This is a genomic window from Arsenicibacter rosenii (genome assembly GCF_001870735.1).
GTDB lineage: Bacteria > Bacteroidota > Bacteroidia > Cytophagales > Spirosomataceae > Arsenicibacter > Arsenicibacter rosenii.
This window is the reverse complement of the sequence record NZ_MORL01000006.1, coordinates 173,014-230,684: the sequence shown is the minus strand read 5'-3', so window position 1 is coordinate 230,684 and position 57,671 is coordinate 173,014. Positions and strand designations below refer to the sequence as shown.

Here is a 57,671-nt window from a genome sequence, read left to right as displayed (position 1 = left end):
CGTAGCCGGTATGGATCGTTTGAGGGAGCACGAAAAAGCGGGTTACCCAGGCACCCGCGAGCAGCAAAGCTGTTACCGAGGCCGCGACCAGATACATACGCCGGTTACGCCAGCCAATAACAGTATCGGTGCCGGTTGCCGACTGCCGGATACGGCCAAAAAGTGTTTCGACATATTCATCAGAAAATGACGTCCATGAAGCCTCCATACCCAGCCCGGCTATTCGTGCCTGATTGAAAGGTGCAGCCAGATGCGGATGTGTCTGAAGCAAGCCTTGCCAGTAGGCTTTCATTTCGGGTGTGGGTTCGGCCAGCCATTCCTTAAACAGGGAATCGCCCAGAAAATCTTCCGTCCGGAAGTGAATGTAATCTTGATAGGACTTCATTTCGGTTAAGTTCTATCAGGATAGTGTGACCGAACGGCTTTTTTGTAGTATAAATCAGAGAAAAATTTTCACATACACCAGTACAATCTAACACAAATTCCTGTATACCAATAACTTAAGCGCGCATAAAAAAGCGACACCTGCTGGCAGGTGTCGCTTTTTTATGCGCGGTAGCGATGCAGAAGACTACTCCGCAGCTTCTACTACTTTCCTTTTACGACCACGCGGTTTACCGGTATACTCCGGCTTCGGTGCCTGGTCTTCGATCTGTAACTCATAACCGGTTATATTGCCATATTCAAACGGCTTAACCGTAAAGTTGAATTTAGACTTAGAAAAGTCAACGCCGTTATTCTGAAGAATAAGGGCAAGCGGAATACAGTACCCGCGACCGGTTTGTTCCATCTTAAACGTATCGGCACCACCGTCTGTATCCGGAATTAAATACAGTGATTTAATTTTCCGTTTGCCGGCCTGAGTAGCGATTTTAAACGCTGCCGTTTCCGGATTAATGCCTAACTGTTCAACTGTCTTCGAAGGAAACACCAGTTTACCAAATGCAGAAATTGTACCAGTCAGCTCAACTTCTTTTGTTTCTTTTTTAGGACCAGGTTTGCTGTTTTCTTCAACAGAAAAAAAGCGAAGTTCTTTCTCTTTCATTACTAGTAACGGCTTTATGTTTAATAAGCATTCGTCTTTCAGCTACAAAAATGCTAACATTTTTTGTAGTTCAATACATTTATTTAACAATCTAGTTTGTGGTACAATTATTTTTTAAGTTTTTACATAATTTTCCTGCTATCAGTTTGAGAAATCAGCTATAATTCCATTCGCAGATCAGCTATTAAAACCATAATCCAGGTCAGTGTTGACGTATACATATCCGTAAATTAAGTAGCATGCTATATACAGAAATTTACATGAAGGCATATGCATATTTACACAAAAAAACGGCGCTTACAGTAAGATATACTTAAATAACTGCTTTGTCGGGTATACATAAACTTCGGTGATATGATAAAAACCATTCTCTTCTTTCTAAGTATCCCACTGTTCATTCAGACAGTTAATGCCCAATCAGTCAACACATTAACAACAACAGAAAAGAAAGATGGCTGGGTATTACTTTTCAATGGTAAAAATAAAAATGGCTGGCATTCCTATGGCAAAAAGGGAACAGGGCTCGCCTGGATAATTGACGATAATGCACTCAAACTTCATGTGCCGAATCGGGCAGGGAATAAGGCAGCTAATGGGGGTGACATTGTTACAGATGCTGTTTTCGCCGAAAATTTTGAATTTAAAGCCGACTGGAAAGTAAGCCGTTTAGCCAACAGTGGTATCTTTTTTTTCGTTACAGAAAATGCGGCTTACCCAAATATGCATGATACTGGTTTGGAGTTACAAGTACTGGATGATGCCATCTATGAAGGTGCGAGGGAGAATACCCATCGGGCCGGTGATTTTTTCGGGGTGGCAAATGCAAGGCTCCGTGAAGTGAACCCGGCAGGTGAGTGGAATCAAGTGCATGTAATCGTTTATCAGAACAAGTTGACCGTAAAAATGAACGGATTTACTATTCAGGAGCATGATCTGAATAGTGATGACTGGAAAAACCGGATTGCCGCTAGTGGTCTGAAAAATGCCCCCCTTAATAAGCACCAGTTTAAGGGCAGAATCGGTTTGCAGGATTGGGGAAGTACGGTTTGGTACCGCAATATAAAGTACCGCCCCCTTTAGTGTAAACTATTTAATAAATGCTGAATATTTATAACGTTAAGAGAAAACGGAATGTTTTGTTTTCCAGCACATGTTCCCGTTGTTCGCTTTTCAGTTTCCGTGTGTTTTATGGCAGAATAAATGCCCGCCACAGCTCTGATTAGCAGACATTTTCCACGGCTGTGGTTAAAGATGTACAAAAAGTAGCGATATAGATGTGTATCTTTGTCATACCAGATACTGGTATGACAACTTTAATCATGATTCTGTGAGCCTTCCCACCGATCATATTCGACTATTATTTGGCTTAAAGCTTCGTCAGCTGCGCATCGACAAAGGCATTTCCGTCAGTGAGCTGGCGCAGAAAGCCGGCTTGTCGATTTCATATATTACGGAAATTGAGAAAGGGCGCAAATATCCGAAAGCGGATAAAATTGCCGCCCTTGCGAATGCTATGCAGGTCGATTACGATAGCATGGTATCGCTGAAACTCAGTAAAAAGCTCGAACCGATTTCAGATTTACTGAAATCAAAGTTCCTGACCGAAATTCCGCTGGAGTTATTTGGCATTGACCCTGCCGATTTACTGGAACTACTGGCTGAAGCACCGGCTAAGGTCAGCGCCATGATCCGTACATTCATGGATATTGCGCTCAGCTACAACATGAGTGTTGAACGCCTTTACTTAGCCATGCTGCGTTCCTATCAGGAGCTGCACGATAATCATTTTGAAGATATTGAAGCCGATGCGGATCGGTTTCTGACCGAATTTGACGCAGCCGGTACGGGCGTATCCGAAGCGTTGCTGATCAATCTGTTTAAAACGCGGTATGAGGTTAAAATCCAGACTTTTGATCCGGCTAGTCTGCCAGAGCTATCGTCGCTGCGTTCGGTATATCGCCCTGAAACCAAAACGCTTCACCTGAACGAAAACCTTTCTGTCGAGCAGCGTCTGTTTGTGCTGGCCCGTGAAATCGGCTTTTTGTATCTCGGGCTTAAAAACCGGCCTCAGACCTACTCGTATGTTGAAGCAGACTCCTTCGAGCAAATCCTGAATAATTATAAGGCATCCTATTTTGCGGGAGCGATTCTGATCCGGCGCGACAAGCTCGTCGAGCGCCTGAATGCCTTATTCTCAAGCCCGGTCTGGCATGAGGACCTGTTTCTGAAACTCATTCAGGATTTCAGATCCACTCCGGAACGTTTCTTTTACCGGCTCAGCAATGTACTGCCTAAATATTTTGGTATTGATCAGTTGTTTTTCTACCGTTTCAATCATACCGCCGGGCAAACCAATTTTCATCTGACCAAGGAAATGCATTTGTCCCGTTCACAGGGTCCGCGTGGTATTGTCGACGGGCATTTCTGCCGTCGCTGGGTTGCGCTTACGATTCTGGAAGAGCTTTCGGCAACGCAACAGCAGAAACAGTTTGACGGAGCCTTGTGCCGGGCGCAGGTATCTACCTATGCCGATTCCGGACAGGCGTATCTTATTATATCAGTAGCCCATCCCTATCAGCTACGGCTTCAGCCCGGGGCCGCCCGCCAGAATATGAGCGTGTCTATGTGTTTTGCCGTTAATGATACCTTGCGGTCAAAAGTTAAGTTCCTGAATGACCCCACCCTTTCGCATCGTGTTGTCAATGAAGCCTGCGAGCGCTGTGGCATTTTTGATTGTCGGGAGCGTGTGGCCGCGCCGGTCATTTTACAGAAAAAACGCCAGATGGAAGCGATGAAACAAGTGGTGGCAAAGTTAGGCTAGTATTGGCCGGATATAAGGCCAAAGGACTTCGGCGAGTTCGGCAATACCGGACACATCATGGGCGAACTCCTCCGGGACCAGCATCTCCCGCCATTTTCTAACAGTATTGATGAGCAGTTTTCTGTCTTCAAGTAGTCCGATCAGTTCTTTTTCAAGCTCTTCCAGTTGTTTTGCCGGTATATGTAACCGTACTAATTCACTACGGAATTCTTTTTTCTGTTCAGGTGAATGAACCGCATATCCGGCAAATCGTTCAGCAGCGAAGCCATGCCGGCAGGCTTCTTTCAGATACTCTTTGATCCGGGATATCTGTTCCCGGATCTGATACAATTGTTGCGGGCTGTCGAATTGCTTCTTTTTCTGAATTTCTTTTCTGAATTGCCCTTTCAGCTGATTCATCAAAAAACAGGCCGCATAAAAATTTACCCGCCGGCATTCGTCTTTCCGCGGCCGGAATACCCGGTTAGGCGTGCGGGGTAACCTGATCAGCCGGTACATCTGCCCCATCAGAAAACTTAAGCCACCCAGCAGTTTCTGATCGTAGTAATCAAATCCGAACTCATCACTATCATCACGGTAATTTTCATCCAGATGCCGGACAAATTCCTCCTGCACGGTACTAATATCCAGATGCCGGTATGTTTCATCGTCGGCACGATGTAAAATAACCGCCATTGCCTCCGTCCGGCGGTTATTCAGCTTGGCCATTACTCCGAACAAGTGCTGAATATCGGTTCGCCGTCTTATTTTAGATGATCCGAAGTTCAGCGAAAAAAGCAGGGTTCCCAATGATCCGCTACGTTCACTTGGTTCCAGATGAATCTGAAGATAACTTGTCTGCTGGTGTAACGCTGCCCTGCCATTAAACTGTTCATTGGCCCGCGCAAGGGTCAGCTGCCCGTCCGGCTGAATATGCAGCACATACCGGTAAATTTTATAGATATCTTCTTCTCCATGCCGGTCACACACATAACAATCATAATAGCCTTTAAATCTGGCAATGCCCTGGTCGACGACGGGTTCCTCTGCCTCAACCGGAATTTCTCTCAGGAACGCATCAGTCAGTGCCCTGTTTAGTTCGACTTCATGATTACCCATCAGAAACCGATAATGATCAGCGAAATAATGATTCCGGTAAAACTCACTGACTGACATGGCTCCGACCACTGGTTTTGGATTTTCTTCCAGAATCAGCCGGCCGGTATTGGGTATGGTCAGTCCTTTATTTAAGCCGGTATGAATCCCCAGTAAGCATTTCCGGTGATTAAATTTTTCTGATTTGGTATAAAGCAGATACCGGACACGGTATGCCTGAATGGCAGGCAGAAAATCCAGTTCAAGCCACACCACCTCATCGGTATATCGTACGATACCGGTCATGACACTTTCATTGTCCGGATCGCCATACAGACAAACCACCTCACCGGACAACTTGATCTCCAGATTATAGCGCATGATCTGGTGCTTTGCCCGATCAGGATGAACAAAGTAGGTCTGGTATTTGCCGGCCAGATGCTGTAACCGGCGAACTTCACGAGCTCTTGGTAACTCCGCCAGTGACTGAAAGTCGCCCGAAGCAATTTCAAGGCGCTGATGAGCCAGAAAGTACTGAATTTCGACAGGCGGCTGTTTCAAAGAGCGGCTATAAGCATCCAGCTCAAGCATGGCTTCGGCATAGGTCTCAAAACGGATCAACGCTACCACCCCGGCCATTGCGTCACCAGTCCGGCGCTGACTGCCGCTAAGAATTCCCAGAATGATCAGTTGCTGATCATGAAAGACATTCAACGATAATTGCAGATAGCTGGTCGCACGGGCGGTTTCGGCAACGTCTGCACCATCATTCCCGTTCCGCATCTGAATGTATACCTGATTGGTTGATAACTGGCTTTCGGTTGCGGTAAAAACGGCGTTTAAATAGAGCGGGTCGCTGAAAGTCAGTTTTGTTTCTTCCCAATCCGCACCCTCACGAGTCAGCAGCGCATACCCAACCGGCTCCTGATCATTCTCATTCTGCTGACGCCAGAAATAGAGCAGGTAATACCGTTTTCCATCTTTCGGCAGCTCACACCGGTGAATAACATCTTCCCCGTTGTAGAAAAGCAACATGCCCCGGTCGGATCGAATATCGAACCGGCACAGAGCCGCGTAATGACTGATAAAGTAGAGGGCCAGGGTAATCTGTTTGGAACGGATATATTTCCGGTCAGGCTGAGGATCGCCTTTGATCCGGATCACCTCATTTAAATAGGTAGTCGAAAAACCATCATGCACATAGTCCGGCGTAGCCAGATTATCGCGGATCGTTGTCCAGCTATCCCGCTTGTGCGTATGCGGATTGCGGGACATTTCCTGAAAAATACGCAGCCCCTCTGCAAACTGAAAACGCAGTGTATGGAGATTATATACTTCACTGGTCTCCTCTGGAAGCAAGCAATTTTCCAGCAGTTTTCGCACACGTGTCAAGCGTTCCTCCAAAGTTTCTTCATTCAAACTTTGCTCTGTTTTTCCTGATTGCTTTGGCTGCTTTTGAGTACCAGAAATTGGCATACAATAATGCTGAAAGAAACCACTGTCTGTAGCTAAAATGCAAGATAGGGATTATTGGAAGTTTTTGGAAAAAATTAAGCTAATCAGACCCTGTAAACTTGCATAAGAATTCTGACGGGCAGTATAAAAATAAATAAAAATATATGCCCTGTATGATCTGATATAAAACCAGAAAACCAATAAAAAGCCATGAAAAAATTCCTTGTGCTCCTGTTCTTAGTTGCTGCAGCTTCGGCTTGCGAACAAACGCAAACTGCTGTCGATCCAGTTACAAACGAAGCGTATGGCGATACGAACCACTTAGGCGGCGGACGCCCCCGCTAATCATGTATTTTCTTTTCTCTATCATATTCAAAAGCAGTCAAATCATGAAAAAATTAGCCATCATCCTACTCATCGTCACTGCCATTTCGGCTTGCGAACAAACGTCAACATCTGTCGATCCGGTTACAAACGAAGCGTATGGCGACACCAACCACCTGGGTGGCGGACGCCCCCGCTAATCATGTATTTTCTTTTCTCTATCATATTCAAAAGCAGTCAAATCATGAAAAAATTAGCCATCATCCTACTCATCGTCACTGCCATTTCGGCTTGCGAACAAACGTCAACATCTGTCGATCCGGTTACAAACGAAGCGTATGGCGACACCAACCACCTGGGTGGCGGACGCCCCCGCTAATCATGTATTTTCTTTTCTCTATCATATTCAAAAGCAGTCAAATCATGAAAAAATTAGCCATCATCCTACTCATCGTCACTGCCATTTCGGCTTGCGAACAAACGTCAACATCTGTCGATCCGGTTACAAACGAAGCGTATGGCGACACCAACCACCTGGGTGGCGGACGCCCCCGCTAATCATGTATTTTCTTTTCTCTATCATATTCAAAAGCAGTCAAATCATGAAAAAATTAGCCATCATCCTCCTCATCGTCACTGCCGTTTCGGCCTGCGAACAATCACAAACATCTGTTGATCCGGTTACGGTCGAATCCGTAGGTGATACCAACCATCTGGGTGGCGGACGCCCCCGCTAATCTCCTTTCTCTTCTCTTTTCTATCGCGTTTAAACACAGTCAAATCATGAAAAAATTAGCCATCCTCCTCCTCATCGTCGCTGCCGTTTCGGCTTGCGAGCAATCACAAACATCTGTCGATCCGGTTACGGTCGAATCCGTAGGCGACACCAATCATCTGGGTGGCGGACGCCCCCGCTAATCTCCTTTCTCTTCTCTTTTCTATCGCGTTTAAACACAGTCAAATCATGAAAAAATTAGCCATCCTCCTCCTCATCGTCGCTGCCGTTTCGGCTTGCGAGCAATCACAAACATCTGTCGATCCGGTTACGGTCGAATCCGTAGGCGACACCAATCATCTGGGTGGCGGACGCCCCCGCTAATCTCCTTTCTCTTCTCTTTTCTATCGCGTTTAAACACAGTCAAATCATGAAAAAATTAGCCATCCTCCTCCTCATCGTCGCTGCCGTTTCGGCTTGCGAGCAATCACAAACATCTGTCGATCCGGTTACGGTCGAATCCGTAGGCGACACCAATCATCTGGGTGGCGGACGCCCCCGCTAATCTCCCTTCTCTTCTCTTTTCTATCGCGTTTAAACACAGTCAAATCATGAAAAAATTAGCCATCATCCTCCTCATCGTCACTGCCGTTTCGGCTTGCGAACAATCACAAACTTCTGTCGATCCGGTTACGGTCGAATCCGTAGGCGACACCAATCATCTGGGCGGCGGACGCCCCCGCTAATACATTGGTATCATACCACTTAACACCTTTACAAATACCCTGAGGCCATTCCTCACTGGCTGCAAGCGCTTTGCCTACCAGTCGTCAAAACCTCTTCAGCCGCCACTGATTGCCGGAAACGGCAATGTTTCTGGTCTCTGAGCCATAGCGGATTTTAATATACCCAAAATTATGTACACCAAAGATGATCTGTTTACTACAAATAAGCCATAACTTTGTTTTAACGGTTATGGCTTATTTGTAAAGGAAGAGATGGTGAGGGTGTATGACTGCGCTATTTAGATGTTTTTTTTTACTAGTACTGATATTCTTTTTTTCGGGCGTTAGTTACGCACAGCAGGATATTACCCTTGCCCGTCTCCGGATCAGGCAAGGTATAAGCACTGCAGACAAATTGTATGCAAAGCTACAGCATGCCGAATACAGACGCCTCAACAACCAGTTACTGGAAGAATGTGAACGGATAAAAGCCTATGATCTGGCTGCTTTGGTCTGCACCAATGTGGCCGCCAGCTATACTGACATGGCACAGTATGACAATAGTCTGGAAATGACCCGTCGTTCGTGGCACTACTACCAGCTAATGCCTAACAAAACCGTAGCTGCCAAGTTCGGGATTCTTTCTGGTCTTGGTATCTGCCACCAGTTCGGATGGCAACTCGACTCGGCCCAGTATTATTTTAAACAAGTTGCTGAATTACTGGAAAAGCACAATAATCTTTACAAACAAATCCCTATTTATGTCCAGGATTATTATATAAATTATGCTTACTTAAATTACCAGTTAATGGCCTATGCCGAAGCCATCAATTTAAGCAGACAAGCTCTTCAAATCATACCGAAATCAAAAAAGTTTGATACTAGTTTACAGATTGCGGGTCTGCATAATACACTTGGCAAATGCTACCGGGAAATTAAAAATTTTGCCGTGGCAGACTCATTTTTCCTGAAAGCAGTTGACGTCTATAAAGGTTATCCTCTCTATCAGGCAATTGTCTATTGTAATCTTGCAGAAAGTCAGTTGCGGCAGCAACGAATCGGCCTGGCCGAAGAAAGCACCCGGAAGGCCGGACAATTATACGATTTATCCCGTAAGGAGTCCGGAGGAAAGCCGGATATAGACCTGGAAGTCCGGCTGCTTGAAAACTTTTCTGAATTGCACTGGCAAAAAAAACAGCTGCCGGCAGCTATGGCGGCAAGCAAGCAACTGATTGCCTATTCAAAAAAGCTGAACCCGGTTTTGTCTCATCAACGCGTTGAAGCATACTGCCGGCTAAGTGAAATTTATAAACAACAGAAACTCTGGGCCGATGCAGAACGGATGGCGGCTTTAGCGATCCGAGAGGCGTACGGACTGAAAAACACAGACCCGTCGGGCTTAACGCCTCATCTGCCTCAGGCCTACCTTAAGGCTTTACTCAATGAAGCTCACTTGCTATTGGCGATGCCAATGCAGGACAAATTCCTGCGGTTCGAAAATAGTAAAATGGCTTTATCTAATTACGAAAAAGCGATCCGGATTACCGCTTCATTACGACGGTCAACGTCCTTGTCGGAATCAAAAAACTTTTTGAGTACGTTTACGGCCGAACTACTTGAACCGGCCTTTATGCTCTGCTACGAACTGTCGCAGCAGGCAGCACAGAGCGAAGAATATTGTCAGCGGGCACTTGACCTCCTTGAGTTATCCCGAAATGCACTGCTGACCGATGCCCAGACAGAACAGCAACTTGCCCGTTATTATCTGCCTAAAGCAACATTTAACCAACTGCTGTCTATCAAAAAGCAGTTAAGTTTACTGATACTCCTGCGCGAGAAGGACCGTGATCCTTATGCTCAACAGCAGATTTCCGGTAAAATTCAGGCACTGGAATCACGGCTCGTCCATTTCCAGGCACAAACCGAACGGCAGTTTCCACAATATGCCAGTGCACGGCGCGAGCTGAATGAACGGTCAATTACTTCACTACAGCAAAAGATAGCCCCCACGGAAAGCGTACTTAGTCAGGTATTATTGCCCAAAGGGCTTTTATTGCTTGGGTGTTCCCGAAAAAAAGCGATGCTCCGGTTCGTCCCCGTCGAACGGAATAAGCTGATCAACCTTGTCGGGCAGTTCAAGACAGAGATCAGCCGGGACCCCGGGGTTGTCGGTACGTATAATTCGACTTTTGCCCGTCAATTGTATACTTACCTGCTTAAGCCCCTGGAAGACGACATGTTGGCCGGGTCAACTATTCTGACTATTCTGCCGCCTCCCGAACTGATGATTCCTTTTGAGGCATTGGAAGCGAAAGCCGGCGAATTCCTGATTGAGCGCTATAACATTGGCTATCTATTCAACCTGTTTGCGCTGTATACCAATGAGTTGCCAGAGAAGCATATTTCTGTCCGGCCGCTTGTTATTGCTCCTTTCACCGACTCGGGCCATATCATGGCCGGGCGACGCGGCGGCCCCGTATTACGCACGCTCCCGGCCTCACGCCGCGAAATTGATATTTTCGGCGGCGACGCGCTGCAAAACGAAGACGCGACCAAAAAGGAATTTCTGGAACGAGCTCCCGGCTCCAACCTGATTGTCTGCGTAACACATACCGTACCGGAAGCCGGCGAAACGGCCCTGGCCTTCTGGCCCGGTGAACCTGATTATCTGCTGTATCCATCCGAAATTCAGCACACTGATATGCGCCAAAGCCGGTTAGTGGTTTTGTCTGCCTGTGAAACCGAACGGGGTGAAGCTTTGGCAGGTGATGGTATTCAAACGCTTGGCCGCGCATTTACCTGGGCAGGGGCCAAAGCGGTTACCTGTTCCTTGTTTCCATTAAACGATTCGGTACAGGCGCGGTTGGGAAATGCTTTTTACCGTAAGTTGTCGGACAAACAACCCATTCGGGAAACCCTGCGGGAAGCAAAATTAGACTTTCTTCGGTCAGATGAAGCGCATCAGTCGGGACGGCATCCGTTTTTCTGGGCAGGTGTCATTGTCTTTGGGGGTAGTCAGCCGTTTAAGAGTGCTACATCCCAAAACTATTGGCCGCTGCTGGGTGCGCTGGTTTCGGCAGTGTTGATGGTCGGCTGGTTTACAGTTAAGAAAAAAGATCAGCCCACACGAGTTGTGCCTTAAATCGTAACTGACTCATAAAACTGCTTTGAAAGTGTGGTTTGGCCAGATTGTTATACATATTGAAATAGTGCTTTGCCTCTTCAACTTTTCCCAGTTTCAGATAAGCGTGCGATAGATTCCACCACGTACATTCCTTTAAATAATCACTGACGTTGGCATTTGCAGTCTGTTTATAATAAGGGATAGCTGCTTCATAATCACCGTTGACAAACAGTTCATTGGCAAGAATAAAATTATTGAGCGCCGTACGCTCCTCGGGCCGCAGCCCGTCCGGAGTGGTTTCCAGAGCCAGCCGATGCACTTTCGGGCTAATGTCTGCGTTGGCCAGATCAACCGTATTCAATGTCAGGAAAGCCCCGTTTACTAACAAAACAACGGCCGCAATGGAGGCTGTCTTCATCCAGAATCGGTTGCCAAGACCGATCCGGCGCATAGGAACCGTTGTTTTGTCAGTTTCAACCTGTTCGAAATCCAGGCGTTTTACGACCTGCCGGGCCAATTGCGCCAGCTCAGCCTCTTCGATGTGGACTTTTGTTTGTTTCATGGCGTGAACAAGATCCCGAAACCCATTGTCTTCGATCATTCGGAGCTCAATGGTACGACATTCGTCCTCGGACAGATGACCGTCCAGATAACGATCTATTTTTTCAAGTAACTCAACCGGGTAATTCATATGCTTTCAGCAATTCTGCCAATTGTAAACGATAACGATAATAACGCTGTTTGGCTGCTACCTCCGAGATGCCAAGAATCTCCCCAATCTCCCGATGGGTCCGCTTTTCATAATGGTACATTCGTATAAACTCCTGACCATCTCTGTCGAGTCGGCTCATAGCCCATTTAAAAACTCGTTCCTGCTCACGGTCGATTATAGCGGCATCGGCCTCTGGCGGATTATCGTCGGTCAGAACAAAGTAATGGCTGTCACGCTGTATGCGGCGTAATTCACTCTCCCGAAACCTGAAATACCTTAGTCTGCTTATCTTCCACAGGTATGTCTTCACATCTACATTGTCCTGTAGGGTAAACATACCACGCCATACATTCTCTAAAAACGCAACGATTACCTCCTGGAATAAGTCATCACAAAACGCCTGGTCAAATAAAAGTAAATCCCGTTGAGTATCGGAACGTACGAAACTTGTAACGTATCCTTTGTAACGGTACAAAAAGGTCACGGCTCGCTCCACTTCAGCGGGCTGTTTGGAGCGAATGGCCTTGACTAATTCCTGATCCGTCATCGGATGGTGCATGAATACAGCGGAAAACTAATTCTTTTTATCCCTTAATAAGGCTCGTCACGAAAAGGTAACACGGATTTCAAAAAAAAATTTAAAATAATGGATAATGCCCCTTTTTGAGTAGAATTGTATTCCGAAAACGACAACCTCATGAACCGCATTGACCGCCTGACTGCCATTCTGATTCATTTACAAACGAAGCGTATTGTGAAAGCCCAGGAACTGGCTAACCGGTTCAATATCAGCCTCAGAACGGTTTATCGGGATGTGCGGGCGCTGGAAGAAGCCGGCGTTCCGATCGGCGCAGAGGCCGGTATCGGGTATTTTCTGGAAGGATACCAATTACCGCCCGTAATGTTTACAAAATCGGAGGCCAGTGCGTTGCTCTTCGGCGCAAAATTCATCGAACGATGGGCCGATGCTTCCGTTAAGCAGGATTTCGAATCGGCGTTGTACAAAATTAAAGCGGTCCTTAAACGACCTGATCAGGAACACCTCGACGACCTTGACGCATCCGTCAATGTTCACAAACCCAAAACAGCCCCTGCCTATACCGATGGTTTCCTGACCGAAATCCAGCAGGCTATTTCCCAACGCCAGGTACTCCGGTTTGTTTACTTTTCGTTTTACTCCGATCAGACAATCACCCGCGAGGTAGAACCGGTCGGCCTCTTCCATTACGGACAGGCCTGGCACCTGATTGCCTTTTGCCGCCTCCGGAATGACTACCGTGACTTCCGCGTCGACCGGATAACGGACATGACTCCGACCGGCGAGCAGTTTTCACGGAAAGAACGGCTCTCGCTCGAAGAATACCTGAACCGGCCAAATGAACAACCGGCTACGTATGAAGTGAGTCTGCTGTTCCACAAGCGGATCAAGCGCTTCGTCCATGAAACCAAACATTTCTGGGGCCTGCATTCAGAAGAAGAAGAGGGTGAGTATATCCGCATGTGTTTCCGGACCTGCCAGCCCAAAGGCCTTGCTCGGTGGCTCCTCTCCTATGGCGATGCCGTTCAGATCGAATACCCTGATTCGTTTAAATACCTTGTTCAGGAAATTGTCGAAGACCTGCACAGCCATTATCTCAAATCCGAGGTGGTATTGCCGGTGTGATGTAGCGCCAAGGCATGCTTTGTCTCTACATCACACCGGCAATACAATGCCCGTCCTCTATCCCTTAAACGCCGGAATTCCCGTAATGTCGGCTCCCATGATCAGCAGGTGAATATCATGGGTCCCTTCGTAGGTAACCACCGATTCCAGGTTCATCAGGTGACGCATAATCGGGAAGTCGCCGGTAATGCCCATGCCGCCCAGTATTTGCCGTGACTCACGGGCAACCCGCAACGCCAGCGCCACATTATCCCGCTTGGCCATTGAAATCTGAGCCGTGGTAGCGCGGCCTTCGTTTTTAAGTACGCCGAGCCGCCAGCAAACCAGTTGTGCCTTGGTAATATCGGTCAGCATTTCGGCCAGTTTTTTCTGTAATAACTGAAACGCCGCAATCGGCTTGTTGAACTGAATCCGCTCTAACGCATAGCGGCGCGCCGTTTCGTAACAATCCATGGCCGCCCCTACTGCGCCCCAGGCAATACCGTAACGGGCCTGATCGAGGCACTGCAGCGGACTTTTCAGACCCGATGTTTCGGGCAGCAGATTTTCTTTCGGCACCCGCACATCCTGAAACACCAGTTCGCCGGTTATACTGGCCCGAAGTGACCATTTTTTATGGATTTCCGATGTGGTAAAGCCTTCCATGCCCCGCTCCACAATCAGGCCACGGATTTTGCCCTGATCGTTTTTGGCCCAGACAATGGCAATATCGGCAATAGGCGCGTTGGTGATCCACATTTTAGCCCCGTTCAGGATATAGGCCGAACTGGTTTCGGTAAAGCTGGTTTCCATGCCGCCCGGATCAGACCCATGCCCGGGCTCGGTCAGCCCGAAACAACCGACCAGTTCACCGCTGGCCAATCCGGGCAGGTATTTCTTTTTCTGCTCGTCGGTACCGAAACGCCAGATCGGGTACATGACCAGCGAGCTCTGTACCGACACACAGGAGCGCATCCCCGAATCGCCCCGCTCAATTTCCTGCATCATCAGACCATACGAAATCGAATCGAGGCCGCCGCCGCCGTACTCCACCGGAATGGTTGGCCCGAAGGCACCAATCTGGCCGAATTTTTTAATGATCTGCGTCGGGAATTCTGCCCGTTCGGCACATTCTTCAATAATCGGACTAATCTCACGGCGCACGAAATCACGTATCGACGAACGAACCAATAAGTGTTCTGCCGAAAAAAGATCATCGAGCTGGTAGAAATCCGGCGCTTCAACCGGATTTGCTTTTGCCGCACTGGATGGTTGCCGGTTAGTTGGTGTTGATGCTGGTTGCATAGGTTATAGGGAACCGTGTCAAGGTTCGGTTATGTATGTAATGAACTCCTCACAGCAGGTGCTTGTTAGCGGAATATGGCCTAAATTTGCCAAAAAAGTTGAGGATAACTACCTCACATTTGTCTATGATACATGCTTTCTCGCTCACCCTCGAGCCTCAACAGGCTTTCGATGAGGCGGTTTTCCGCGCCTGTGCGCTTACGCACCTCCGGCTGCCGGATTCGCCCGAGGTCATTGTCCGTAAAAAACGCCAGTCAATCGATGCGCGCGGCCGTCAGGTACGCGTTCATGTAGATGCCGAAGCCTACACAGGCGAAGTTGCGCCCCCGCTGATTAATTACCAAAAAAGTTACCCTGATGTTCGTCAGGCCCCGCAGGCGATTGTGGTCGGTGCGGGTCCGGCCGGATTATTTGCGGCCCTGCGCCTGCTCGATTTCGGCATCAGGCCTGTCGTTATCGAACGCGGCAGCGATGTGCGTAAGCGCCGCCGCGATCTGGCCGCCATCAACAAAGACCATACCGTCAACCCCGAGTCGAACTATTGTTTTGGGGAAGGCGGGGCCGGTACCTATTCCGACGGTAAGCTCTATACCCGGGCAACAAAGCGCGGCGATGTCCGGCGGATTCTGGAGATTCTGGTCGCCCATGGCGCCACCGATCAGATTCTGGTCGATGCTCACCCGCATATTGGCACCAACAAACTGCCAAACGTTGTGGCGGATTTGCGGCAGACGATCCTGGAGGCGGGCGGCGAGATTTTTTTTGACACCAAAGTTACGGACCTGCTCCTCGACGGAGACGAGATGCGCGGTGTGGTGGCAACGGACCTTGAAAAAGGGACAACCCGCGAAATTACCGGTTTGGGCGTTATTCTGGCAACCGGCCATTCGGCCCGCGATATTTTTTACCTGCTGCACCACAAAGGCATCACGATCGAAGCTAAACCGTTTGCGATGGGAGTCCGGATCGAACACCAGCAAACGCTTATCGATTCCCTGCAATACCACTGTGCCGACCGGGGCGATTACCTGCCGGCGGCTTCCTACAGCCTGGTCACCCAAACCCGTTTCGGCGGCGTTGAGCGCGGCGTGTTTTCGTTCTGCATGTGTCCCGGCGGTTTTATTGTTCCGGCAGCTACGGCTCCCGGGGAGCTGGTTGTCAACGGCATGTCTCCTTCCCGCCGTGATTCAAAATTTGCCAATTCGGGGCTGGTCGTTTCCATCACCGATGCCGACCTGAAACCTTACGCCCACCACGGGCCGCTGGCAGGTCTGATGCTGCAACAGGCCGTTGAGCAGCGGGCGTGGCAGATGGGCGGCGGCTCTGATACCCGTCCATCTCAGGTGGCCCCGGCCCAGCGCATTGCCGATTTTGTAAACGGCCGCGTATCCGATAGTCTGTTACAGACCTCCTACCAGCCCGGTTTACTGAGTTCGGATATGAGCGACGTCTTACCCGACCACATTGCCCGGCCACTCCGTGAAGGCCTGCGCGATTTCGGCAAGAAAATGCGCGGCTATTTATCCAACGAGGGCCAGATCATCGGGGTCGAAAGCCGGACATCGTCGCCGGTACGGATTCCGCGCCACCGCGATACGTGTGAGCATGTGCAGATACACCGTCTTTTCCCGTGCGGCGAAGGGGCCGGCTATGCCGGCGGAATCGTGTCGGCGGCGATGGACGGCGAGCGGTGTGCCGAACAACTTGCCTCGCTTTATCACAAAGTGTCCTGACAGATACATGTTAAGTATAAATCGTATATGCCTGCCTTTTTACCCATATGGCAGCACGTATGCTCATCGACGAACAACAACTTTGGCGGCAATTTCAACGGGGCGATGAAAACGCGTTCCGCGAGCTTTATCAGGCTCACGTCAGGCATCTGCTGAACTACGGACTCCGGCTAAACGGCTCTTTATCGGTGGTGGAAGACTGTATTCAGGATTTGTTTGCTGAGCTGTGGCAATACCGTAAGACCCTGATGCAGCCGGCTTCCATACGCTTTTACCTCCTCAAAGGACTCCGGAACCGGCTCAATGCCCGGTATCGCAAAGATATTCCGTATGCTTCGGGTTGGGATACTGACCCGGAGCTGCCTTTCCCCGTCGAACCCTCAACCGAACAGCGGCTCATCGAACTCGACATGGACAATGAGCTCCGGGAACGCGTCCGGCGGGCCATGGCCTCGTTGTCGCCCCGGCAACGCGAGATCCTGTATCTGCGCTATTTTAACGACCTTACCTACGAACAAATCTGCGAGGTCACCGGTGTCAATTACCAAACTGCCCGTTCTCAGATTTATCAGGCGCTGAAAACCCTGCGCGGCGAGATGAAAACCAGCTGGCTGGCCGTGATCAGTGCGCTGTACTGGCAGTTTATCTGAGTACAGTGCTCTTCTTCGTCAATAAAGTCAATTACATATCCGGATAGTACCAGTAGCTCAGTTTATTTAGCAACCGGATTCAAAAAATCGTTAAGCAAAAAACTTTCCTTGTTAACGATCCCCCCCCAACATGAACACATTAAAACATAAATCCGCGCTGACCACTGCTGACTTTGGACGCTGGCCCAAAGTCAGGGTACGCACCAGCCACCCTGCTAATCCCGATCTGGATCAGAAATACGGTACCCTTAGCTGCGTGCTTTTCCATCAGGAAGGTCTGAATATTTACATCGACGGGCTGGTGGTACCCTGGTATTTCCGGCCCGATCAGATTACCCCTCTGCTGCGTCCGGCCTACACGCTTTCCGACGAGGAAGCAAAGCAGGTGTTTACGCTGGCCTTCGGGCACGCACCGACAGATCCCGTTTCCATTATCGCTCAGGGCAGCGACGGGGTGGCGGTTTGCAGCGGCTACGACAGTGTTATCATCACGCCCGATGATTTCCGGATTACCAGTATTGCCAATCCGGCAGACGGCATGATTGTGCCGAAGCGGGTCAGTGCCGCACGCGTCTATCAGTTTCTGGACAGCTGTGGTATCGATACCATGGGCTACCTCTCACAGGGGCTGGCCCTTCCGCTTGAGGATGACATGGCAAAAAGCCCCAAAGAACCGTTCGTTATTATCGAACGCATCGCGGCCTGAAAACCGGGAAGGCGCTAAGAACCGAAGCAGCACAACGTTTTTTTGCGGGCCTTAGCTTCTTAGCGCCTTCCTGGTTTGATACGTACTACTGCACCGGCGTAAAAACCAGCTTAGGGTGTTTCATCGCATTGTCGATCAGCCGGATGGCCAGCTCCAGAATAGCCGTTTCGGCCTTAGCATCGATTTTGTCGGCGTCGTCGGTCGGGGTATGGTAGTCCGGATGGCCGCCGGTATGGAAAAACAGGACCGGAATTTTCTTCGCATAAAACGCGGCATTGTCGGAGCCACCGTTGCCGGCCCGATCGGTAAAGAACTTAACAGACGCCGTTACGTCTTTAAAGATCGCCGGCCAGGCATCTGCCGTACCATACCCGCCAATACCGATACCACGCTCCGGATTGTAGCGGCCAATCATGTCCATACACAGCATAAAATTCATCTTCGCCAGCGGCAGTGTGGGGTTTTGGAGGAAAAAACGCGATCCCTGCAACCCTAACTCCTCGGCTCCGTAGGCCATAAACAGCACGTTATACGGTTCTTTCTCCTTATTCTGAGTGTAGTGACGGGCCAGTTCGAGCAACCCTGCCACGCCGGAAGCATTGTCGTCGGCCCCGTTATGTATCTGCCCTTCCGAACCCTTTGCCAGCGAACTACCCTGCCGCCCCTCGCCGAGGTGATCATAATGCGCCCCGATTACAATCGTATATTCGGCCTGATTGTCCAGAAAGCCAATCACATTACGCGCCTCCCGCAGGCTGTCCGGTACCACCACCCGCCGTACTTTCGCCGTAAACGACTGAAAATAACCATCGGTACCCAGCGGGGCCAGGCCGTATTTTTTAAACTGTTTCGCAACGTAGGCGGCGGCCTTTGCATTTTCGGGGCTACCGGTACCACGCCCCTTCATCTTGTCAGACGCCAGAAACGTGATATGCTTCATGATCCGCTTTGGTTCAGGAGTTTGCGCGTAAACAGTGGCCGAACAAAACAATAAAGCGGCGAAAAGCGTATTTTTCATTAGAGAGAAATGATGATTTGTGTAGTAAGTCAAGGCCGCAAAGGTAACCACACCGGCCAGAACTGCCAATGATAAAACCAGCTAACAATTTAGCCCCTGCTTTCCAACGCTTTATCCAATAAAGTACTCTATTGTCACGAACAGTATACATTCCCCTGTTTAGTGACGCATGAAAATTCCGAAAACCTTACTACAAACCATCGCCGTAGCGGTGGCCGTAACAACCGTCAGTGCATCCTGCAACCTCGACATTGTAAAGCCGAAAAAGGACAAAGCCGAAAAAGAGAAAAAGATGCCGTATGACTGCCCTGGCTGTGGCTTAGGCTAATGCTGACGCGCTATGGCGATTTATCCGGCACTGGCCTGCAATCTGGACATGCACATATTGCAGGCCGGTTTACCCCTCTTTGCATCAGAACAGGTCGCGGCCCTCGAATGGTCGTTCGACAGTCTGTATGCGCAAACCGAACTCCCTGATTGGTTCGATGAGTTGCTGCTGACCTACGGACAGGCAAACCGGCTGGTCGGCCACGGCGTGTTCTTTTCGATTTTTGCCGGGCGCTGGCGGCCGGAGCAACAGACGTGGCTCAATCAGCTGGCCGACCGTGCCAACCGTTACCGCTTCGACCATGTAACGGAGCATTTCGGGTTCATGACCGGTGCCAGCTTCCACGCCGGTGCGCCCATGAGCGTGCCGCTCAACACAACCACGCTACGCATCGGACAAGACCGGCTGCATCGCATTCAGCAGGCGGCCGGTTGCGCCGTTGGCCTTGAGAATCTGGCCCTTGCCTATTCACTGGATGATGTAAAGCGGCAGGGCGATTTCCTGCATCAGTTGCTCGCCCCCGTCGATGGCCTGTTGATTATGGACCTGCACAACCTCTATTGCCAGAGCCATAATTTCGGCGTTGACTGGCGTGAGCTGCTGGCCTTGTATCCGCTCGACCGCATACGCGAAATCCACCTGTCGGGTGGTAGCTGGGAGGATTCCATAAGCGAGCCGGGGCGGATTATCCGCCGCGACACCCACGACGAAGCGGTACCGGGCCTGTTGTTCGACTGGTTACCGGTGGCCATCGACCAATGCCCGAACCTGAAATACGTAGTCCTCGAACAGCTTGGCCGCGGCCTGGTTACCGATGCTGCCCGACTACAGTACCAGGCCGATTTCACGCGCATAGCCAACAGCGTAGCGGCGCATCCAAAGGCATCGGTCCAGGGTCCGGCACCTGCGTTCAGGCCGGAAACGCCGGTGGAGCTGCCCGCTCAGCCCCTCGAAGACGAGACCCTCGCCTGGCAGCAGCAGCACCTCACTACCATTCTGGAAACCGCCGGTAGCGCCCATGAAGCCCGTCAGCAACTCGCCGCCTCGCCCCTTGCCCACAGCGACTGGGGTACTGAGCGCTGGCAACCCGCCATGCTCGAAACCGCCCTGCGGATCGCGCAGAAGTGGACGAATGGGTTTTCAGGACTACAGTAACTAACTACATGCTTTAGCCTGGAGACACTGGTGAACAGCCCCCTGAAACCGGCCTTGCTTTCGTATCAGAGCAGGAACCTACTGCTTCAGGGCAATATGAATAGTCAGGCCTGGCCGGTTACGGGACCTTACGCTGTGTCCCCAAACTGAAGTTTGGGGTTAACTAAAAATGGGCTGCTACCCACAGGGCAAGAGTAGCTTCCCCTACAAAGCAGAACCTTTTTTTCGCATATAGATCAACTCCTGATTGATATTGAGGCGGGTAAACGTATCCGCAAGCGCGGAAGGCTTCGCGCTCAGCAGGAGTATGACGCCAAAATCATACCCATATATACCCTGCATGACGAAGACGGCTACAAATGCCACTACGAATGGCTGAAAGACCGGAAGCGCATGAAAAAGGCAATAAACGACACGCTCGACGGAAAAGGCGACTGGCCCCCTAAAAGAGCGCCGGTTGTTTACGACCCGTTCTCGGTTGACCTAAAAGGGTTGCACGAACTTACACGCGATAAAACAAAAGACGACCGGTAGCTTTCGGCTATTTCTACACCTTATGCCAAGTCTTAAAAGGCTCTCTTTTTAAGGCTTGGCAATCATCATTATATAATTAAAATTCCCCAAAAATATTTAAGCATATATAACACTATAGCTATCTGTTATTCCTATTTTTTTTGTTATTAAAACGTTTCTGACGATCAATATTATATTCCGGTGCGTACATCTTTAATATCCTTTTAGCAATCTTCTTAAGTAACTCATCTTTTGACTGTTTATATATTATCATCAATGTATCTACAGGGATGTAAACTTCAGATGGCATATTATTATATTTTAATGAAGTAACAAAATGTATATCTTGAAAACCCATACGCCTTAATAATTTATAATTCTGCCCGATATCACCATTACTATTAAAGAAAAGAGTGTATATCAACCAATGAAAATTAAAATCATGTTTAAATAATGAACGGCTATAAAATGGAGAATATAATCTGCAAGCTTTAAAATGTCCGAATATATCTATAAAATCCTGTAACTCTTCCAAGAATTTCCCACCAAATATTGAACTATACCTTTCTAATATAAACATGTATGGATCATTCTTCTCGTTAATAATATCCCTATCAATTTCATCATTAAAAATATTCATCCCTTTATTATAAATAATATTTGACTCTTTAACAAAGTATATAATCTTCTTATTACTAGCGTGAAGATAATCAGCTCTCAATCTAAAAATCAGCTCTTTACTTAAATAAGCAAAATAATTTTCACTAGATAAAATCTGATAAATACTTGCCGCAGAAACGTACAAATCCTCAGTATGTGCAATTGTATCATTATTAAAACAATAATCGATTTGAGTCTGCACTAATCCAGAAACACATGATTTGCTTACATTAGATAGATACCTTATATTTGACAACAAAAAATTAACTGTTTTAATATCTTTATCATCAGCTAAGTTCATTATTATCTCGTCCAATGTATCAGACTCTACTACTTGACTATTAATCTCACAAAGCAAAAGCTCAATTACGACCAACCATGATGATTCCTTTATAGCCCTCTTTAACATTGAAAGCAACTCACTATATTTCTTTATAAAGAAATGTGAATAAATATAATGCGCTGTAAAATATTCTAGAAAAGTCTTATGGGTAAAAGAGTTCTCATAATATATTGACCGAATTCTTGCAAAATCAATGAAATTATTTGCAGCCTCTACCGCTTCGTCATGCTCTTCATAATCATTAGTATTGAACAAATACTTTGCAATAACTTTAATTACTTCATTATGTGAAATCAATTTACTTTTTTCATCTTGAGTAAAGTGCCAAAACCCTAAGTAAGAAAAGACGCCAATAATATTCTTAACTTTAATATTTATATTTAATTCTTTCTCTTTTCGGTCTCTTTTATCAACTATAGTCCTAACGCAGCCTTGATAAATATCAAATTTAGACGTAGGAACTTCTCCTTCATTCCTGTAAAGAATTAATATTAAGGACAGAATAAGTGGATTACTAATTAGCTCATTATCAATCTTATATAATTGATCTTTAATTTTTACTTTTTCATCATTAATTTGCCATTCCTCAAAACCAGCAATCAAACACCACTTATCTATATATTCATTTATTTTCACTTTATCAAAACCTTGAATCTCAAAAACATTAAAATCATCTTTTTCAAATGTAACTTCAGCATTTGATTCGAACCGGCTTGTTACAACAACTGGACATTTTGTATATCTTTTAATCAAGATAGTAATTTCATCTCTAATTGATACTCTATCAGATACATCAAAAATTTCATCCATACCATCAAAAAATATGGACACACCTCCGTTTATTAACAAGTGGTCGACAATATTAATATCAATGTCATTTATTGAGCTAACTTCTTTTATAACATGCAAGATATATTCTTTAACAGTATACAGATATTTTTTTCGGTATAAATTATATTTATGAAGCTCGATTCGTATGGGCAAAGAATCTTTAAAGTCTTTACTCATCTTAATTTTATTATTTTTATTAATTATATCAATAATCAAAAATTTAATTAGAGATGATTTTCCCGCTCCTGCATTACCGAGAATCAACACTCTATTTTTACTAAAAATAGATGATTCATAGTAAGAAATACCTGATTCAAATTCTGGTATTTGTAAATTAGTAGTTTTAAATGGTAAATTTAACATTGCTCTATCATAACTCATATCAAGAAGGCCATAACTCTTAATAGTAGTCTGAGAATGCAATCTCTTGTATTTCCTCAAAGATAATGTCGATGATAGCCAAGAATTCCTTTGTATTTGCTGGTCCTTTCTTGCTTTAATATCTGGATAAACAAACAGAGTTACCAAGTCTATGTCTCTCGGTTTATTCATACTACTAGGTATATCTAAACCAAGAAAATTTAGTTTTTTATAGACTTGATTTACATATAAATTATACGAACTAAAAATATCAATTACCTTTTCACTATATTTTATAGAACGATCAAGTTCGTTAAATTCATTTTCAAGAAGTGAAGACAATTTTTCCAATAAATCTAATGAAGAGTTTTGTTGTTTTACTTTTTGATATAAATCAGAAAAATCAATAATATTTTTAGATACAGAAAAAGATAACTTATCATTAACAATTTCTGAAATTTTATCTTTTGTTATTTTGCTATAGCTTTTTTTTTGATCTCCAATTAAAAATATAAATAACTCTCCATGCCATATATATAATTGACTGGACACATAACTCTGTAGAGTTTCTATAATCTTTTCACTACTATTATCTGAAGAGACTTGAAATGCTATCCGATTTTTATTATCGAATAGGTCAATACCTTTAAAGCCAGGATTTAATTCATAATTTATATTTTTAAGTTCTAAACCTAAAATGAGATTGAGTATTCGTGAGACAATATTCTCTAAATGTATATTGATAGAGGTCTCACCGTTTTGATTTGCAATCTTAACTTTGGCTTGGATTCTAGCAAAGTAATCTCTGACTTTCGTTGATAACTGTTCCTCTCTCATGAGATGTATTGTTGGTGGTGTTGTATAGTTAAATTCTATTGCAGGTTACACAAAATAGTGCAACCATGAGAATTTTATGATAGAGATATAGCACATACAACCGTTTGCGTAACCTATTTTACTATAAATATAGGTTACGCAAACGGTTGATTTTTTTAAGAATGTTGCTTTTCAGCTAAAAAAACAACGTTTTTGCAGAGAGGAAGATACTAAGTATCCTATTGATTATCAGCACATTACACAAAACAAAACCATATATGTGACCGCTCCTTTCTATTATATGGCCAACTATCTCAATACAAATAACTGATATTCAGTGATTTACAGCCATGTAACCTCAAATTTTTGAGTAACCACTTTTCTAACCTGGTCCTTTACATTGCAGTCATTGTTGACACCTTATCAACAAAAAAAGTACTAGCTCCTAAGCACAGTAAACAAAAGCCTAGGGTCGATGGCCAGGATGAAAACCCTCCATTACTCTTGCCGTGATATTATCGAAATCTATCTTGGTTTTGGATAATGCTAGCTCATATACTTTAATAATCAATTCATATAGCTTAGGCTCTTTCATGACAATGCCTTCATAAATAGTAAACAATTCATCTTTTGTGAACTCTCTCCTATTGAGTCTTATAACGTCTGAACTCTTAACTACTGTCATGAAATCAAACAAATCAGCATTTTCCTTTCCTAGTCCTAGTTCTACCCCGAATTGATAGAGGATATAATCTGTTTCAGATCTAAGACGGTCTATAGCTGTTTCATAGCTCCTGATTATCTGCTGCTTATCCTGTAGTCTATCATCTAGCTCCTCTATTCTAGCCTTTAGTCTGTCAATTTCAAGCTGCATATCTTTTGTAGAGTCCAATTCAGCTACTGACTTACTCTCATTTTCTTCTCCCCAAGATAAAAATTCACTCATTGATATTCCTAGTGCCCCCACTATTCGAACTAAGTATTCATAAGACAAACGGTCTCCTCTGTTTTCTAGCCGTGGGTAATTAGTTGGCTCAATATCAAGGGCTTTTGCCATGATAGTGGGCGTTATGCCTTTGCTCTTCCTGATAGCCTTAATCTTTTCTGCAATATTCATAATCAAAAAATGAATACACGAAATACGCTTATCTGATAAAAATATTCACTATCTGATGTTGCATAATCAAAAATCAATTTACGATATTTGATAGTCAATTTAAGATTACAACATAATCCATTTTTGAATATGAACATTAATAATGAATTACCTCCTGTTGCAAGTGTCCTGTATGGATATGAGCAGAAGACCGGCCTAAAAGTAAAGAGAGATAGAAGCTTTTACGCTCGTATAGAGATTAATCCCAAAAGGTTTGGCTTGCTATTGAGAGGGAAAATTGAGCCAACTATAAGCGAAGCGGATAGGATAGCGAAAGTATTCGGAGTAACTATAAATGAGATACTTACACCAAAGCAATAAAACTATGGCACAGCGAAAAAACACATTTCAGAAACTATATGGCGGCTCATGTCAGAAACGCATTCTGCCTCGCTTCACTACCAATTGGGTGCTTAGAAAAATCAGAAACGGCCATATCCTTCAGGTTCGCGGCCGCTGTAAAGGTCATGCAGGCACCTATCTTTCTACTGGAATCTATGTGGAGCCGGGCCAGTTCGTTCGGGAAACTCTGACGATAGTAGGCGATCCCTCGAGCACCTTCCGGATTCGGCAATTGCAGGCGGACATTCAGCGGGTTTTCCTCGAGCAGGAGACTATGGGCCGCACCACCCACCCGGACGAAGTAATGAAAATCGTACTGGGAATCCGGAGCCGGAAATGTCCTACAATCCAAGATGCAATCCGCCTTTTCGTCGAAGCAAAAAAAGAACTGGTAGGGGCTGAAATACAAGAACGTACGTTCAAACGCTATGAACAGTACGAAAAAATTCTGACCGCGTTCTTCACCAAAAAATATGGGGCTAATACGGATATTCGTGACCTAAAGCCAATCCTGAAAGACCACTTTCTGAAATATTGCAAGGTCGAAAGGAACTACGTGCATAATTATTTTCTTAAGATTTTCGGCTTTCTCCGCTCCATACTTGATTACGCAGTAGCCTATGAGTGGGTAGACAGGAATGTCCTGAAACACATACGCCTACGGAAAGAGAAAACAGACCCACGCGTACTGTCGATGGAGGAAATCGAAAAATTAAAGGGGCTTTCTTTTGACGATCAAACTCTAACCCATGTGCGCGACTGCTTCCTTTTCTCCTGTTATACAGGTCTTGCCTATGTCGATATGGCCGCTCTCCGAAAAGAACATATTATCAACGTAAATGGCATCAAAGCCATTTTGAAGAAGCGACAAAAGAGTGGCGTTCAGTTCTTTACACCGCTCTTTCCGGATGCAATTGCTCTGCTGAAAAAATATGAAAACCATGAAATTTGCACAATAAAAGGTGTGCTTCTCCCGGCGATTTCAAATCAGAAAATGAATTCCTGGCTGAAAATAATAGGTCAGACAGCCGGTATCAAAGAAAAGCTTCATACCCACATGGCCCGGAAGACCTTCACTCTATATGCTGAAGAGCTGGGCTTCGATCTCACCCAGACGGCCACAATGATGGGACACACAAACGCCAGCATGACCGAAGCGCTCTACTTTAAGCGCCGCAAGGAGCCGGTGATTAAGCGATACAAAGAACTTTTCGCGGACCTGGAGACTAATCAAAACTAAATTCAAAATGCCCCCGCCTGCTGACACAGGACGGGGGCTTAATAGCTGAATGACGTTGTTTTTAGGGAAGTGAATCTACGAAAATTACCCTGACCGGCAACACTCGCGGCACAACCCGGCCCTTTAAGACCAGCAAAACCGGAATTACTTCAACCCAAAAAAGCCCCGGCAACCGTTCGAGCGGCACCGGGGCAAAAATCTCAAAATTTAGACATGGCAAATATACTCCGAAATATCATATCAGACTGGGCTAATCTCACGGCCGCACATATACGGGACCCCAAAAGCGCCCCCAGCAAATATTTTAGGGCAAATGGCCATACCCATATGCATGGTCATGTGAGTATTATTATCATTAAAAACAACACCGGCCATGACAGCAAATGAAGATCAGTCATTTTTCGACATGCTTCCGGACGATCCGCTGAAGCTAAAAGAACTACTGCACGAACAAGCTGCCCTGAACGGCATACTACAGGCCAGGTGCGATTACCTTCTCAATGTCATTCGAGACCTGCACAAAGAACGCAAGGTGCTCCGGCGTTTCGTTCTGCCCGAAAATTAAGCCACAGCCCGCCTTTTTGGCGGGCTTTCCCATTTGGACGCACCTGTACTAGTAATCAACTTATTAACAGTCGAAAAATGAACACGACTTTTCAGCCAACCCCCTGGGCAGAACCAAACACTTCAGCAGTACCGGCACCGGCCAGAATGCTGACTTCACCTGTTGTGCAGGAAAACCAAAAACGAATCGTTCAGTTGGAAGACAATATCTTAAGCCCCGAAAATACATCACAGGTCAATAAGCCTGCACAGGTTCAGGCTGGTCAGCGGGTAGGTCTGGCAGACCTTCAGAAATTCAAGGTAAACAGCAAAACCAATTATCCGGCACCTACGCCGGTCATTCGTATTGCAGGGGCAAATTTTGGTTTACAGGGCATGATTTCGGCGTTGACCGGCCCCCCTAAATCCGGCAAAACAACCGTCATTGGCTTTATGCTGGCCACCGCTTTCACCCGCCTGGAAAGTCCTTCGGAATCGCTTAGCATTCTTACGGCACCGGCAGGCAGGCGTGACGTGGTTTATCTGGATTTTGAGCAGCATGTAAGCAGTACCCAACAACTGCATGATAAGGTGTTAAAGTATATCGGCATTCCGGAATCCCCCCCTAACCTGCATACGTATAACCTGCTACAGTACTCGATGGACGAGCGACGGCAAGCTATAAGCGCCATCTTTAATGAGCTGGATTTACATCTGCTGATCATCGACGGCCTGGCAGATATTTTGCCGAGTGTCAACGACGAAGAGAAGGCCAATGCACTGATTGAAGAACTTGCCATACTTGCATCGAAGCATAATACCTGTGTGGTTGTCGTCATTCACGAGAACAAAGGGGGCGGCTCTGTACGTGGTCACTTAGGCAGCCAGATCGAACGCAAGTGCGCCGGGCTAATCTCAGTCAAAAAGGACCGCGAACGCAAAGAACATAGCATTGAAAGCCGGTTAATTCGGATTGGCGCTGAGTTTGATAACGTCTACTTCAGCTACAGCGAAGAAAAGGGAAGAATGGTACAGCTGGACGCATTGACTACCCAGCAGCGAATCGAACAGGCAGCGCAGGAAAAATTAGGCAAAGACCGCGATCCTGTCTTCCTGAACGGACTAATGTTCAGATGCTTTGAGAAAGCGTCTACGCTCACCAAAACCGAACTACGTGCAGAAGTTTCCAGGATAGACAATCAGGCAAAATCCGACAAGACCGCAGACCGCCGGATAGCCGGTGCAATTGCACTTGGAATCATTGACAATCAGGATGGACAATACCGGTTTGTCCCGAGTCAGAACCCTCTTTCTGCAATTTGATTTTTTTTAGACAAGCGGACACCCGGACAACGGCCAATATATATGGACAGACAGACAATTATATATATAGGGACAATTGTCTTGTCTGTCCAGGGTTCCGGACAACCTGGACAATTGTATTTGTCTATGATTTTGTCCAATTGTCCGCCAAAACGCTCCCTGATTTTATATAATATTCTGCAAACACGTTCCAATAACCCTTAAAACAGAATATTATTCGGACAGACAAGACAACGGACAGTATATAAAGAGATACGCGGCATTTTGTCTGTCCTGTCCATTGTCCGAATTTCCTTTGGTTGTCCGGTTGCCTGTCCGGGTGTCCCGAAAACAGAATATTCTTTGCTGAAGCACAGCCCCCCCACAGGGGTATAAATTTTTTCCCAATGACTCAATTAACCGCCGATACCGTAGCCAGTTTTATCGCAGCCTTACAAGCTCCGGCCTATAAGGTGCAATTGCACAACCGGTCAACAGATACAGGCTACTGGGTCGAATACTCCCCCCTGCAATTACAAAGCGCCGTTGGCTTTCTGCGCGGTAAGAATGCTGAAGGCTTTGACATCTATTGCCGCCCTGTCGGCCATCAGTACGTACTACTCGATGACCTGACCAAAGACCGGTTGGCGGAGCTGGCTACGCTCCTGCCCTGTCTGCTACTCGAGACCAGCCCGGCCAACTACCAGGCATGGCTAATTCTGTCCTTTCTGCCGGAAAACCGCGAACAGGCCAAAGCCATCTGTCAGGAACTGGCTACCCGTTTCGGTGCAGACATGGCCAGCGCTGAACCCGATCACGTGGGCCGTCTGCCGGGCTTTACCAACCGCAAGGAAAAACACCGGCAGGCGAACGGTCTGTTTCCCTTTGTCCGGCTACACCGCTGGCAACATCGGCTGTCCACTTTTCACCCCTGTGGGGGGGCTGTGTTTCAGCCCCAACAAAGACCACCGGTAAACACGCACTCCTTCAGCCATTCCGGTAAAAACAGCACAAGCGAATATGACTTTGCTAGGGTTTGCAGCTTAATCCGTCTGGGCTGGTCAGATCAGCAGATTATAACAGAGTTGACCGAAACAAGTCCGGACATTAGAAGCCGCAAGGGTAAACACACGGACACCTATATACGCCGTACAATTCAGGCCGCACACAAAATGCTTTCCATAGGTTAGATTGCAATTCTTGCAATCCAGAAATACCCTTTTTTATAGCGCAAAATAGCCATTAATCGACTGATTTACAGTTTGTTAATGGCTATTTTCATGGGAAATTTCCAATGGTTTTGAAAGCACTTTTGCAATCCTTAAAAGCATTACTTCGCTGATAATCTGACACTTACCCCTTTTTTGTACAAAAAAACAGGGGTGTGACACACCCCTACCCCCCAGTTCACGCACAGCACTCTTTTGCAATTGCATAGGGGGGCTTGCACGATATATGAATGGGAGTACATAAAACACCCCTTTTCCTGCCCTTTAGCCGCTTAACAAATGCCAGAACCCGGCCCGTCCTAATTAGCCAGTCCAGCCAAAATTCACGGAAAAAACCTCAAAAGATGAAAGCATTAGTCCTGGGTAATCTCAACTATCACATGCTACAGGCTCTCCAAAAAGCAGGAGTTGAATATGAAGACCATAATCCGCTGGAATTGTATCTGTATGTCAGCGAGTCAATCAATGGCTACGACCGTGTATATGACGGCAGGGCCGAACTTGATAAACCCGAACGCCTGAAGATCAAAGACTTTGACTTTATACTTCCGCGATTGTCCGGACAGCTCGAACACCGTACCGTTATTCTGGAGCATATCAACCAGAATCTTGGCGTTTACTCGCCTCAGACGGCCACGGCGCTGAAAACAGCATCTAACAAGATACTGACCACGTTAAAGCTTTCACAGGCCGGAATACGCACGCCTAAGACCGTCTGGGCGAAAGCTCCTGCACATCCGGAGTATATTATCAAAAATATGCTCGACGGTTTGCCGATTGTGGTTAAAACCGTTCACGGTTCGCAGGGCGCCGGCGTGTCGATCCTGGAAACGCAGCTGAGTGCAAATACAACACTCGAAAGTTTCCACAAATGCGAGATAGACGTAAAGATGCAACGTTATATTGACGGCGGATTTAAGGATATACGGGCGATCGTTGTCGGAGATAAAGTTGTATGCTCAATGGAGAGAACGGCGAACAAAGGAGACTTTAGGGCCAATCTAAGCAAGTCCGGCAGCGGGCGCAGTATTGAACTGTCGAAAGAAGACCAGGAAATTTGCGTTGAAGCAAATAAAGCCGTCGGGCTGGAACATTCCGGCGTTGACCTGATGAAAGACAAAGACGGTACAACATTCGCCATAGAAGTGAACGGCAACCCGGGGACGAAAATCATTGATGTTACCGGGGTAAACTTTTTTGAGCATCTCATCGAACATTGCATTAGGAAAGCAGGCGGTAAGCCAAAGCAAAGTGCGGAAAGCGACGGTAAAAGCTCGCAGGTAGCGACGCCGGTAGTAAAGCAAATGCCAACATCTCTCTCAGAGACAGATCAGGCACTTGCCGATTTAAAAGCTGGAAAGAAAATTAGCGAGTACTGGTATTAGGCTTAACCAATCAAATGGCAGAAGAAAACAATTTGTCTGAAGAGCAGGAAGATACGCCGGTCGATGTGGAGAAATTACGCTTTCTGGGCAGAATAAGCCGCTATGCTGAGCGTGGAAGGCTTCACGCTCAACAAGAACACGAAGCTAAGATAATGCCGATGTACACCCTGCATGACGAAGACGGTTACCGGAGCCATGACGAATGGTTAAAAGACCGGAAACGAATGAAAAAGGCGATGAACGACGCGCTCGATGGAAAAGGCGACTGGCCCCCAAAAAGAGCGCCAGTTATTTATGACCCGTTCTCTGTTGACCTGAGAGGGTTACACGAACTTACACGCGACAAAACAAAAGACGACCGGTAGCTTCCGGCTATATACCCCCATTTAATTTTTATCTACACCAAAAAGCTTGGAGGATAGACGATTGAGACAAGATATTTCAAGGTTGTGGAAGTAAAGCCCGGATTCATTGAGTCCGGGCTTTCTTGTTTTGTGTAACCGCTAGTGGCGATCATTTCAGGGTACATATGGGGTTACATAACAACTTTAAAAAAATATACTAATACCTGATTTTCAGCACTTTACACAAATAAATATATAATTCGTTTGAATAAAGTAGTTTTAGCTGCAACTTTCATCAGAAAAGGAAGAGCCGAATCAATAAACCTCTATATATCAAATACTTACAAAAAAAATATAACATTTGGAATAGATTTTATTACTTTTAAAGAAAATACGTTTTTTGGAAGATAAAGTAACCTATTTAATGTTATAAGAGGTCACTTTATGTATCATTAGATGAATTGTTCATTCTGAATAAAAAATATAAATTGATAAAGTTCAATAACTATCATTAGTTATAACCTTATTTGGCATTGATTTTGAACTATCTGATAACAAATAAATAGCCAGAATTAATGAGTAATTTAATATCTCAAAAATAAATTAATATTGAAAGTTAACTTCTCGTCAACTATTCATTTATTAAGAAAATGATCACAAAATACATTTCTATCGAATTCTCAAAATCAATAAGTGAAGATGACTTAAATAACTTTAAGGATACACTTCATTTATATGATTTAGATTTCAATGGAAATATAATTAAAAACAATCTTCGCGGCACATTGATATCAACTGGTATGTTTAATTTAATCAAAGGGCCTTTAATTAAATCACTTACTCAGAGCGGACTTAACTATATTGTAAAAAATATTACGATAGATAATACTTAAACCCAGCAAGCCGAATTTATCTCATTTGCTAAAGAATTCCACTGGCTTGAGACGAATGAATTTACGTTTATCTTCAAGTGTTGTAATCTAGACTGATAGAATCTAAAATCTTGGGGTCCATTATATTTATCTAACATATAGATATACGACCTTAGGAACCCAACAACTAATGTTGTAGAAATCACACCGCCTTTTTTAGTTTTCATTTGCCATTCATCTTTATATTTATCTTTTATAGCACAAAAATATTCTGATAGCTCTTTGCTACAATATTCAATATATTTCCCTAGTTCAGTATCATTATTATTAATTTCAGAATTACCTCTGCCAATATAATATTTATATAGAGTGGTTTGCGTTTTGTCTATTGCAACAAGCTTTCTTAAACCGAAGGTAGATATGCTTGGAGTCTTAAGTCCTCCTTTGATCAATTCAGAATTTGAAAATAAGCCATCAAACGGACGGTTATTATTTAGATTATTAATCACGTTAAAAGATATACCATCAGCAGAATAAGGGTTATTCATAGCTTGTATATGCTGAATCAGATCAGGCTTTACTTTCTTTTGTTCTTTGTTTATTTGCAAAAAAATTTCACTCTCAATTTTCCGCTTATTAATATCATTGAATTTATCTTTATCAAAGCATAACCCTGTAACGAATAAATGTCTCTTGTTCCTTAGTTTTCCAATTTCTTTTTCAAGTGTATCTTCGCCTTCATGATGCGAATAAATTCTATGTTGCCCATCAATAACTCCAATAGAATTTATTTTATATGGAATCATCATCGTAGCATTTTTAAACTGGTATGTCTGAAAAATATTAATTTCAGTTTCATCGTTAGAATCTTCGTTCTTAGCTACAAACTTTATATCAAATGGTAAACTTACAATAATACTATCAATAAAAGTACGCTTTTCTTTAGCTAAAAACTTACGAATATTCTCAGTTTTTCTTTTGTCTAAAAGTCTTTGGTAAGGGCCTGCTGATGCATCCCAACTATCTTTTCGTAAAACATAAGCACATTCCATTAGCTCTTTAGCTTTCATGACAAAAGTTACTACCTGCACGCCATCAGGAAAACCAGAAGCTGTTTCTGGAAGTATGACAGCTGTTTCAATCCTACTAACAGCTTGACTTGATCCAGGATTACCAATATCATTTAGTTCTAAATTAAGGCATTTAAAAAGATCGAACCGAGCAGTATGCTTTATTGTAGAAGCTAAATTTGAAAAATATGCTATTGTCGTATGATCAAAAAAAACCAGAGACTTAAAGTTATCTCTTAAAGCTGTATTAATAAAATTATCCGATGCATAAACATAAAATAGTCTATATTGGCTAACGTTATAATCATCATACTTAGCGAAATTAGCCTTAAATTTATCTTTAAGATATTCGATAAGTGTTCCAACATTTTCTTTAACTTTTCCATAATAGTAATCTTTCTTTCTAATATGGTCAGTACTAAAATTTGATATAGTTTCTTCAACAATTAAGAGTATGTTTTCATATATATATATTCCATCAAACTCACCTGTTTGTCCATCAAAAGTTAAGTGTTTACCTTCTGTTTTCAAATACTCGAAGCCCATATTTTTAAACATTGACATTAGGCTTCTATGTAGCCTACCTTGTCGCTTCCTCTTTTCTAAATCAGTAGCATTAAGCTTTACTTTTTTAGTATTAGACTTAGCATTTGCCTTTGTTTTTTTTGTAACTGGACGAGTCATCTTTATTATATATGTTTAGGAATTATTCGATTTCTTTTATCCAAGAGACAGGTATTTGAGCAACTTTTTCAGTAGCAGAAGGAATGTAAATTGGTCGATCAATCGGACGAGTTTTAAGTTCTCCTCTTTTTAATTTTTCTATTCTATCTTTTGCGATATCGCAATATTTCAATTCTTTATCAATACCAATTGAGTTTCTATCATTTTTAAGCGACGCAATTAAAGTTGATCCAACTCCCGAATAAGGATCAAGTACCCAACTATTTTTATTTGTCAACGCTAAAATACATCTTTCAACTAATTCAACGGGAAACTGACAAGGGTGTTCTGTCTTTTCTAAATGGTTTGCCTTTACATTTGGAATATCCCATATAGCGGTTTCCCAATCCTGAAGAACGACCTCCCAAACATCTGATGGATTTTTCCCTAATGGATTGCCAGATGGTTTTCCCTTCTTCTCGCCTTTATGATATAGTTTACCCGGATATTTAGATGGGACTCTTACCTCATCCAAGTTAAAAATATAATTCTTGGATTTTGTAAACCAAAGAATGGTCTCGTAGCGGCCGGAGAATTTATTTTTAGCCTGTAATCCATGTCTATAATGCCAAACTATACGATTTCTTAATTGTAAGCCGTACTTCTTGAAAATCTGGTAGTAAAAAATATCTAGCGGAAATACTTCTCCATCTTTCACGTAATTTCCTATTTGCCAGCAAATACTACCTTCGTTACTTAATACTCTTATTAACTCTTTAATAACCTCTTCTTGGCTTTGCAGATAAAGTTCGATTGATTGCTTCACTTCATATTCTTTACCTACATTATAAGGGGGCGAAGTTACAATTAAATCAAAAAATCCATCCTTAAAAACCTTCAACTCTTTTAATGTATCCCCACAAACTATTTTAGCATTCAAATTAGGATTAATGATATCAATCAGCATTTTTTCTCCTTTACCATTTTTCATTCTTTGAGGCAAAATACAATGTTAATTTATCTGTTTATTTTCCTTCGTATAGACCACACAAAAAAATGCATCATAACTCCTTGATAATCAACGAATTACAATGCATTTGCAGAGAGGAAGAGATTCGAACTCTCGATACGGTTTCCCGCATACACACTTTCCAGGCGTGCTCCTTCAACCACTCGGACACCTCTCTGTATATCCATACTGAACATCAATCACTTGTTTATCCAGTATGGATGATTTTCCTATGTAAAAGGCCCCCATTTTTGGCCCTGACACCCACTGATTGCGCAGCGAATGGGGCGCAAAATAACAGACTATTCCCTGAAAATCAAAAGAAAATCAATTTCATGCGTTCATCTCTATCCCATAAACCGCTCAAAACCGGCTTGTTAAGTAAACACTTTGATCGATCCGGAGAATAATTTATTCCCCATACATACAAAACGTACCCTTTTTTAGTTATAGCTTTAACACTATTCCGTCAATTTATTGCAGTATAGTAACACGATCTACAACTACCCATGGTAACGCTTGACAACTCTTTTTCGGACACTGATCACGAGCACTGGGACGGTATCCGTTCGGGCGAGAAATCAGCGCTCGAAGCGTTGGCATCCCGCTATTACCGGCCTCTTTTTCACTATAGTACCAAATTTACGGCCAACCACGCCCATATCGAAGACTGCCTCCAGGACCTCTTTCTGTCTATCTGGGAAAAACAGCAGACGCTGCCGCTGGTACACTCGGTTAAGGCTTATTTGTTTACGGCCATCCGCCATAATATCCTGCACCGTACACAGCGCGACAGCCTGTTCCGGCCGCTCAACGATACCGACGAGGCAGAAGCGCTTGATATTAGCCCCGAACGGCTGTTGCTGAGCCGTGAAGATGACCTGATTCAACAGCAACAGCTCAAAAAATCAATTGAACAACTCCCTCAGCGTCAGCGGGAAGCCATCTACCTGCGCTACTTCGAGGAACTGTCGTACGAAGAAATCGCTCAGGTCATGGGGCTGAACCGGCAGGTGGTGGCCAACTACCTGCAACATGCGCTACAGACGCTCCGCAAACATTATCAGAAATTTGTCTTCACCGGCCTCCTTGCCTTGCTGGCCTGGTTCTGGCTTGGCTAACTCCGTTGCGTCACCACGTATTTTTATGCGTTTTTCGGGCTTATCAACATTTTTTTAAAAAATTTCACCTCAGCAAGATTACTTTTTGCTTTCCCGATACTCATCGCTCTGACAACGGTATGAAACGATAACAAAAAAGCGGTGACGCCACAGGAATTAATCGACAACAAATCATTCAGACGATGGGTCTTTAACCCCGTCGGCGATGCAGCGGAGGCCGACCGGATCTACTGGGAAAACCTGCTGGCGGAGCATCCTGAATACCAGGCAAACGCCGAACTCGCCCGCCAGTTCCTGCTGTCGGCGCGCGGCGACTTACCGGCCTTGTCCGATCAGCTGGTTTCGGGCCATATCCGGAAACTGATGGAACGCGTCGAAACCGAACGGGAGCCTATATACGAAACACCGGTTGTGCCTTTATCCCGCCGTCCGTGGCGGTGGATGGCCATAGCAGCCAGTGTGACCGTGTTACTGCTCGCCGGTGTATGGACCAAACGCGGGTGGATGACACCGGATTCGGGCTACGAAGCACTCAAGGAACACGCTCCGACCCCCTTAACGGAGGTAGCCAATTCCGGTACCGCACCACGGCTTGTGCGCTTGCCCGACGGCAGTCTGGTTAAGTTGCAGCAAGGGGCCAGAATCAGCTTTCCGGCCACCTTCGACGCCGGGCAGCGCGAGGTATACCTGAGCGGCACTGCCTTTTTTGAGGTGGTTAAAAATCCGGCTCAACCCTTTCTGGTGTATGCCAATCAGCTAACGACGCGGGTTGTCGGGACAAGCTTTACGATTTATGCGCCGGAACGCGGGCCGACCACACGCGTTGTGGTCCGCACCGGAAAAGTGGCCGTTTATCCGGTTCAGCCAGCCAAAACAGCGACGCCTCCCGCCACGCATACGGTTATGCTGACAGCCAACCAGCAGGCGACATACCGGGAGGGCGCTCCGGAAGCCGAAAAAGCCAATGTCGACGCCCGTGTGACCATAACGCCGGAAGCCCTGGCCAGCCGGTTTACCTTCCGGCGGACGCCTTTACCGGCGGTTTTTGAGACCATTGAACAGGTGTATGGCATTAAACTGCTCTACAACGCCGGCGATTTTACGCATTGTACACTAACGACGAGGCTTGAAAACGAATCGTTGTTTGAAAAACTCGATGTCATCACGGCCAGTACGGGAGCGACGTACGACCTGACACCCGACGGAAGCATTCGCATTTTACCAGGGCAGGGTTGCCAGTAGGCACTCCGTCCGGGACTGTACCTGACACGTTTACTCAACACTATGCAAAACTATTGTACTCAACATGGGTTGGGCACCCGTATGCGCTTACGGCAAGCGTTGGCCCCCGGCCAACCGGCGGCTGCCCCGTTTTATTTACGTTGCTCGCTGACAAAATTTATGCGACTTTCTCTGGTATATACATGCCTGCTGATCGGCAGTATAGGAACGTTACTGGCGAATCCGGTAAAGGGCCAGAACGTGCTGCGCCGTACCCTGAGCCTGACCATCGCCAATCAGCCGATTGAATCGGTCTTATCTCAGGTTGAAAAGGCAGCCAATATCACCTTTTCCTACAGCTACGAACTCATTCAGGGCAACCGGCGGGTAAGCCTGAATGTCCGGAACGAACGGCTCGATAACGTCCTCAATGCTCTGCTTGGGCCCGTAAATATTGGTTATGAAGTGGTTAATAACCGGCTCATCGTTCTGCGACGTGCGCCTAAAGCCGCCGCGACCTCCTCTGAATCGGCGGCGGCCCGCCCGGAGCTGGTCCCGCTGGAGTCGACCGGGCCCGAAGCCATCGACAAACAAGTAGCGGGACAAGTGACAGACGAAAAAGGACAGGCGATCCCGGGCGTTAATGTCATCATCAAAGGGTCAAACGCCGGCAGTACGACCGACGCAGATGGCCGCTACCGCCTGAGCGTGCCCGGCGACGACGTGGTTTTGCAGTTCTCGTTTATAGGGTACGTTACCAAAGAAGAGACGGTCGGAACCCGCACCCAAATCAATATTACGCTGGTTGAAGACAACAAAACCCTGAGCGAAGTGGTCGTGGTGGGGTATGGTACGCAGAAGAAAGCCGACCTTACCGGTGCCGTATCGACCATTTCGGGCAAAGACATTAACCTGCTGCCGGTAGGTGGTGTTGACCAGGCCCTGCAGGGAAAAGCCGCCGGTGTCCGGGTGACACAGTCGTCGGGCGCACCGGGCGAGGGGGTTTCCGTCCGGATTCGCGGGGTGGGTACCATCAACGACAACAGCCCGTTGTTTATCATCGACGGCGTACCGACCAAGGATGCCTTCAGTGTGCTGAATCCAAACGACATTGAAAGCATTTCGGTGCTGAAAGACGCCTCGTCATCAGCCATTTACGGAGCACGGGCCGCTAACGGGGTCATCATTGTGTCAACGAAACGCGGTAAAACCGGGGCCCCGCGCATTTCGTTTAATTCCTATACCGGCATTCAGCAGCACGGACGCCTGATTCCGATGGCTAATACGGCTGAGTATGTCTCGATTTTTAATGAGTCGGTCGTCAACGACAACGTGGGCGTCGAAAATCCGAGTCTGCAACGCCGGCCCATTCCGACCGGCACCCAACTGCCTGATACAGACTGGCAGCGGGCCATTTTCCGTACGGCTCCGATCCAGAATTACCAGCTGTCGATCAGCGGTGGTTCGGAGAAATCGCGCTACCTGATTTCGGGCAACTACTTTGACCAGCAGGGCATTATTCTGAATTCGGGCTATAAGCGGTATGCGCTCCGCACGAGCCTGGACACCGATATCGGCAAAGGTCCGAACGGCAACGGCCGCTTTAAAATCGGGACTAACCTGAACCTGAACTACGGTGTCCGCAACATCGTGGGGAGCTCGGGCGACGGCTACGGCGGCAACGGCGGCAGCATTGTGCGCTATGCCCTGTTCCGGTCGCCGGCCATCGCCATCTACGACCAGAACGGCAACTATACCGACCTGCCCGCCAGCCCTGCCCTCTTCGGCGACGGCTACAACCCCGTCGGGCTGGCCCGGAAACAGGACAATACCGAAACCCAGTACAGGGCGTTCGGCAACCTGTATGCAGAATGGCAGATTGCCAAACACCTGCGCTTCCGCACCGACGGCGGCCTCGACATGAACATCCTGAACCGCAAGATTTTCAACGAGAACTGGGGAACCAACAACCGCATCAACAGCCCCGCCTCGCTGGTGAATCAGGTGGGCCTGCTCAGCAACCTGAACTGGAACAATACGCTGAATTACAACCGCGTGTTCAACGAACGCCATGATCTGGCCGTGCTGGTGGGCACCGAAGCCATTAAAAACATCAACCGCGTTATCGGCGGCTCCGACCGCAACTACATCGACCAGGTGGCCAACCTCCGTTATCTGGGTCGCGGTATCGATCCGACGGGCAAAACCAGCTTTGAGGGCGATTCGCGGTGGGCGCTGTTTTCGCTGTTCGGCCGCGTGAATTACACCTACAACAACCGCTACCTGTTCACGGCCAACATCCGCCGCGACGGATCATCCCGTTTTGCGCCCCAAAACCGCTACGGTACGTTTTTCTCGGGTTCAATGGGCTGGAACATCGATCAGGAAGCCTTTTTCAAACCCCTTGCCGGTACAATCTCCCTGCTGAAACTGCGGGCCAGTATCGGTCAGTTAGGTAACCAGGACATCGGCAATTACCCGTTTGCGTCGATTGTCGGCAGCGGCTACAACTACCCGCTGGGCGACCCGCAGCAAACCAATCCGGGCTATGCCATCGTCAGCCGAGGGAACACCAATGTGAAGTGGGAGTCGTCGACCCAGAGCGACATCGGGCTGGAAACCGCGTTTCTGAATAACCGCCTGCAACTCACGGCCGATTATTTCATCAAGGTGACGTCGGATATGCTGATTCCGGTGCCGGTACCGAAATCGGGCGGAGCGGCCGGAGCGCCCTATGTCAACGCCGGCCGTGTGCAGAACAAAGGACTTGAGCTCGACCTGACCTACCGCGATAAGAAAGGGGCGTTTACCTACGACATTACGGCCAACGCCTCGTTCATCAAAAACAAAATACTGTCGCTCAGCGATGGCCGGCCCATTCCCGGCGGGCGGATTGACAACGGGGTATTTGCGACGCTGACCGAGCCCGGTTACCCGATCGGTTCGTTTTACCTGTTGCAGCAGGAAGGCATTTTCCAGAGCGATGCCGAGATTTTTACGAGTGCCTTTCAGGGGAATACCATCCGTCCCGGCGACGTGAAATTTAAAGACGTAAACAACGATGGCCGGATTGACGAAAAAGACCGGTCGCACGTAGGCAGTCCCATTCCGACGCTGCTCTATGGCCTGACCGCCAACCTGCAATGGAAAGGATTTGACCTGTCGGTCTTCTTCCAGGGCGTATCGGGCAACAAAATCTATTACCAGGTCGCCACCGACATCGAAGGGTTTTACCGGGCATTCAACATCACGCAGCGCGTCGTAGATGACCACTGGACCGGGCCGGGCACCAGCAACACCCAGCCACGGGTGTCGTGGAAAGGGGCAGCCAACAACAAACAGCCATCGACGCGCTTTCTGGAAGACGGCGCCTATACCCGGCTGAAAAACCTCCAGATCGGCTATACCCTGCCGCAGAAACTGGCCCGTAAAATTGCGGCCGGTAGTGCGCGTGTTTACCTCAGCGGTCAGAACCTGCTGACATTCACCAAATATCCGGGGCTGGATCCGGAGATGCAGACCAGCGACAACGTCAATAACGAACAGTTCCGGGGCGATGTGGCAGTTGGCATCGATTGGGGCACTTACCCCGCCGCACGGACCTATACCATCGGGCTTAACCTTAATTTCTAGCAACGGTATGAATCGCTTTCACGCATTTTCTATAAGTACACTGCTGCTGGTGCTGGTCAGTAGCTGCTCGGATTTCCTGAACGAGCAAGTCCGGGGCGATTACCCGGAATCGGCCTTTTTCCAGACCGAAGCCCAGGCCACGCTGGCCATCAATGCGGCCTATACACCGCTGGCTTTTTTCAGCGACCGTAACCGCCTGTGGGTATTCGGCGATGTGGCGTCGGATGACGCGGCTAAAGGCGGCGATCCCGGCGATCAGGCCGATATCGGGCTGGTTGATGAATTTCAGATTTACCCCAACAACGGCGTCATCGAATCGCAATGGGGGGAACTGTACGAAGGCATCAGCCGCTGCAACAACGTGATTCAGAAGGTACCGGCGGTAAACATGGCCGATGCGACCAAAAACCGGATACTGGGCGAAGCCCGTTTTCTGCGGGCGCTCTACTACTTCTATCTGGTGAATATCTACGGGCCGGTGCCGGTTGTGCTGGAACCGAAAAACCCCAACGAATTGCAGATTGAGCAGTCGCCGGTCGATTACATCTATACGCAGGTGATCGAGGCCGATTTGCAGGAGGCCATCAAAAACCTTCCGGCTGTGCATACAGGGGCGAATGTCGGGCGGGCAACCAAAGGGGCCGCAACGGCCCTGCTGGCAAAAGCCTACCTCTACGAGAAAAAATGGCAGCAGGCGGCTGAAACGGCCGCGCAGGTGCAGGCCATCGGTTTGTATGAACTGCTTCCGGTCTACAGCCAGAACTTCGACCAGGCGCACAAAAACAATAAGGAAGCAATCTTCTCGGTCCAGCACCTGACGGGGCAGGTACCGTTTACCGGCAACCGCCTGAACCAGTGGTTTGCGCCACGGGCCAACGAAAACGGCTATTTCTTCGACGTACCGACCCAACGTTTTGTCAGCGAATTTGAAAAGACGGCCGCCGGTGTGGCTGATCCGCGACTCGATTACACGGTGGCCCGCGACGGCAAGCCCTGGATCGATGGCACACCCTATGACCCGACCTGGTCCCCGACGGGCTACCTGAACAAAAAACATGTGCAGCCGCTGTCGGAAGTGCCCCGCAGTACCAAAGCCGACGGTAACCTCAACTACGTAGTCATCCGGTATGCCGATGTACTGCTGTGGCAGGCCGAAGCGCTGAACGAGCTGGGCCGCTCGGCCGAAGCACTCACCTACCTGAATCAGGTCCGGAAACGGGCCCGCGAAAGTTACCGGTATGACACCAGTCTGAGTGCGACCGGCACTGTGCCAACCGGTCTGCTGCCCGACGTGACAAATGCCACGCAGGCCACACTCCGGACGCTGATCTACCACGAGCGCCGTGTGGAGCTTGGCTTCGAGTTTCACCGCTATTTCGACCTGATGCGCTGGGGTAAAGACATTGCCCAGACGGCCCTCAGCGATAAACCGTCGTTCAAGTACGAAACCACCCGCTATTTCCCGATTCCGCAGAGCGAACGGGATACCAACAAAAAGCTTAAGTTCTGAATAATAACCTTTTAACTTAAATTCAATTACGCGTTCTATGAAAAACAACACATTTTCTGCAAGCAAGTTGCTTTGGGGTATCGTCGCCTTTATGATGGTCATGGTGTTTACACAAAGCTGTAAAAAAGATGACGGCGAAACGGTTATTCCCGTGGATAAGAGTAAGCTGAAAGCGCGCCTCGACAGCGCCAATGCGTCTTACAATGCTGCCGTTGAAGGCACAGCCGTCGGCCGTTACGAAACCGGTTCAAAAGCTACGCTTAAAACCGCTATCGATGCCGCCACAACCGTAAACAGCGACCAGGGCGCGACGCAGACAGCGGTCAACAACGCCTACGTAAACCTGGGTCAGGCGTATACGACGTTTGAAAGCAAGAAAGTTCAGGAAATTGCGCCGAGCAACCTGGTGCTGTACCTGAAAATGGACGGTAATGCCAACGACGCATCGGGCAAAGGCTTCAACGGTACACTGAAGCAGGGACATGCTGGTTGGGGCGCCGGTACGGTAACACCGACCAAAGACCGGTTCGGAGCCGACAGCAAGGCCTATCACTTCGAAAAAGGCGGCAACATCGAAATTCCGTACAACGCCGCACTGAACCCTGCCAAAGAACTGAGTATCAGCCTCTGGGTTAAAATGGACTCGTCGCGGGCCAGCAACTACCTCGTGTCGCTGAACCGCTGGAACGGGTATAAATTCCAGTTGCAGGAAGCCAACAAAACGTTCTTTACCGTAAAAACGACAACCGGTATCTTCAACGACAAGGACGTCGAAACCGTTACGCTCGACAAAGGCAAATGGTATCACGTAGCCGTTACGTACAAATCCGGCGAAATGAACTTTTACATCGACGGTACACTGGTGAAAAGCTGGACCGACAAAACCGGCGACCCGGCTTCGGTGAAAAGCACGATTAACATGACGATTGGTCAGGATTTGCCGACCAGCCTGTATAACAACATCGAAGCCAACGATGCCGACGGCAACAACTTCTACCGGGCGTGGGGTGGCTATTTCACCGGCGACATGGACGACCTGCGCATTTACAACGTTGTCCTGAGCAGCACCCAGATCAAGTCGGTATACACGGCTGAGAAGGGGAATTAATTTCTGAATGAATAATGGATAATGAACAATGTATAATGGCCCGACGGCCTTCATCCTCATTGCTCATTATTCATTATCCATTTTACATTGTTCATTATGACGAAGTGGCTGATTGGTTTCATTGTGCTGGTGGTAGCCGGGAGTTGTTCGCAGGACGAGGGCAACCGGCCCATGGTGTTCTGGTGTTCGAACAACGCGGGTGAAATTGCCTTTGCGAAGGAGTTTACCGAACGCTGGCAGCGCAGCCGCACCGACAAGCCGCTCCGGTTTCAACCCATTCCGGAGGGGCAGTCGAGTGAGGAAATCATTCTGGCTTCGGTGGTCGGCAAAACAACGCCGGACATCTACGCAAACATGTGGCAGGGCAGTGTCGAGATGTATGCAAAGGCACACGTACTGATTCCGCTGGATACGCTGAAGGGGTTCGCGGACTTTATCCGGAGCCGCTGCGACAGCAGTGTGATCCGCGAAATCACGTCGGCCGACGGGCATATTTATCAGGTGCCCTGGAAAGTAAATCCGATCATGACGCTGAGCAACCGACAGGCCCTGAACAGCCTCCGGGGCATCCGGCCTCCGTTTTCGTATACCAGCTTTCTGGAAGCCGGCCGGCAGTTGAAGCATCAAAACGGCGACGGCTATACCGACCGGTGGCTGGGCTATACCGAAGTAAAGGCAATCTGGTACCAGCGCCTTTTCAACTTTTATCCGCTCTATCTGGCCGCTTCTAACGGGGCTCCGCTCATCGTTAATAACCGCGCCGCCTTCAACAACCGCTATGCCGTTGAGGTATTCCGGTTTCTGCAAAACCTTTACAAAAACGACTATTTCCCGCGCGAACGGCTGTCGGCCGCCCGCGATCCGTTTATCGATGAACGCATTGCCACCCAGTTTTCGGGACCATGGCAGGTGTCGTACCTCGAAAAATTCAAAAAGCCGGGTTTCGAATACGATTTCTGGCCGATGCCCGTTCCCGAGGCCCTTGCTTCATCAAACAAGCCGGTTTATACCTATGGAGATCCTAAAAACATTGTCATATTCAACACCTGCCGCGACCCACAGGCCGCGTGGGAGTTTGTCCGCACCCTGATCGACAGTCAGGGCGACCTGCGGCTGATGGAGCTGACGGGGCAGTTTCCGCGGCGTAAGCAGCTGGATACTGATCCCTATTTCGCCCCGTATTTCAGCCGGAACCCACGCACCAAACCGTTTGCCCGTCAGGTACGCCACATCAAAGGCGTCGACAACTGCGCGGTCATCGTGGAAGTATTCGACATTATCTCACAGGAATACGAAGCCTGTGTCATCTATAACCGTAAAACGCCCGAAGCCGCCATCCGCGACGCCGCCAACGCCGTAGACGTGCTGCTCGAGAATAATGAGTGATTGTGTGAATGAGCGATTGAGTGGCTGCCGTGTAGGAATCACACAATCGCTCATTCACACAATCACTAAATAGATTATGAAAAAACTCCTTCCCTATTGGCTGGTAGCGCCGTATGTGGTGCATATGCTGGTGTTTGTGGCATTTCCGGTGGTGTTTTCGGTCGTCCTGACCTTTCACCGCTGGAATATCATATCGCCGATGGAGTTTATCGGCCCCGATAATTACGTCCGGCTGTTTAAGGACCGGCTGTTCTGGCAGGCGCTGTTCAATACCTTCCGGTTTCTGCTGGTGCATATCCCGCTCCAGATCGGCATTGCCCTCGGGCTGGCCGAACTCCTGAACCGTACCCTGCGCGGGGCGGCGTTTTTCAGGGCGGCGTTTTTTCTGCCCGTTATTGTATCGGGCGTGGTCGTAACCATTTTGTGGCAGCAACTGCTGAGCTTTAACTCGGGGATGCTCAACCGGCTGATTGCCGGCATCGGGCTCCCGAGGGTAGCGTGGCTCGACGATCCGGCAGTGGCCATGTATTCGATTGCCATCATGGCGACCTGGAAAAACGTCGGGCTTTATGTCATCCTGTTTCTGGTTGGCCTGCAAACCGTGCCGCCGCAGTATTACGAAGCCGCTGACCTCGAAGGCGCTACCAACTGGCAGAAGTTCCGGTACATTACCCTGCCCATGATCAACCCGACCATTTTCACAGTGGTTGTCCTGTCGACCATCGGCGGGTTTTCGCTGTTTATCGAGCCGTATATCATGACCGAAGGCGGACCGCTCAACAGCACCCTGTCGGCGGTGATGTACATCTACCAGCAGGCGTTTCAGTACTACCACATGGGCTATTCGGCCACGCTGGGCTTCTTTTTTGCGCTGCTGATTCTGGCCGTTGTGGCCATCCAGAAACGATACGTCGAACAGGAAATTTAACGAACCATGTCAACCTTCCTGCGCTATTTTCTGCTGATTCTGGCCGCGGCCTCCTTTGTGTATCCATTTGTCTGGATGCTGAGCGCGTCGCTGTCGTCGGAGAGCGAACTCGGCAACCTGACGCTCTGGCCGGTCGGCTTCACGTGGGCGAACTATGTCACGGTCTTTTCAAAAATTCCGCTGGGCCGGGCGTTTGTCAACAGCGTGCTGGTGGCCGTTATCACCACGGGCCTGGTACTCATATCGGGAGCAATGACGGGTTATGCCCTTGCCCGGCTACAATTCAGGGGCCGGAATCTGATTTTTTACCTGATCATCTTCACAATGACGCTGCCGTTTCAGATCACCCTGATTCCTAATTACATCACGATGGTAAAGCTGGGATGGGTCGATACCTATTTCGCGCTCATTGTCCCGTTTATGCTCAACTCGCTGTCGATCCTGCTCTTCCGGCAGGCGTTTATGAGCCTGCCACAGGCATTGATTGATGCCGCCCGACTGGACGGCTGCGGGGAGCTGCGGATTATTTTTCAGATCCTGTTTCCGAATATCCTGCCTACGGTGCTGACCATTACCATTCTGACGTTCATGGGCTTGTGGAACGAGGCCCTCTGGCCGCTGATCGTCATCCGCGACGAACCAACCATGACCATGCCCCAGCTTGTTACGTTGTTTTCGGTAGGCGGTCGTGCCGACGGACAGCTGACGGTCAAAATTACGGCGGCGGTGATGCTGGCGATCCCGATTATTATCCTGTACCTGTTTTTCCAGCGACACTTTATCCGAAGCATGGCTTCATCGGGCCTGAAAGACTAATATGATACACATTACACGCACGGCCATACAGTTTAGGGCCAATCCCGGACGGGTTATTTTACGTTATCTGAGCCTGCACGGTCCTCATCGGGTGCCCCACATTGCCAAACGGATCGACCACATGAGCGAACCGGAAGCGGAGGCCTTACTGGCGCAGACACGTTCCCTGTTTGCTGACCGGCACCGGCGGCTCGACGCGGTGTTCCGGCAACATTTTGCTGAAAGTACCCAACGCCATCCGGCTCCGGAACATTGGCCGGATAACCGCCGGCTGTTGCTGGGTGCCTGCATGACCATGGAATACTCGACCCAGGCTGCCGCGCTTTTCAACCCGTCGATGGTCCGGCATCCCGACCAGTCGGGGCTGCCGGAGGGTGCTATACGCTTTATCATGAGTTTGCGGGCTACGGGCGAAAGCCACATTTCATCGATCGAATTCCGGACCGGCGTGCTGACCGCCGATGGTGCGATTCAACTCGACGAGTTGACCCCGTACGCAACCCGCTCGGCCAAAAACTGGCAGAAGACATATACCAAAGATTTTGTCCGCGAGCGGCTCCGCTATTTCCTGCATACGTCAGAAACTATTCTGGACGAACTGCCGGACCGTTTTACCGCCACCGAGGCCGTTCAGATTATGACGACACTCCCCGAGTCGGGCCGTCACAGCCGTTTTCACGAATCCCAGAAAGCCCTGCTGGAAATTCTGGATACGAACTATGACCTGGTTTGTGAACCGGATGTACCGCTGACTGAGCGGGTGATTTTTCCGAACGCCAAAGGAGAAAGCAAAGGCATGGAAGATGTACGGTTTGTGCAGTTTACCGATGAAGACGGTACAACCTGCTACTACAGCACGTATACGGCCTACGATGGTGAGACGATCAAGTGTCAGTTGATGGAGACCACCGATTTTGTCGAATTCCGCGTCCGGACCATGTACGGCGATGGCATTCAGGACAAAGGCATGGCCCTCTTCCCCGAAAAAATAGACGGTAACTATGTGATGCTGAGCCGGCAAGGCGGTGAGTTTATCAACATCATGTTTTCGGAGGACTTACATGTCTGGGATACCTGGCAAACCCTGGCTGAACCGGCATTTGGCTGGGAGACCGTGCAGCTCGGCAACTGCGGATCGCCGATCAAAACAGAACAGGGCTGGCTGGTGCTGACGCATGGCGTCGGCCCCCTGCGCCGGTATGCCATCGGTGTTATGCTGCTCGACCTGCAGGACCCCACCAGGGTAATCGGGCGGTTGGCGAAACCAATTATCGAACCGCTGGAATCCGAACGCGAAGGCTACGTTCCGAACGTGGTCTATACCTGTGGCTGGTTACGTCATCAAGACCAGCTTATTATTCCCTATGCGATGTCTGACTCGGCCTGCGGCATCATTACCCTGTCTTTTCAGGAATTGCTGGACGAGCTTCAAAAAAAGAATATGTAACCTAAATCCGAAATGACTCAACGTACGTTAATATACCTGTGTTTTGTAGCCGTCCAGTTTGGGCTGCTTTCCTTCTCCTGCAAAAAAGACCCGATTTCTTCCAATTACCCTACGGGCCGTTTTGTAAACACTTTACACTTGCAACATCTTTACAAAAGTGTTAAATTACCGGTTGGCCCTGAGGTAGGCACTGTTGCCATCTATAGTAATGCACCCAACTATGACCTCATAACCGATGAGGATGAGGGCTTTACCTGTATTGACGACGTCGCGCGGGCAGGGTTATTTATGTTGCGGGAGCCTGACCTCGCTACTAATGCCGGCAAGCAGACCCAGCTCCGGCAAATGACCGAATTTGTGCTGCAGCTCCAGTCTCCGGAAGGATATTATTACAACTTCCTGTGGCCTGATCTTTCCATCAACAAGACGTTTCAGACCAGTGTCAACCAACCCAACTGGTGGTCGTGGCGGGCCTTCTGGCTCCTGAGCGAAGCGTATCCTTATTTCCAGAAAGCCGATCCGGCCATGGCAACCCGCATGCTGCAGGCCAACCAGCGGCTGGTGACCGTGATGATCCGCGACTTTGCCAGCCGTCCGCAGGAAATGAATTTTGTTAAAGGCATTAAAGTTCCGAAATGGCTGCCGTTCGGTTCGGGTACCGACCAGGCGGCCATCATGCTGCTCAGCCTGTCGAACTACTACCAGCAAACGCCCGATGCGCAGGTACTTAAACTGATGGAGCTGCTCGGCGAGGGTATTGTGCTGATGCAGTTCGGCGATGCGACGCATTTCCCGTACGGCGCCATCATGAGTTTTGAGAATACCTGGCACGCCTACGGCAGCGACCAGTCCTACGCCCTGCTGAAAGTAGGCAAAGCGCTCAACAAGCCAACGTGGATTGCGGCCGCCAAAAAGGAAATCGACAATTTCTATCCTTATCTGCTCAAGCAGGGTTTACTCGAATCGCTGGAGATTTATGATCCGGGCAACGGCGTTCAGGGCCTGAAATCGTCGCGGTTTGCGCAGATTGCCTATGGCGTCCGGCCGATGGTGTGGGCCGCGCTCGAAGCCTACGACCAGACCAAAGACCCGAAATACACCGACCTGGCGACCGAATTCATGGGCTGGTTCCTGGGCACTAACCTGGCCGGTGTGAAAATGTACGACGTTGAATCGGGCCGCTGTTTCGACGGTATTTCGTCTACCACTGAAGTAAACCGCAACTCCGGTGCCGAATCGACCATCGAAGCGCTCTGGGCCTTCCAGCGCGCCGAGCAATACCCCGCCGTGGTCGGGAAGCTAAAGTAATTCCTGTTGAGTGATTGAGCGAATTGCGATTGAGTGAAAATGGGGTCACTCATCAAGCCATCCGAATAGCCGCTCAATCACTCATTCGCTCAATCACTCAATAAAACTATGTCTCGCGTTCAACTGGATCATATAGCGAAAGCATACGGGAACGGACCGCGGGTTATCCGCGACGTAAATCTGGATATTCAGGATAAAGAGTTTGTGGTCCTGGTCGGGCCGTCGGGCTGCGGCAAGTCGACGCTGCTCAGGATGATTGCCGGGCTGGAAGCGATTACGGACGGTACCCTCTTGATCGGCGACCGGCGGGTAAACGATGTACCGCCCAACGAGCGCGATATTGCCATGGTGTTTCAGAACTACGCGCTCTACCCGCACATGACGGTTTACGAAAACATGGCCTTCGGGCTGAAGCTTCGCAACATGCCCAAAACGGAGATTAAGGACCGCGTAACGGCGGCAGCCCGGCTGCTCGAAATCGAAAACCTCCTCGACCGGAAGCCGAAAGACATGTCGGGCGGTCAACGGCAGCGCGTGGCCATCGGCCGGGCCATTGTCCGGAATCCGCAGGTGTTTCTGTTTGATGAACCGCTGAGTAACCTCGATGCCAAACTACGCGGGCAGATGCGGATTGAACTTCAGAAACTCCACCGCGATCTGCAGGCAACGATGATCTACGTCACCCACGACCAGATCGAGGCCATGACGCTCGGCAACCGGATTGTGGTCCTGCGGAACGGCGATGTGCAGCAGTTCGACACGCCCATCACCCTCTACAATCAGCCGGTCAATCGTTTTGTGGCGGGCTTTATCGGCACACCGCCCATGAATTTTCTGCCAGGGCGTCTTTCGGGTACGGGCCCTTTACAATTTCAGAGTGATCAGGGGGCGGTTACCCTCGACCTCAGCCAGAGCGTGCATGCGCCTGCGCTGGCGAGTTTCCGGGGCCATGCCGTCACGCTGGGTATCCGTGCAGAACACATGAGCCCGGTTCCGGTCCCGGGTCGGTCAATGCCCGAACTGACGGTACAGGCCGACGCCGTTGAGCATACCGGCAACGAGGCGCTGACGTACTTTCATCTGGACGATCAGCGGTTTGTTGCCCGTCTGCCTGCCGACCTGCCGCTAACGTTCGGCCAGTCGTTCCGGCTATTCTGGGAGCTGGATAAGTGCCATTTCTTTGATGCGGAAACGGAGCTGGCCATCCGGTAGCAAAACTCCCGATTAACTTAACTCCCCGAGGGTTTTGAACCCTCGGGGAGTTGGAATATGGAGGCAGGCCAGTCAGGGATAAAAACCTAATTCGGCAAGTTGTTGCCTGAATATCAATCGTTCTACATCATTGAATTTGAAAATACGGACGGTGGCTATTCCAATGTCGGTTATACCGTGAATGGCACTTTCTTCCAGCATGAAGTGACTGTTCCAGTCATCTCTCCTTGGATTGAAGAACCGGACAAGTGTGTCGTTGTCAAGAAAAGTCGCTATGTCTGTGCCTTTGAAATAGTTGCAGTCAGGACAGCAATAGGCCAGATTGGATAATTCATTGGTGCCACCATGCTTTATGCTTCGGATGTGCTCAATATGGAAGGCATAAAAAGAAAGATGCTCCGGTAGTAAACAGTATTCACATCGGTACTTCGCCCGCAGTGCAATCTTCTTCTTTATAGCAGCTGACAAGCTACGGCTCATGCGTTGAGAAGTGTTAACGCTCTGGCTTTTGCAAGGCCAATAATCCGGTTAATGATAAGGTATTGCTCCAGTTCGTGCCTGTCTTCTTCTGAGAGAAGTGCTTCTTTTTGTCTTTCTAACAAATAATCGAGCCGGTCCTGATTCGCTTGAGAGGGCTTGAACTGAACAACTTTTTCCGGATTCATGCCCGCGATAAATGTCGAAATTTCATCAAAAACAGATGGTTTCCTCAGCATGGCTAACACTATCTTAATCTAAACAAATATACGCTTCTGCGCAGCAACATACAAGCCTGCCAGACCTTCCAGGAAGTTTTGAACTTCCTGGAAGTCTGGCAGGAAAGCAACGCCTACAAACTCATTTCTCCGCTGAACGGCGTGGCCAGTTGCTGACGGATGCGGTCAAGGCGGGCTTGTTGCTGGCGCCGGGATTCGATCCGGTCATCGTCGCCGGTTTCGGGTACGTTTTCGCCGAGGACCACCATCAGTTTCGTAATTGCGGCTTCGGTAGTCATGTCGGCACCGCTCACGACGCCGATCTGCTGCAGCAGCTTACTGGTCTGGTATTGGCCCTGCGTCACCCGCCCCCCTTCACACTGCGACACGTTGAACAGCACAATACCGCGGTCACTGGCGTTTTTCAACGCTTCGAGAAACCAGCTGTACGTCGGTGCATTGCCCGCCCCGAATGTTTCCAGGACCACACCTTTCAGGTCCGGAATGCCCAGAATGGCTTCCACAACCGGTTGGGTAATGCCGGGGAACAGCTTCAGAATCGTAACGTTGGCATCCAGCTGCGTCCGGATACTGAACGGCCCGCCAACCGGCCCCGACATAATGTATGGCGTGTTGTATTCGATCTGCACACCGGCTAAGGCCAGCCGCGGGTAATTCTCAGAGTGAAAGGCGTTGAAATGAACACTCTCCTGTTTCTTAGCCCGGCTGCCGCGGAGCAGCTGCGAATTAAAATAGACGCACACTTCCGGCACAATCGGTTTGCCGTCGCGCGTAGCCGCTGCAATCTCCAGGGCGGTAATAAAGTTTTCACGGGCATCGCTCCGGGCGACCCCGATCGGCAGCTGCGCACCGGTCAGGATCACCGGCTTGGCCAGATTGACGAGCATAAAACTCAGCGCCGACGCCGTGTAGGCCATCGTATCCGTTCCGTGCAGAATCACGAAGCTATCAAACTGATCGTAATTTTTCCGGATGATCTGCGCCAGTTCAATCCAGTTGGCCGGTTTCATGTTCGACGAGTCGATGATGTCGCGCAGGGTAATGAGCGTCATGTCGAAGTCGAGCCGGTGCAGTTCGGGTACCTGATCGAGGACCCGTTCAAAGTTAAACGGAATGAGTTGACCGGTTTTCCGTTCATAGACCATCCCCAGCGTACCGCCGGTATAAATGACCAGAACCGATACGCGGGATGTTGAAGAGGACGCCGACGGGCTGGCCATGGTTTCCGACGTAGTATTGTCGGCCAGCGCTACCCGTGGATTTATGTGAACAGTTTGATAAGACATTATCAGGTTAGCTAATCGGCCCGAAAGATAGCAACTTTCAGTCGGGGGATTACCCTTTTTTGTCGATTTCTCTACCGGCGTTCCGGCAAAACAACGTCTGCTTTGCGGCTTTCAGGACTGATAATCAGGCGCTCCAGCTTCCCGTTTACGACCGTACCTTCAATGGTTGTCTGGTAGGGTGCGTGCAGTTTAAAACGGGCGTTCCAGTTGGCGGGCCATGCCGGTAAGAGGTAAATTTTCCGGCCGTCGGTCTGCATCAGCATCTCCTGCAAGCCGATCATGGCCGAACCACCCCAGTTGTGGTCGGGTGTCCAGTCGAAGCCGGGGCCCCAGAATGCCGGGAAGCGGTGGGGCCCGTCGGCAAACTTCCGGCGGGTGAGGTCGGCAGCTTCGTCGGTCAGGCCGAGGCGCGCAGCAAAAATGTTGTGTTGCCGCCAGCCAACGTGACTGCGGTATTTTACGACCAGCGTATCGTACTGCCAGGTATTGCGGGCTACGTCCAGATCCGGCTTCCCGACGCCGTACAGGCCCCACGGATACACCGGATACAGTTGCGGCGCTTCCGTATTCTGAATTCGTGCCCAGGCCACCGCCGGCGCCAGCGTTTTATGGCCACCCTCCAGGTACTGCGTCGGTACCGGCGGAATCCGCTTCAGCATGGTCACCCACTTCTCCCGCTGTGCATCCGGCAAATAACCGGCGGGCAGTTCCAGCATCCGGCCCAGAATTACCCGCAGGGCCGAAATAACGGTCGTGGAGTTGTAGGTCATTTTGTAGGTCTCGGCAGCCGAACCCGGGTAAAAGATATACTGCCCTTTTTCGTCAAATACCTTTGTGCCCCGTTGTTTGGCAAGCAACTGGTAATGCTCATCAAAAAACGTCAGGCAACTTTCGATAAACGGTACATATGACCGGATGTCACGGCCCTCGTAGCGCTCCGTTTCGAGCATCATCAGGCAAAACTCAAACACGGTATCCCACTCATATTCAAGCCATGCGTTGTATTCCATACCCGGATCGTAGCCTTCCGGACGTTTTACGCCATACTCCATGATATTCGGCAGACCGAAGTTTTCGAGCTGCTCGGTAAAGCACGCCCCATTATGTTTCCAGTATACCTGACTGCGTAATTCGGCGTTGCGCTGCGACCGGAGGTAAAAATCAAACTGGGGTTTCAGCATGTCAAAATCACCCGATTTCAGCATTGGGTGATAGACCAGCCGCTGGTTCTGGGCCGTCATGGTGCCGCCGCCCCACAGCCGGAAATCCGGCGTATGGGCATACAGTTTATTGGTCAATACCGGATCAACGGTAAATAACCCGCCGTTGAACTTCGTAGGCCATTTGCCATAGGCGTTGCAGCCAAGCAGGTAGCGGAACAGCTGATAATTCCGCGAAACGGTACTGTCGGGCCCCTCGATCAGGATGTAGCTCCGGTTCCAGAACTGCGCCCACCAGTCGTGGGTTCGGGCCAGCGCCGTCTTCCGCGTCGCTGCTGCCTCCTGCCGGATTTTCGCCAGCCCTGCTGTCCATGCCTCCAGTGTAGGTGTCTGGTCGACATGCAGCACTACATCAATCTGCTGCGTACGCACCGGCTTGCTCACGAGCGCCCACGACCGGTAGCGGGTATTCATATACGTTCCGGTATCGGTGCCCGCCGGTTTCATGCCGGGCGCCACCAGTACCCCGCCAAATGTATTGTTCGTAATGGGGTCAAACAACTGATCCTTTACGGCGGCCATGCCCTGCATCCGCACCGTATAGGCCATCACGTTTTCCCGGTCGGCACGGTTACGGTGGTAAAACTGTATCTCATTACCCGAAACGGCTACCTCATCCTTATAGGTAATCACCTCAAACTTCGGCGAGACTTTATAGGAGTTTCCCCGCAGTTCGGTGCCTCTGACCAGATGGTCCTCAAACCGCCATGATTCGTACATGACCTTTACCGTAACAGGTTTTGCACTTTCCAGTTCAACATGCACCACCGGCCGGAAGACATCGACCCACAGGTGTAGCCGCGCTTTGCCGCCCGAAATCACCACATCGCCTTTAGCCAGCCGAAGTTCCTGCCGGAAATCAGTACCCCTGAAGGGATTGGAACTGAGTCGGAGCCGTACGCGCCCCGGTTTCAGCATGGCATTGTTTTCGTCGAACGTGCCGCTGCGGGCCATGTAAAACAGTACATCGCCGTTTTCGACCCAGACATTCAGGCCAATGTCGCCACCACCACATGGCATGGATTCACCGGCATCCCGGCCAGGTGTTGTCCAGACTACATTGTAAGTGTCGGGAAGTGGTGTTTGAGCCAGACACGGTGACAGGAGCAGCAGACAGAAACAAATGGCCGAAAGAAAGTAGGACATGGCGGTTGACTGGTTTTGTAGTAAAGCCAAAATAACGGCATAATTGCCAATTGAACCCGAAATTATCCGCTGAATTCCCGATGAGCTTTCGTTATCTCTTTGTCATGTGCCTGTTTTACAGCACACTTACCCTTGCGCAGACACCCGCTAAACTGACCTGGTGGAATCCGAAACAATCCGACATCAATGCTTTGGAGGGTCAAGGCTGGCCGACCGGTGTACAGGCGCCGTATGACCGGTTGCCGGCCGAAGCCGAAAAAACGGTTCCGAAAGCAGTCTGGAACCTGTCGCGGCACTCCGCCGGGATGATGATCCGGTTCCGGGCCAGTACCGACCAGATTGTGGTGCGGTATCAGGTGAAAGGCAACCAATCCATGCCGCACATGCCGGCAACGGGCGTCAGCGGGGTTGATCTCTATGCCGGTAACAGCGACGGCGACTGGCTGTGGTGTATGGGCAAATATGCGTTCGGCGATACCATTCAGTACCGGTTTACGGGCCTGACGCCCAATGACAACTACCATCAGAAAGGGCGCGAATACCGCCTGTACCTGCCGTTATACACCGCCGTTCAGTGGCTGGAGATCGGCGTACCCGAAGGTGTAACACTCACGCCTCTGCCCGTGCGCATGGACCCGCCCATTGTGATCTACGGTACGTCGATTGCCCACGGAGCCTGTGCCTCGCGGCCGGGCATGGCCTGGACGGCTATTCTGGGTCGCAAGCTCGACCGGCCGGTCATTAACCTTGGCTTTTCGGGCAATGGCCGCATGGAAAAGGAAGTGGTTGATTTTCTGCCGCAACTGAACGCCCGGCTGTTTGTACTGGATTGCCTGCCGAACCTGGTCAGTATGGTCAACACCGACGCGGCGGAAGTACACAACCGGATTCTGAACACGGTCCGTACCCTCCGGCAAAAATACCCGACAACCCCAATTCTGCTGACCGACCATGCCGGTTATACCGACGGCGAGATGATTGCTACCCGCAAAAAACTATATCAGGACGCCAACGATATACAGAGCAAGGCCTACGCCCAACTCAAAAGCGAGGGCATCCGGAACCTGTATACCCTGCCGATCTCGGCCATTCATCTGGATAACGACGCCATGGTCGACGGCACCCACCCGACCGACCTCGGTATGGTGCAGTATGCCGACGCCTACGAACGCGTGATCCGGCAAATCCTGAAAGAACCGGCCGGTTCTCTGTCGACCACCCGCCCGCGCACCCAGTACCGCGACGCCCGTATTTACGACTGGGAGGCCCGCCACCGCGATGTTCTGGCGATGAATAAAACCAACCCGCCCCGCATTGCCTTCATAGGCAACTCGATTACCCATTTCTGGGGCGGAGAGCCTAAAAGCCCCCGCGCCGACGGGGTGGATTCGTGGCAGTCGGTACTGGACCCGTTGGGTGTCAAAAATCTGGGGTATGGCTGGGACCGCATCGAAAACGTACTCTGGCGGGTGTATCACGGCGAGCTTGATGGCTACCCGCTTCAGCAGGCCGTGTTGATGATCGGCACAAACAACCTGCAGCTGAACACCAACGACGAAATAGTGGAAGGCCTTAAACAGCTGGTCGAAGCCATTCAGGTGCGGCAACCGCAGGCAGACATTCTGATGATTGGTATTCTGCCACGCCGGAATGAAGAAGGTCGCCTTGCGAAACTGAACGACCAGATTGCGCGGCTGGCTGGCAGCGTTAACGCCACCTTCGCCCAGCCGGGACCGGTATTTCTGAAAGCAGACGGTAAAATTGACGAAAGCCTGTTTTCCGACGGCCTCCACCCGAATGCCGAAGGATACCGGCGGCTGGCTCAGGCGTTGAAGCCGTATCTGAAACCCATGCCGGCTCCGGTTGTTACGCCGGCAACAAGCAAGCGGAAACGATAAAAAACGGTCCGGACGATGATATCGTCCGGACCGTTTTGATTAATACCCCGGATTTTGCTTTAGCTGCGGAGATACGTTCAGTACGTTCTGACCAATCGGGAAAATAGCCGTGTGGTCGTCGGCATCCGGCTGTTTGTCCCACCATCTGCCCGTGTTGAACACGCCCCAGCGGATCAGATCGGTCCGGCGGCGGCCTTCGACCAGGAACTCGCGGCCCCACTCATCCAGCATCTCCTGATCGGTGAGCTGGCTGCCATCAGTTTTGTACAGACTTGGCGAACCGGCCGGATAATTCCGTGACCGGACCGCATTCAGCAGCACGGCAGCACCGGCTTTGTCGCCGGCGCGGTATTTGCATTCCGCCAGCGAGTAATAGATTTCGGCCAGCCGGATTTCGGCGTAGGCCGATGAGATTTTATTCGCATCGCTGCTCGGGTAATACGGATATTTCACCGGCGTAATGCCTGAGTTCTGGTCGGCATTGTTCATGTTCGAGGTCTTATCC

At 48.8% G+C, this 57,671-nt stretch carries 54 protein-coding genes and 1 tRNA gene (2 of these 55 only partly in view); 38 read left to right on the top strand and 17 right to left on the bottom strand.

What is annotated here, in order from left to right:
- Positions 1-385, bottom strand: the 5' portion of a protein-coding gene (locus BLX24_RS13930) for a FecR family protein (RefSeq protein ID WP_071503761.1). The gene continues 653 nt to the left of window position 1, outside the view; only the first 385 of its 1,038 coding nucleotides appear in the window; it begins with the start codon at positions 383-385; its stop codon lies beyond the left edge, outside the window.
- 186 nt (positions 386-571) lie between these two features.
- A complete protein-coding gene (locus BLX24_RS13925; protein ID WP_071503760.1) occupies positions 572-1,045 on the bottom strand; it encodes a hypothetical protein in 474 nt (157 codons plus the stop codon).
- 354 nt (positions 1,046-1,399) lie between these two features.
- Between BLX24_RS13925 and BLX24_RS13920 the strand changes: the two genes are divergently transcribed.
- Together BLX24_RS13920 and BLX24_RS13915 are read left to right on the top strand one after the other, a co-directional pair.
- The gene (locus BLX24_RS13920) at positions 1,400-2,125 is read left to right on the top strand and encodes a 3-keto-disaccharide hydrolase (protein ID WP_071503759.1); all 726 of its coding nucleotides are present in this window, start codon (positions 1,400-1,402) and stop codon (positions 2,123-2,125) included.
- 247 nt (positions 2,126-2,372) lie between these two features.
- Positions 2,373-3,866: a helix-turn-helix domain-containing protein gene (locus tag BLX24_RS13915; protein ID WP_071503758.1), complete on the top strand. Its 1,494-nt coding sequence runs from the start codon at positions 2,373-2,375 to the stop codon at positions 3,864-3,866.
- Here the strand turns inward: BLX24_RS13915 and BLX24_RS13910 are convergent.
- A complete protein-coding gene (locus tag BLX24_RS13910) occupies positions 3,858-6,299 on the bottom strand; it encodes a hypothetical protein (protein ID WP_143092668.1) in 2,442 nt (813 codons plus the stop codon). The two genes, BLX24_RS13915 and BLX24_RS13910, sit on opposite strands and share 9 nt — an antisense overlap.
- Positions 6,300-6,605: 306 nt before the next feature.
- Between BLX24_RS13910 and BLX24_RS33895 the strand changes: the two genes are divergently transcribed.
- From BLX24_RS33895 to BLX24_RS13905, 10 genes are all read left to right on the top strand, one after another.
- Entirely contained in the window at positions 6,606-6,740 is a 135-nt protein-coding gene (locus BLX24_RS33895; RefSeq protein ID WP_262482986.1) for a hypothetical protein, read from the top strand.
- A 44-nt stretch (positions 6,741-6,784) separates the two neighbouring features.
- The gene (locus BLX24_RS33890) at positions 6,785-6,919 is read left to right on the top strand and encodes a hypothetical protein (protein WP_262482985.1); all 135 of its coding nucleotides are present in this window, start codon (positions 6,785-6,787) and stop codon (positions 6,917-6,919) included.
- A 44-nt stretch (positions 6,920-6,963) separates the two neighbouring features.
- Complete coding sequence (locus tag BLX24_RS33885) at positions 6,964-7,098, top strand: hypothetical protein (protein ID WP_262482985.1); 135 nt, start codon at positions 6,964-6,966, stop codon at positions 7,096-7,098.
- A gap of 44 nt (positions 7,099-7,142) precedes the next feature.
- Positions 7,143-7,277, top strand: a complete 135-nt coding sequence (locus BLX24_RS33880) for a hypothetical protein (RefSeq protein ID WP_262482985.1) — start codon at positions 7,143-7,145, stop codon at positions 7,275-7,277.
- A 44-nt stretch (positions 7,278-7,321) separates the two neighbouring features.
- The gene (locus BLX24_RS33875; RefSeq protein ID WP_262482983.1) at positions 7,322-7,456 is read left to right on the top strand and encodes a hypothetical protein; all 135 of its coding nucleotides are present in this window, start codon (positions 7,322-7,324) and stop codon (positions 7,454-7,456) included.
- Between the two features lie 46 nt (positions 7,457-7,502).
- Positions 7,503-7,637, top strand: coding sequence for a hypothetical protein (locus BLX24_RS33870; RefSeq protein ID WP_262482984.1), 135 nt, complete (start codon positions 7,503-7,505; stop codon positions 7,635-7,637).
- Between the two features lie 46 nt (positions 7,638-7,683).
- Positions 7,684-7,818, top strand: a complete 135-nt coding sequence (locus BLX24_RS33865) for a hypothetical protein (RefSeq protein ID WP_262482984.1) — start codon at positions 7,684-7,686, stop codon at positions 7,816-7,818.
- A 46-nt stretch (positions 7,819-7,864) separates the two neighbouring features.
- Positions 7,865-7,999 (top strand): hypothetical protein, encoded by a 135-nt coding sequence (locus BLX24_RS33860; RefSeq protein WP_262482984.1) that lies wholly within the window; start codon positions 7,865-7,867, stop codon positions 7,997-7,999.
- 46 nt (positions 8,000-8,045) lie between these two features.
- Positions 8,046-8,180, top strand: coding sequence for a hypothetical protein (locus tag BLX24_RS33855; RefSeq protein WP_262482983.1), 135 nt, complete (start codon positions 8,046-8,048; stop codon positions 8,178-8,180).
- Positions 8,181-8,574: 394 nt separating this feature from the next.
- The gene (locus BLX24_RS13905) at positions 8,575-11,301 is read left to right on the top strand and encodes a CHAT domain-containing tetratricopeptide repeat protein (RefSeq protein ID WP_071503756.1); all 2,727 of its coding nucleotides are present in this window, start codon (positions 8,575-8,577) and stop codon (positions 11,299-11,301) included.
- Here the strand turns inward: BLX24_RS13905 and BLX24_RS13900 are convergent.
- Together BLX24_RS13900 and BLX24_RS13895 are read right to left on the bottom strand one after the other, a co-directional pair.
- Positions 11,264-11,845, bottom strand: coding sequence for a tetratricopeptide repeat protein (locus BLX24_RS13900; RefSeq protein WP_177225840.1), 582 nt, complete (start codon positions 11,843-11,845; stop codon positions 11,264-11,266). The genes BLX24_RS13905 and BLX24_RS13900 overlap by 38 nt on opposite strands.
- A 112-nt stretch (positions 11,846-11,957) precedes the next feature.
- Positions 11,958-12,542 carry an RNA polymerase sigma factor gene (locus BLX24_RS13895; protein WP_071503754.1) on the bottom strand — a complete coding sequence of 195 codons (585 nt, stop codon included), beginning with the start codon at positions 12,540-12,542 and terminating at the stop codon, positions 11,958-11,960.
- A gap of 150 nt (positions 12,543-12,692) precedes the next feature.
- On the opposite strand from BLX24_RS13895, the gene BLX24_RS13890 reads away from it, so the two are divergent.
- Entirely contained in the window at positions 12,693-13,658 is a 966-nt protein-coding gene (locus BLX24_RS13890; protein WP_071503876.1) for a helix-turn-helix transcriptional regulator, read from the top strand.
- A gap of 57 nt (positions 13,659-13,715) precedes the next feature.
- Here BLX24_RS13890 and BLX24_RS13885 read toward each other — a convergent pair whose 3' ends face one another.
- Entirely contained in the window at positions 13,716-14,942 is a 1,227-nt protein-coding gene (locus BLX24_RS13885) for an acyl-CoA dehydrogenase family protein (protein WP_071503753.1), read from the bottom strand.
- 125 nt (positions 14,943-15,067) lie between these two features.
- Here BLX24_RS13885 and BLX24_RS13880 point away from each other — a divergent pair, with 125 nt between their 5' ends.
- The 3 genes from BLX24_RS13880 (at position 15,068) to BLX24_RS13870 (ending at position 18,031) form a co-directional block, all read left to right on the top strand.
- A complete protein-coding gene (locus BLX24_RS13880) occupies positions 15,068-16,675 on the top strand; it encodes an NAD(P)/FAD-dependent oxidoreductase (RefSeq protein WP_071503752.1) in 1,608 nt (535 codons plus the stop codon).
- 47 nt (positions 16,676-16,722) lie between these two features.
- Complete coding sequence (locus BLX24_RS13875) at positions 16,723-17,325, top strand: RNA polymerase sigma factor (RefSeq protein ID WP_083421973.1); 603 nt, start codon at positions 16,723-16,725, stop codon at positions 17,323-17,325.
- Between the two features lie 130 nt (positions 17,326-17,455).
- Complete coding sequence (locus BLX24_RS13870; protein ID WP_071503751.1) at positions 17,456-18,031, top strand: hypothetical protein; 576 nt, start codon at positions 17,456-17,458, stop codon at positions 18,029-18,031.
- Between the two features lie 85 nt (positions 18,032-18,116).
- Here the strand turns inward: BLX24_RS13870 and BLX24_RS13865 are convergent, their stop codons facing one another.
- Positions 18,117-19,049 (bottom strand): M20/M25/M40 family metallo-hydrolase, encoded by a 933-nt coding sequence (locus tag BLX24_RS13865; RefSeq protein ID WP_071503750.1) that lies wholly within the window; start codon positions 19,047-19,049, stop codon positions 18,117-18,119.
- 169 nt (positions 19,050-19,218) lie between these two features.
- Here BLX24_RS13865 and BLX24_RS32705 point away from each other — a divergent pair, with 169 nt between their 5' ends.
- The 3 genes from BLX24_RS32705 (at position 19,219) to BLX24_RS32700 (ending at position 21,066) form a co-directional block, all read left to right on the top strand.
- A complete protein-coding gene (locus BLX24_RS32705) occupies positions 19,219-19,377 on the top strand; it encodes a chryseobasin-related MNIO class RiPP peptide (protein WP_177225839.1) in 159 nt (52 codons plus the stop codon).
- Between the two features lie 12 nt (positions 19,378-19,389).
- Complete coding sequence (locus BLX24_RS13860) at positions 19,390-20,532, top strand: multinuclear nonheme iron-dependent oxidase (protein ID WP_083421972.1); 1,143 nt, start codon at positions 19,390-19,392, stop codon at positions 20,530-20,532.
- Positions 20,533-20,925: 393 nt separating this feature from the next.
- Positions 20,926-21,066 (top strand): hypothetical protein, encoded by a 141-nt coding sequence (locus BLX24_RS32700; RefSeq protein ID WP_177225838.1) that lies wholly within the window; start codon positions 20,926-20,928, stop codon positions 21,064-21,066.
- Between the two features lie 118 nt (positions 21,067-21,184).
- Here BLX24_RS32700 and BLX24_RS13855 read toward each other — a convergent pair whose 3' ends face one another.
- Together BLX24_RS13855 and BLX24_RS13850 are read right to left on the bottom strand one after the other, a co-directional pair.
- On the bottom strand, positions 21,185-24,076 hold the full coding sequence (locus BLX24_RS13855) for an SMEK domain-containing protein (protein WP_071503749.1): 2,892 nt from the start codon (positions 24,074-24,076) through the stop codon (positions 21,185-21,187).
- 445 nt (positions 24,077-24,521) lie between these two features.
- Complete coding sequence (locus BLX24_RS13850) at positions 24,522-25,172, bottom strand: helix-turn-helix domain-containing protein (protein ID WP_071503748.1); 651 nt, start codon at positions 25,170-25,172, stop codon at positions 24,522-24,524.
- A gap of 129 nt (positions 25,173-25,301) precedes the next feature.
- On the opposite strand from BLX24_RS13850, the gene BLX24_RS32695 reads away from it, so the two are divergent.
- The 7 genes from BLX24_RS32695 (at position 25,302) to BLX24_RS13815 (ending at position 31,617) form a co-directional block, all read left to right on the top strand.
- A complete protein-coding gene (locus BLX24_RS32695) occupies positions 25,302-25,532 on the top strand; it encodes a helix-turn-helix domain-containing protein (RefSeq protein ID WP_071503747.1) in 231 nt (76 codons plus the stop codon).
- Positions 25,533-25,536: 4 nt separating this feature from the next.
- Entirely contained in the window at positions 25,537-26,793 is a 1,257-nt protein-coding gene (locus BLX24_RS13840) for a site-specific integrase (protein ID WP_071503746.1), read from the top strand.
- A gap of 373 nt (positions 26,794-27,166) precedes the next feature.
- A complete protein-coding gene (locus BLX24_RS13835; protein ID WP_071503745.1) occupies positions 27,167-27,358 on the top strand; it encodes a hypothetical protein in 192 nt (63 codons plus the stop codon).
- Positions 27,359-27,435: 77 nt separating this feature from the next.
- Positions 27,436-28,659, top strand: coding sequence for an AAA family ATPase (locus BLX24_RS13830; protein ID WP_071503744.1), 1,224 nt, complete (start codon positions 27,436-27,438; stop codon positions 28,657-28,659).
- Between the two features lie 386 nt (positions 28,660-29,045).
- Entirely contained in the window at positions 29,046-29,828 is a 783-nt protein-coding gene (locus BLX24_RS13825) for a DNA-primase RepB domain-containing protein (RefSeq protein ID WP_071503743.1), read from the top strand.
- Positions 29,829-30,211: 383 nt separating this feature from the next.
- Complete coding sequence (locus tag BLX24_RS13820) at positions 30,212-31,252, top strand: ATP-grasp domain-containing protein (RefSeq protein WP_071503742.1); 1,041 nt, start codon at positions 30,212-30,214, stop codon at positions 31,250-31,252.
- 14 nt (positions 31,253-31,266) lie between these two features.
- Positions 31,267-31,617 carry a hypothetical protein gene (locus tag BLX24_RS13815; RefSeq protein ID WP_071503741.1) on the top strand — a complete coding sequence of 117 codons (351 nt, stop codon included), beginning with the start codon at positions 31,267-31,269 and terminating at the stop codon, positions 31,615-31,617.
- An 868-nt stretch (positions 31,618-32,485) separates the two neighbouring features.
- On the opposite strand, the gene BLX24_RS13805 is transcribed toward BLX24_RS13815, so the two are convergent.
- The 3 genes from BLX24_RS13805 to BLX24_RS13795 form a co-directional block, all read right to left on the bottom strand.
- Complete coding sequence (locus BLX24_RS13805) at positions 32,486-34,222, bottom strand: DGQHR domain-containing protein (RefSeq protein WP_071503739.1); 1,737 nt, start codon at positions 34,220-34,222, stop codon at positions 32,486-32,488.
- A 22-nt stretch (positions 34,223-34,244) separates the two neighbouring features.
- Entirely contained in the window at positions 34,245-35,192 is a 948-nt protein-coding gene (locus BLX24_RS13800; protein WP_071503738.1) for a DNA-methyltransferase, read from the bottom strand.
- A 109-nt stretch (positions 35,193-35,301) separates the two neighbouring features.
- A tRNA-Ser gene (locus BLX24_RS13795) sits at positions 35,302-35,388 on the bottom strand.
- Positions 35,389-35,719: 331 nt separating this feature from the next.
- On the opposite strand from BLX24_RS13795, the gene BLX24_RS13790 reads away from it, so the two are divergent.
- From BLX24_RS13790 to BLX24_RS13740, 11 genes are all read left to right on the top strand, one after another.
- Complete coding sequence (locus BLX24_RS13790; RefSeq protein WP_071503737.1) at positions 35,720-36,331, top strand: RNA polymerase sigma factor; 612 nt, start codon at positions 35,720-35,722, stop codon at positions 36,329-36,331.
- Positions 36,332-36,472: 141 nt separating this feature from the next.
- Entirely contained in the window at positions 36,473-37,573 is a 1,101-nt protein-coding gene (locus BLX24_RS13785) for a FecR domain-containing protein (RefSeq protein WP_071503736.1), read from the top strand.
- 159 nt (positions 37,574-37,732) lie between these two features.
- On the top strand, positions 37,733-41,185 hold the full coding sequence (locus BLX24_RS13780) for a TonB-dependent receptor (RefSeq protein WP_177225837.1): 3,453 nt from the start codon (positions 37,733-37,735) through the stop codon (positions 41,183-41,185).
- 7 nt (positions 41,186-41,192) lie between these two features.
- Entirely contained in the window at positions 41,193-42,695 is a 1,503-nt protein-coding gene (locus BLX24_RS13775; protein WP_071503735.1) for a RagB/SusD family nutrient uptake outer membrane protein, read from the top strand.
- Between the two features lie 37 nt (positions 42,696-42,732).
- On the top strand, positions 42,733-43,803 hold the full coding sequence (locus BLX24_RS13770; protein ID WP_071503734.1) for a LamG domain-containing protein: 1,071 nt from the start codon (positions 42,733-42,735) through the stop codon (positions 43,801-43,803).
- 96 nt (positions 43,804-43,899) lie between these two features.
- Positions 43,900-45,189, top strand: coding sequence for an extracellular solute-binding protein (locus BLX24_RS13765; protein WP_071503733.1), 1,290 nt, complete (start codon positions 43,900-43,902; stop codon positions 45,187-45,189).
- Positions 45,190-45,265: 76 nt separating this feature from the next.
- Positions 45,266-46,117: a carbohydrate ABC transporter permease gene (locus BLX24_RS13760; RefSeq protein ID WP_071503732.1), complete on the top strand. Its 852-nt coding sequence runs from the start codon at positions 45,266-45,268 to the stop codon at positions 46,115-46,117.
- A gap of 6 nt (positions 46,118-46,123) precedes the next feature.
- The gene (locus tag BLX24_RS13755) at positions 46,124-46,933 is read left to right on the top strand and encodes a carbohydrate ABC transporter permease (protein ID WP_071503731.1); all 810 of its coding nucleotides are present in this window, start codon (positions 46,124-46,126) and stop codon (positions 46,931-46,933) included.
- Position 46,934: 1 nt separating this feature from the next.
- A complete protein-coding gene (locus tag BLX24_RS13750; protein WP_083421967.1) occupies positions 46,935-48,380 on the top strand; it encodes a glycoside hydrolase family 130 protein in 1,446 nt (481 codons plus the stop codon).
- 138 nt (positions 48,381-48,518) lie between these two features.
- Positions 48,519-49,688, top strand: a complete 1,170-nt coding sequence (locus BLX24_RS13745) for a hypothetical protein (RefSeq protein WP_143092667.1) — start codon at positions 48,519-48,521, stop codon at positions 49,686-49,688.
- Positions 49,689-49,796: 108 nt separating this feature from the next.
- Entirely contained in the window at positions 49,797-50,900 is a 1,104-nt protein-coding gene (locus BLX24_RS13740) for an ABC transporter ATP-binding protein (protein ID WP_071503729.1), read from the top strand.
- A 72-nt stretch (positions 50,901-50,972) separates the two neighbouring features.
- Here the strand turns inward: BLX24_RS13740 and BLX24_RS13735 are convergent, their stop codons facing one another.
- The 4 genes from BLX24_RS13735 to BLX24_RS13720 form a co-directional block, all read right to left on the bottom strand.
- Positions 50,973-51,380 (bottom strand): HNH endonuclease, encoded by a 408-nt coding sequence (locus BLX24_RS13735; RefSeq protein WP_071503728.1) that lies wholly within the window; start codon positions 51,378-51,380, stop codon positions 50,973-50,975.
- A complete protein-coding gene (locus tag BLX24_RS13730; protein WP_071503727.1) occupies positions 51,377-51,616 on the bottom strand; it encodes a hypothetical protein in 240 nt (79 codons plus the stop codon). Before BLX24_RS13730 ends, BLX24_RS13735 begins: the two co-directional genes overlap by 4 nt.
- Before the next feature lie 113 nt (positions 51,617-51,729).
- On the bottom strand, positions 51,730-52,836 hold the full coding sequence (locus BLX24_RS13725; protein WP_071503871.1) for an asparaginase: 1,107 nt from the start codon (positions 52,834-52,836) through the stop codon (positions 51,730-51,732).
- A gap of 137 nt (positions 52,837-52,973) precedes the next feature.
- On the bottom strand, positions 52,974-55,268 hold the full coding sequence (locus BLX24_RS13720) for a DUF5703 domain-containing protein (protein WP_071503726.1): 2,295 nt from the start codon (positions 55,266-55,268) through the stop codon (positions 52,974-52,976).
- 80 nt (positions 55,269-55,348) lie between these two features.
- On the opposite strand from BLX24_RS13720, the gene BLX24_RS13715 reads away from it, so the two are divergent.
- A complete protein-coding gene (locus BLX24_RS13715) occupies positions 55,349-57,166 on the top strand; it encodes an SGNH/GDSL hydrolase family protein (RefSeq protein ID WP_071503725.1) in 1,818 nt (605 codons plus the stop codon).
- Between the two features lie 39 nt (positions 57,167-57,205).
- Here the strand turns inward: BLX24_RS13715 and BLX24_RS13710 are convergent, their stop codons facing one another.
- Positions 57,206-57,671 carry the end of a RagB/SusD family nutrient uptake outer membrane protein gene (locus BLX24_RS13710; RefSeq protein ID WP_071503724.1) on the bottom strand. Its footprint extends 1,262 nt past the window's final position, so only the last 466 of its 1,728 coding nucleotides appear in the window; its start codon lies off the right edge, out of view — the gene reads right to left on this strand; its stop codon occupies positions 57,206-57,208.

What these genes read in the sequence shown, in the direction of transcription:
- BLX24_RS13815 (WP_071503741.1), top strand. Translation starts at nt 31,267, where the DNA reads ATGGCAGAAGAAAACAATTTGTCTGAAGAGCAGGAAGATACGCCGGTC.
- BLX24_RS13735 (WP_071503728.1), bottom strand. Translation starts at nt 51,380, where the DNA reads ATGAGCCGTAGCTTGTCAGCTGCTATAAAGAAGAAGATTGCACTGCGG.
- BLX24_RS13800 (WP_071503738.1), bottom strand. Translation starts at nt 35,192, where the DNA reads ATGAAAAATGGTAAAGGAGAAAAAATGCTGATTGATATCATTAATCCT.
- BLX24_RS13870 (WP_071503751.1), top strand. Translation starts at nt 17,456, where the DNA reads ATGAACACATTAAAACATAAATCCGCGCTGACCACTGCTGACTTTGGA.
- BLX24_RS13765 (WP_071503733.1), top strand. Translation starts at nt 43,900, where the DNA reads ATGACGAAGTGGCTGATTGGTTTCATTGTGCTGGTGGTAGCCGGGAGT.
- BLX24_RS13920 (WP_071503759.1), top strand. Translation starts at nt 1,400, where the DNA reads ATGATAAAAACCATTCTCTTCTTTCTAAGTATCCCACTGTTCATTCAG.
- BLX24_RS13900 (WP_177225840.1), bottom strand. Translation starts at nt 11,845, where the DNA reads ATGAAACAAACAAAAGTCCACATCGAAGAGGCTGAGCTGGCGCAATTG.
- BLX24_RS13715 (WP_071503725.1), top strand. Translation starts at nt 55,349, where the DNA reads ATGAGCTTTCGTTATCTCTTTGTCATGTGCCTGTTTTACAGCACACTT.
- BLX24_RS13720 (WP_071503726.1), bottom strand. Translation starts at nt 55,268, where the DNA reads ATGTCCTACTTTCTTTCGGCCATTTGTTTCTGTCTGCTGCTCCTGTCA.
- BLX24_RS13885 (WP_071503753.1), bottom strand. Translation starts at nt 14,942, where the DNA reads ATGCAACCAGCATCAACACCAACTAACCGGCAACCATCCAGTGCGGCA.
- BLX24_RS33855 (WP_262482983.1), top strand. Translation starts at nt 8,046, where the DNA reads ATGAAAAAATTAGCCATCATCCTCCTCATCGTCACTGCCGTTTCGGCT.
- BLX24_RS13850 (WP_071503748.1), bottom strand. Translation starts at nt 25,172, where the DNA reads ATGAATATTGCAGAAAAGATTAAGGCTATCAGGAAGAGCAAAGGCATA.
- BLX24_RS13750 (WP_083421967.1), top strand. Translation starts at nt 46,935, where the DNA reads ATGATACACATTACACGCACGGCCATACAGTTTAGGGCCAATCCCGGA.
- BLX24_RS13855 (WP_071503749.1), bottom strand. Translation starts at nt 24,076, where the DNA reads ATGAGAGAGGAACAGTTATCAACGAAAGTCAGAGATTACTTTGCTAGA.
- BLX24_RS33860 (WP_262482984.1), top strand. Translation starts at nt 7,865, where the DNA reads ATGAAAAAATTAGCCATCCTCCTCCTCATCGTCGCTGCCGTTTCGGCT.
- BLX24_RS13830 (WP_071503744.1), top strand. Translation starts at nt 27,436, where the DNA reads ATGAACACGACTTTTCAGCCAACCCCCTGGGCAGAACCAAACACTTCA.
- BLX24_RS13925 (WP_071503760.1), bottom strand. Translation starts at nt 1,045, where the DNA reads ATGAAAGAGAAAGAACTTCGCTTTTTTTCTGTTGAAGAAAACAGCAAA.
- BLX24_RS13780 (WP_177225837.1), top strand. Translation starts at nt 37,733, where the DNA reads ATGCGACTTTCTCTGGTATATACATGCCTGCTGATCGGCAGTATAGGA.
- BLX24_RS33885 (WP_262482985.1), top strand. Translation starts at nt 6,964, where the DNA reads ATGAAAAAATTAGCCATCATCCTACTCATCGTCACTGCCATTTCGGCT.
- BLX24_RS32700 (WP_177225838.1), top strand. Translation starts at nt 20,926, where the DNA reads ATGAAAAAGGCAATAAACGACACGCTCGACGGAAAAGGCGACTGGCCC.
- BLX24_RS33865 (WP_262482984.1), top strand. Translation starts at nt 7,684, where the DNA reads ATGAAAAAATTAGCCATCCTCCTCCTCATCGTCGCTGCCGTTTCGGCT.
- BLX24_RS33880 (WP_262482985.1), top strand. Translation starts at nt 7,143, where the DNA reads ATGAAAAAATTAGCCATCATCCTACTCATCGTCACTGCCATTTCGGCT.
- BLX24_RS13835 (WP_071503745.1), top strand. Translation starts at nt 27,167, where the DNA reads ATGACAGCAAATGAAGATCAGTCATTTTTCGACATGCTTCCGGACGAT.
- BLX24_RS13730 (WP_071503727.1), bottom strand. Translation starts at nt 51,616, where the DNA reads ATGCTGAGGAAACCATCTGTTTTTGATGAAATTTCGACATTTATCGCG.
- BLX24_RS13725 (WP_071503871.1), bottom strand. Translation starts at nt 52,836, where the DNA reads ATGGCCAGCCCGTCGGCGTCCTCTTCAACATCCCGCGTATCGGTTCTG.
- BLX24_RS13890 (WP_071503876.1), top strand. Translation starts at nt 12,693, where the DNA reads ATGAACCGCATTGACCGCCTGACTGCCATTCTGATTCATTTACAAACG.
- BLX24_RS13805 (WP_071503739.1), bottom strand. Translation starts at nt 34,222, where the DNA reads ATGACTCGTCCAGTTACAAAAAAAACAAAGGCAAATGCTAAGTCTAAT.
- BLX24_RS13740 (WP_071503729.1), top strand. Translation starts at nt 49,797, where the DNA reads ATGTCTCGCGTTCAACTGGATCATATAGCGAAAGCATACGGGAACGGA.
- BLX24_RS13790 (WP_071503737.1), top strand. Translation starts at nt 35,720, where the DNA reads ATGGTAACGCTTGACAACTCTTTTTCGGACACTGATCACGAGCACTGG.
- BLX24_RS32695 (WP_071503747.1), top strand. Translation starts at nt 25,302, where the DNA reads ATGAACATTAATAATGAATTACCTCCTGTTGCAAGTGTCCTGTATGGA.
- BLX24_RS13760 (WP_071503732.1), top strand. Translation starts at nt 45,266, where the DNA reads ATGAAAAAACTCCTTCCCTATTGGCTGGTAGCGCCGTATGTGGTGCAT.
- BLX24_RS33875 (WP_262482983.1), top strand. Translation starts at nt 7,322, where the DNA reads ATGAAAAAATTAGCCATCATCCTCCTCATCGTCACTGCCGTTTCGGCC.
- BLX24_RS13825 (WP_071503743.1), top strand. Translation starts at nt 29,046, where the DNA reads ATGACTCAATTAACCGCCGATACCGTAGCCAGTTTTATCGCAGCCTTA.
- BLX24_RS13755 (WP_071503731.1), top strand. Translation starts at nt 46,124, where the DNA reads ATGTCAACCTTCCTGCGCTATTTTCTGCTGATTCTGGCCGCGGCCTCC.
- BLX24_RS13865 (WP_071503750.1), bottom strand. Translation starts at nt 19,049, where the DNA reads ATGAAAAATACGCTTTTCGCCGCTTTATTGTTTTGTTCGGCCACTGTT.
- BLX24_RS33895 (WP_262482986.1), top strand. Translation starts at nt 6,606, where the DNA reads ATGAAAAAATTCCTTGTGCTCCTGTTCTTAGTTGCTGCAGCTTCGGCT.
- BLX24_RS13875 (WP_083421973.1), top strand. Translation starts at nt 16,723, where the DNA reads ATGGCAGCACGTATGCTCATCGACGAACAACAACTTTGGCGGCAATTT.
- BLX24_RS33870 (WP_262482984.1), top strand. Translation starts at nt 7,503, where the DNA reads ATGAAAAAATTAGCCATCCTCCTCCTCATCGTCGCTGCCGTTTCGGCT.
- BLX24_RS13840 (WP_071503746.1), top strand. Translation starts at nt 25,537, where the DNA reads ATGGCACAGCGAAAAAACACATTTCAGAAACTATATGGCGGCTCATGT.
- BLX24_RS33890 (WP_262482985.1), top strand. Translation starts at nt 6,785, where the DNA reads ATGAAAAAATTAGCCATCATCCTACTCATCGTCACTGCCATTTCGGCT.
- BLX24_RS13820 (WP_071503742.1), top strand. Translation starts at nt 30,212, where the DNA reads ATGAAAGCATTAGTCCTGGGTAATCTCAACTATCACATGCTACAGGCT.
- BLX24_RS13775 (WP_071503735.1), top strand. Translation starts at nt 41,193, where the DNA reads ATGAATCGCTTTCACGCATTTTCTATAAGTACACTGCTGCTGGTGCTG.
- BLX24_RS13770 (WP_071503734.1), top strand. Translation starts at nt 42,733, where the DNA reads ATGAAAAACAACACATTTTCTGCAAGCAAGTTGCTTTGGGGTATCGTC.
- BLX24_RS13860 (WP_083421972.1), top strand. Translation starts at nt 19,390, where the DNA reads ATGGCGATTTATCCGGCACTGGCCTGCAATCTGGACATGCACATATTG.
- BLX24_RS13880 (WP_071503752.1), top strand. Translation starts at nt 15,068, where the DNA reads ATGATACATGCTTTCTCGCTCACCCTCGAGCCTCAACAGGCTTTCGAT.
- BLX24_RS32705 (WP_177225839.1), top strand. Translation starts at nt 19,219, where the DNA reads ATGAAAATTCCGAAAACCTTACTACAAACCATCGCCGTAGCGGTGGCC.
- BLX24_RS13895 (WP_071503754.1), bottom strand. Translation starts at nt 12,542, where the DNA reads ATGACGGATCAGGAATTAGTCAAGGCCATTCGCTCCAAACAGCCCGCT.